The sequence below is a fragment of the Granulicella rosea genome (assembly GCF_900188085.1).
In the GTDB taxonomy this organism is placed as follows: Bacteria; Acidobacteriota; Terriglobia; order Terriglobales; family Acidobacteriaceae; genus Edaphobacter; species Edaphobacter rosea.
The window spans coordinates 511,592-568,972 of record NZ_FZOU01000003.1 but is presented as its reverse complement, the minus strand read 5'-3'; the positions used below and the strand labels follow the sequence as shown (position 1 = coordinate 568,972).

General features: G+C 61.6%; 55 protein-coding genes and 1 tRNA gene (2 of these 56 only partly in view). 15 read left to right on the top strand and 41 right to left on the bottom strand.

The genetic code is table 11. From position 1 onward, the window contains the following. From CHB87_RS11800 to CHB87_RS11750, 11 genes are all read right to left on the bottom strand, one after another. Positions 1–451 carry the 5' end (the start) of a TadA family conjugal transfer-associated ATPase gene (locus tag CHB87_RS11800; RefSeq protein ID WP_089408609.1) on the bottom strand. 581 nt of this gene lie to the left of the window's left edge, so only the first 451 of its 1,032 coding nucleotides appear in the window; its start codon is at positions 449–451; its stop codon lies off the left edge, out of view. An 8-nt stretch (positions 452–459) separates the two neighbouring features. Continuing rightward, entirely contained in the window at positions 460–1,143 is a 684-nt protein-coding gene (locus CHB87_RS11795; RefSeq protein WP_089408608.1) for a VirB8/TrbF family protein, read from the bottom strand. A gap of 14 nt (positions 1,144–1,157) precedes the next feature. After that, positions 1,158–2,018, bottom strand: a complete 861-nt coding sequence (locus CHB87_RS11790) for a type IV secretion system protein (RefSeq protein WP_089408607.1) — start codon at positions 2,016–2,018, stop codon at positions 1,158–1,160. A 15-nt stretch (positions 2,019–2,033) separates the two neighbouring features. Continuing rightward, positions 2,034–2,840, bottom strand: a complete 807-nt coding sequence (locus tag CHB87_RS11785) for a hypothetical protein (protein WP_089408606.1) — start codon at positions 2,838–2,840, stop codon at positions 2,034–2,036. 68 nt (positions 2,841–2,908) lie between these two features. Next, positions 2,909–3,166, bottom strand: a complete 258-nt coding sequence (locus CHB87_RS11780; RefSeq protein WP_089408605.1) for a hypothetical protein — start codon at positions 3,164–3,166, stop codon at positions 2,909–2,911. A 10-nt stretch (positions 3,167–3,176) separates the two neighbouring features. Then, the gene (locus CHB87_RS11775; protein ID WP_089408604.1) at positions 3,177–4,520 is read right to left on the bottom strand and encodes a TrbI/VirB10 family protein; all 1,344 of its coding nucleotides are present in this window, start codon (positions 4,518–4,520) and stop codon (positions 3,177–3,179) included. A 4-nt stretch (positions 4,521–4,524) separates the two neighbouring features. After that, entirely contained in the window at positions 4,525–5,286 is a 762-nt protein-coding gene (locus CHB87_RS11770; protein ID WP_089408603.1) for a TrbG/VirB9 family P-type conjugative transfer protein, read from the bottom strand. Between the two features lie 11 nt (positions 5,287–5,297). Continuing rightward, positions 5,298–7,760, bottom strand: a complete 2,463-nt coding sequence (locus CHB87_RS11765; RefSeq protein ID WP_089408602.1) for a VirB4 family type IV secretion system protein — start codon at positions 7,758–7,760, stop codon at positions 5,298–5,300. Then, positions 7,760–8,056 (bottom strand): VirB3 family type IV secretion system protein, encoded by a 297-nt coding sequence (locus CHB87_RS11760; RefSeq protein ID WP_089408601.1) that lies wholly within the window; start codon positions 8,054–8,056, stop codon positions 7,760–7,762. The genes CHB87_RS11765 and CHB87_RS11760 overlap by 1 nt, the downstream gene beginning before the upstream one ends. Before the next feature lie 69 nt (positions 8,057–8,125). After that, the gene (locus tag CHB87_RS11755) at positions 8,126–8,449 is read right to left on the bottom strand and encodes a TrbC/VirB2 family protein (protein ID WP_089408600.1); all 324 of its coding nucleotides are present in this window, start codon (positions 8,447–8,449) and stop codon (positions 8,126–8,128) included. Between the two features lie 137 nt (positions 8,450–8,586). Continuing rightward, entirely contained in the window at positions 8,587–9,558 is a 972-nt protein-coding gene (locus CHB87_RS11750; RefSeq protein WP_089408599.1) for a LysR family transcriptional regulator, read from the bottom strand. A gap of 269 nt (positions 9,559–9,827) precedes the next feature. Here CHB87_RS11750 and CHB87_RS22875 point away from each other — a divergent pair, with 269 nt between their 5' ends. Further along, a complete protein-coding gene (locus CHB87_RS22875; RefSeq protein WP_407641105.1) occupies positions 9,828–10,076 on the top strand; it encodes a helix-turn-helix transcriptional regulator in 249 nt (82 codons plus the stop codon). Between the two features lie 13 nt (positions 10,077–10,089). Continuing rightward, a complete protein-coding gene (locus tag CHB87_RS11745) occupies positions 10,090–11,208 on the top strand; it encodes a tyrosine-type recombinase/integrase (protein WP_089408598.1) in 1,119 nt (372 codons plus the stop codon). A 46-nt stretch (positions 11,209–11,254) separates the two neighbouring features. On the opposite strand, the gene CHB87_RS11740 is transcribed toward CHB87_RS11745, so the two are convergent. From CHB87_RS11740 to CHB87_RS11720, 5 genes are all read right to left on the bottom strand, one after another. Continuing rightward, positions 11,255–12,793: a hypothetical protein gene (locus tag CHB87_RS11740; RefSeq protein WP_142988313.1), complete on the bottom strand. Its 1,539-nt coding sequence runs from the start codon at positions 12,791–12,793 to the stop codon at positions 11,255–11,257. A gap of 405 nt (positions 12,794–13,198) precedes the next feature. Further along, positions 13,199–13,273 (bottom strand) — tRNA-Asn (locus CHB87_RS11735). A gap of 135 nt (positions 13,274–13,408) precedes the next feature. After that, on the bottom strand, positions 13,409–14,149 hold the full coding sequence (locus tag CHB87_RS11730; protein WP_176441708.1) for a CAP domain-containing protein: 741 nt from the start codon (positions 14,147–14,149) through the stop codon (positions 13,409–13,411). 96 nt (positions 14,150–14,245) lie between these two features. Continuing rightward, positions 14,246–14,473 (bottom strand): sulfur carrier protein ThiS, encoded by a 228-nt coding sequence (gene thiS, locus CHB87_RS11725; RefSeq protein ID WP_089408595.1) that lies wholly within the window; start codon positions 14,471–14,473, stop codon positions 14,246–14,248. 39 nt (positions 14,474–14,512) lie between these two features. Continuing rightward, positions 14,513–14,863 (bottom strand): hypothetical protein, encoded by a 351-nt coding sequence (locus CHB87_RS11720; RefSeq protein ID WP_089408594.1) that lies wholly within the window; start codon positions 14,861–14,863, stop codon positions 14,513–14,515. A gap of 141 nt (positions 14,864–15,004) precedes the next feature. Here CHB87_RS11720 and CHB87_RS11715 point away from each other — a divergent pair, with 141 nt between their 5' ends. Then, on the top strand, positions 15,005–17,098 hold the full coding sequence (locus CHB87_RS11715; protein WP_089408593.1) for a DUF1800 domain-containing protein: 2,094 nt from the start codon (positions 15,005–15,007) through the stop codon (positions 17,096–17,098). Between the two features lie 284 nt (positions 17,099–17,382). Here CHB87_RS11715 and thiD read toward each other — a convergent pair whose 3' ends face one another. Further along, positions 17,383–18,204: a bifunctional hydroxymethylpyrimidine kinase/phosphomethylpyrimidine kinase gene (thiD, locus tag CHB87_RS11710; RefSeq protein ID WP_089408592.1), complete on the bottom strand. Its 822-nt coding sequence runs from the start codon at positions 18,202–18,204 to the stop codon at positions 17,383–17,385. A gap of 149 nt (positions 18,205–18,353) precedes the next feature. Between thiD and pyrF the strand changes: the two genes are divergently transcribed. Further along, entirely contained in the window at positions 18,354–19,055 is a 702-nt protein-coding gene (pyrF, locus tag CHB87_RS11705) for an orotidine-5'-phosphate decarboxylase (RefSeq protein WP_089408591.1), read from the top strand. Between the two features lie 159 nt (positions 19,056–19,214). Here pyrF and CHB87_RS11700 read toward each other — a convergent pair whose 3' ends face one another. The 9 genes from CHB87_RS11700 to CHB87_RS11660 form a co-directional block, all read right to left on the bottom strand. After that, a complete protein-coding gene (locus tag CHB87_RS11700; RefSeq protein ID WP_089408678.1) occupies positions 19,215–20,117 on the bottom strand; it encodes a dimethylarginine dimethylaminohydrolase family protein in 903 nt (300 codons plus the stop codon). A 213-nt stretch (positions 20,118–20,330) separates the two neighbouring features. Beyond that, positions 20,331–20,510 (bottom strand): Rcat domain-containing protein, encoded by a 180-nt coding sequence (locus tag CHB87_RS11695; RefSeq protein WP_089408590.1) that lies wholly within the window; start codon positions 20,508–20,510, stop codon positions 20,331–20,333. A gap of 169 nt (positions 20,511–20,679) precedes the next feature. Further along, positions 20,680–21,783, bottom strand: a complete 1,104-nt coding sequence (locus CHB87_RS11690) for a hypothetical protein (protein WP_425432476.1) — start codon at positions 21,781–21,783, stop codon at positions 20,680–20,682. A 232-nt stretch (positions 21,784–22,015) separates the two neighbouring features. Further along, positions 22,016–23,080: a CPBP family intramembrane glutamic endopeptidase gene (locus CHB87_RS11685; protein ID WP_089408588.1), complete on the bottom strand. Its 1,065-nt coding sequence runs from the start codon at positions 23,078–23,080 to the stop codon at positions 22,016–22,018. Positions 23,081–23,149: 69 nt separating this feature from the next. Next, the gene (locus CHB87_RS11680) at positions 23,150–24,001 is read right to left on the bottom strand and encodes an acetyl-CoA carboxylase carboxyltransferase subunit alpha (protein WP_089408587.1); all 852 of its coding nucleotides are present in this window, start codon (positions 23,999–24,001) and stop codon (positions 23,150–23,152) included. Between the two features lie 39 nt (positions 24,002–24,040). Next, positions 24,041–24,466 carry a DoxX family protein gene (locus CHB87_RS11675; RefSeq protein ID WP_089408586.1) on the bottom strand — a complete coding sequence of 142 codons (426 nt, stop codon included), beginning with the start codon at positions 24,464–24,466 and terminating at the stop codon, positions 24,041–24,043. 34 nt (positions 24,467–24,500) lie between these two features. Further along, positions 24,501–28,031, bottom strand: a complete 3,531-nt coding sequence (gene dnaE, locus CHB87_RS11670; protein ID WP_089408585.1) for a DNA polymerase III subunit alpha — start codon at positions 28,029–28,031, stop codon at positions 24,501–24,503. Positions 28,032–28,114: 83 nt separating this feature from the next. Further along, on the bottom strand, positions 28,115–28,711 hold the full coding sequence (locus tag CHB87_RS11665) for a YdcF family protein (protein WP_176441706.1): 597 nt from the start codon (positions 28,709–28,711) through the stop codon (positions 28,115–28,117). Further along, on the bottom strand, positions 28,708–29,742 hold the full coding sequence (locus CHB87_RS11660) for a M20/M25/M40 family metallo-hydrolase (RefSeq protein ID WP_089408584.1): 1,035 nt from the start codon (positions 29,740–29,742) through the stop codon (positions 28,708–28,710). Before CHB87_RS11660 ends, CHB87_RS11665 begins: the two co-directional genes overlap by 4 nt. A gap of 96 nt (positions 29,743–29,838) precedes the next feature. Here CHB87_RS11660 and CHB87_RS11655 point away from each other — a divergent pair, with 96 nt between their 5' ends. Together CHB87_RS11655 and CHB87_RS11650 are read left to right on the top strand one after the other, a co-directional pair. Continuing rightward, positions 29,839–30,528 (top strand): alpha/beta hydrolase, encoded by a 690-nt coding sequence (locus tag CHB87_RS11655; protein ID WP_089408583.1) that lies wholly within the window; start codon positions 29,839–29,841, stop codon positions 30,526–30,528. A gap of 156 nt (positions 30,529–30,684) precedes the next feature. Further along, on the top strand, positions 30,685–31,083 hold the full coding sequence (locus tag CHB87_RS11650) for a hypothetical protein (RefSeq protein ID WP_089408582.1): 399 nt from the start codon (positions 30,685–30,687) through the stop codon (positions 31,081–31,083). Positions 31,084–31,096: 13 nt separating this feature from the next. Here the strand turns inward: CHB87_RS11650 and CHB87_RS11645 are convergent, their stop codons facing one another. Further along, on the bottom strand, positions 31,097–31,984 hold the full coding sequence (locus CHB87_RS11645; protein ID WP_245817950.1) for an alpha/beta fold hydrolase: 888 nt from the start codon (positions 31,982–31,984) through the stop codon (positions 31,097–31,099). A 144-nt stretch (positions 31,985–32,128) separates the two neighbouring features. Continuing rightward, positions 32,129–33,382, bottom strand: a complete 1,254-nt coding sequence (locus CHB87_RS11640; protein WP_245817949.1) for an aspartate aminotransferase family protein — start codon at positions 33,380–33,382, stop codon at positions 32,129–32,131. 230 nt (positions 33,383–33,612) lie between these two features. Here CHB87_RS11640 and CHB87_RS11635 point away from each other — a divergent pair, with 230 nt between their 5' ends. Then, positions 33,613–36,528 carry an ATP-binding protein gene (locus CHB87_RS11635; protein WP_089408581.1) on the top strand — a complete coding sequence of 972 codons (2,916 nt, stop codon included), beginning with the start codon at positions 33,613–33,615 and terminating at the stop codon, positions 36,526–36,528. 113 nt (positions 36,529–36,641) lie between these two features. Continuing rightward, entirely contained in the window at positions 36,642–38,072 is a 1,431-nt protein-coding gene (locus CHB87_RS11630) for a sigma-54-dependent transcriptional regulator (protein ID WP_089408580.1), read from the top strand. Between the two features lie 145 nt (positions 38,073–38,217). On the opposite strand, the gene CHB87_RS11625 is transcribed toward CHB87_RS11630, so the two are convergent. From CHB87_RS11625 to CHB87_RS11580, 11 genes are all read right to left on the bottom strand, one after another. Further along, entirely contained in the window at positions 38,218–39,297 is a 1,080-nt protein-coding gene (locus CHB87_RS11625) for an alcohol dehydrogenase catalytic domain-containing protein (RefSeq protein ID WP_089408579.1), read from the bottom strand. Positions 39,298–39,375: 78 nt separating this feature from the next. Continuing rightward, complete coding sequence (locus tag CHB87_RS11620; RefSeq protein WP_089408578.1) at positions 39,376–40,116, bottom strand: phosphorylase family protein; 741 nt, start codon at positions 40,114–40,116, stop codon at positions 39,376–39,378. After that, positions 40,113–41,111 (bottom strand): hopanoid-associated sugar epimerase, encoded by a 999-nt coding sequence (gene hpnA / locus CHB87_RS11615; RefSeq protein WP_089408577.1) that lies wholly within the window; start codon positions 41,109–41,111, stop codon positions 40,113–40,115. Before hpnA ends, CHB87_RS11620 begins: the two co-directional genes overlap by 4 nt. Positions 41,112–41,131: 20 nt before the next feature. Next, positions 41,132–41,578, bottom strand: coding sequence for a hypothetical protein (locus CHB87_RS11610; RefSeq protein ID WP_089408576.1), 447 nt, complete (start codon positions 41,576–41,578; stop codon positions 41,132–41,134). A gap of 2 nt (positions 41,579–41,580) precedes the next feature. Next, positions 41,581–42,717: an adenosyl-hopene transferase HpnH gene (gene hpnH / locus CHB87_RS11605; RefSeq protein ID WP_089408575.1), complete on the bottom strand. Its 1,137-nt coding sequence runs from the start codon at positions 42,715–42,717 to the stop codon at positions 41,581–41,583. A 58-nt stretch (positions 42,718–42,775) separates the two neighbouring features. After that, on the bottom strand, positions 42,776–44,794 hold the full coding sequence (gene shc / locus CHB87_RS11600; protein WP_089408574.1) for a squalene--hopene cyclase: 2,019 nt from the start codon (positions 44,792–44,794) through the stop codon (positions 42,776–42,778). Between the two features lie 49 nt (positions 44,795–44,843). Continuing rightward, positions 44,844–45,857, bottom strand: coding sequence for a 4-hydroxy-3-methylbut-2-enyl diphosphate reductase (locus CHB87_RS11595; protein WP_089408573.1), 1,014 nt, complete (start codon positions 45,855–45,857; stop codon positions 44,844–44,846). 164 nt (positions 45,858–46,021) lie between these two features. Next, a complete protein-coding gene (locus CHB87_RS22260) occupies positions 46,022–46,171 on the bottom strand; it encodes a hypothetical protein (RefSeq protein ID WP_176441704.1) in 150 nt (49 codons plus the stop codon). Between the two features lie 66 nt (positions 46,172–46,237). Then, a complete protein-coding gene (gene recN, locus CHB87_RS11590; protein WP_089408572.1) occupies positions 46,238–47,932 on the bottom strand; it encodes a DNA repair protein RecN in 1,695 nt (564 codons plus the stop codon). A 64-nt stretch (positions 47,933–47,996) separates the two neighbouring features. Continuing rightward, entirely contained in the window at positions 47,997–48,701 is a 705-nt protein-coding gene (locus CHB87_RS11585) for a hypothetical protein (protein WP_089408571.1), read from the bottom strand. Between the two features lie 65 nt (positions 48,702–48,766). Further along, complete coding sequence (locus tag CHB87_RS11580; protein WP_142988311.1) at positions 48,767–49,300, bottom strand: hypothetical protein; 534 nt, start codon at positions 49,298–49,300, stop codon at positions 48,767–48,769. Between the two features lie 206 nt (positions 49,301–49,506). On the opposite strand from CHB87_RS11580, the gene CHB87_RS11575 reads away from it, so the two are divergent. The 6 genes from CHB87_RS11575 (at position 49,507) to CHB87_RS11550 (ending at position 54,992) form a co-directional block, all read left to right on the top strand. Then, a complete protein-coding gene (locus CHB87_RS11575; protein WP_089408569.1) occupies positions 49,507–50,298 on the top strand; it encodes a MotA/TolQ/ExbB proton channel family protein in 792 nt (263 codons plus the stop codon). Between the two features lie 2 nt (positions 50,299–50,300). Next, the gene (locus tag CHB87_RS11570) at positions 50,301–50,726 is read left to right on the top strand and encodes an ExbD/TolR family protein (RefSeq protein ID WP_089408568.1); all 426 of its coding nucleotides are present in this window, start codon (positions 50,301–50,303) and stop codon (positions 50,724–50,726) included. 2 nt (positions 50,727–50,728) lie between these two features. Next, positions 50,729–51,532, top strand: coding sequence for an energy transducer TonB (locus CHB87_RS11565; RefSeq protein ID WP_089408567.1), 804 nt, complete (start codon positions 50,729–50,731; stop codon positions 51,530–51,532). A 164-nt stretch (positions 51,533–51,696) separates the two neighbouring features. Beyond that, the gene (locus CHB87_RS11560) at positions 51,697–53,043 is read left to right on the top strand and encodes a translocation protein TolB (RefSeq protein ID WP_245817948.1); all 1,347 of its coding nucleotides are present in this window, start codon (positions 51,697–51,699) and stop codon (positions 53,041–53,043) included. 72 nt (positions 53,044–53,115) lie between these two features. Further along, entirely contained in the window at positions 53,116–53,916 is an 801-nt protein-coding gene (locus CHB87_RS11555; protein WP_245817947.1) for an OmpA family protein, read from the top strand. Between the two features lie 113 nt (positions 53,917–54,029). Beyond that, positions 54,030–54,992 carry a tetratricopeptide repeat protein gene (locus CHB87_RS11550; RefSeq protein ID WP_089408565.1) on the top strand — a complete coding sequence of 321 codons (963 nt, stop codon included), beginning with the start codon at positions 54,030–54,032 and terminating at the stop codon, positions 54,990–54,992. Between the two features lie 129 nt (positions 54,993–55,121). Here the strand turns inward: CHB87_RS11550 and CHB87_RS11545 are convergent, their stop codons facing one another. Further along, positions 55,122–56,165: a dihydrodipicolinate synthase family protein gene (locus CHB87_RS11545; RefSeq protein WP_089408564.1), complete on the bottom strand. Its 1,044-nt coding sequence runs from the start codon at positions 56,163–56,165 to the stop codon at positions 55,122–55,124. Between the two features lie 153 nt (positions 56,166–56,318). Between CHB87_RS11545 and CHB87_RS11540 the strand changes: the two genes are divergently transcribed. Continuing rightward, positions 56,319–56,801, top strand: coding sequence for a hypothetical protein (locus CHB87_RS11540; protein WP_089408563.1), 483 nt, complete (start codon positions 56,319–56,321; stop codon positions 56,799–56,801). A 109-nt stretch (positions 56,802–56,910) separates the two neighbouring features. On the opposite strand, the gene carB is transcribed toward CHB87_RS11540, so the two are convergent. Further along, positions 56,911–57,381: the final stretch of a carbamoyl-phosphate synthase large subunit gene (carB, locus tag CHB87_RS11535; RefSeq protein WP_089408562.1), read on the bottom strand. The gene runs 2,817 nt beyond the window's last position; only the last 471 of its 3,288 coding nucleotides appear in the window; its start codon lies off the right edge, out of view; its stop codon occupies positions 56,911–56,913.

Genomic DNA, 57,381 nt, shown 5'->3' with positions numbered 1-57,381 from the left:
TCTTGCCCGCGCCCGTTCCGCCGCTAATCAGCATCGTCTTTCCGGCCTCGATATAACCGCTGAGAGTGGCACCTATCTCCGGCGCCATGGCACCGGTCTGGATGAGGTCGGCGATGGTGAAGCGGGTCTTGGAGAACTTCCGAATGGTGACGGCGGGGTTGGGCCGCACAACGGGCGGGAGGACCGCTGCGAGGCGGCTACCGTCAGGCAGTTGGGCATTCAAGAGAGGGTGCGCCTCATCCAACTTGCGGCTCAACTTGTTCGCAATCACCTCAAGGCCGGTACGGAGCGCCTTCGCATCGAAGATGATGTCCGCGTGTTCCAACTTGCCCCTGCGCTCAAACCACCATTGGCCGTTCGGATTGCCCATAATCTCGCTCACAGAGTCATCAAGCAGTAGCTCTTTGATGGGCTGCAGAAACGATATGAGTAGGTCCAAGTCGTGGTTCATATGGGCTCCTAGTCGAACGCCTGGTCGGCGCGGTAGCGAACGATAGTGAGTCCAAGCGGATTGAATGCGAGCGCATTGTTCTCGACATGATCGGCGAAGACATATGTCACGCTGGCTGTCCAACGCTCCGTCTTGATCTCCGAATGGTCATTGGCGTTCGTGTAGACCTTCTCGAACTCAATCCGAGCGGAATAGGGCGACTGCCGGAGATCGTCGAGGATGACGCTCTTGATGTTGATATCGACGTATGGGAGCGTACTGTCCTGCTGGAAGGTCGTAATGGTTTTGCTCAACTGCTCCTGCCGGATGACGGCCTGCTGGACATCCGAGTTGAGAAAGTAAAGCGCCTGGGTCTGGTCGCGCTCGATGGTGTAGCGGTTGCGCTGGAAGTACAGGTTGGCCCAGCGCGAGAGGTAATACTTGTTCTCCGCCTCCTGCGGCTTGTATTGGTAATTGCGGTAGTCGATGGCGTCGGCATGGCCTACGTCGTTGATGCGGATGACGAGAGGCTTCATGCCGGCAAGAGCCTTCTGGCTCTTGAAGGTGAGAGCACCCAGCATGAGGCAGACAGCACCCAGAACAAGGATCGTGATTTTCAAATAGGTGTTCATAACGAGCGGGTCGCCGTACTGCTCCAGATAGCGTTCCGCTGCGCGCGTGATCTCGGGGGATTTCGTCTCTTGAACTGGCATTTGCGTATCTCCCTTTAGCCCATCACTGCGGCGGTAATGGCACCCGTAACTGCGCCCATCCCTGCATCGTGGCCGCTGCTACTACCAGAGAAGATGGAGGCTGTGATAGCGGGGATCTTGAGAATGAGAAAGATGTTCACCACTACCAGTAAGATCAACAAAGGGAAATTCTTTATGAGCGTCATCGGGTTGGAGAAGTCCGTCCAGTTGGCGTAATAGGTAACGAACAGGTGACCCAGGACGCTCATCGTGGCTGCCGCAACGACCTTGTAGAACGAGAAGCTAAGGTACGCTTTAAACCATCCCCAGAACAGAAACTCAAGTTTCTCGATCACAAGAAACGGAATGAAGATCGGACCAAGCAAACCGATGATCGTTCCAGCAACTGCACCATATGCGAGGATGACCGCAGAAATAGCGGCGAGCACCGAAAGCATGATCTGGGTGCTGATATAGGCGACCAGCATATAGGGTGCAGTAAACATCGCCATGCCTGGGCCTGACTTCGCTAACGCACTGTCTATCGACTGGAACATGGACTGGATACCGTCCTGTCCAATCGTCTGTGCCAGATTGGTCGTGCCCTGGCTAATGAACCCTTTGAGCGAGTATCCGATGCCGGGAATGCTGCTGTCGTAATACTTCACGAACATATAGGCGAAGCTGAGCAGCATGAAGAAGTTTAGGAACTTCGCCATATCGAAGCCGGGACCGCCGCGTGAGGATGCAAGGGCTTCCTGCACACCGAACCAGACCATCATGATTGTCGCCAGCGAGAGCACCATGCGAAGCCCGATCGCATCGACGTTGGGCGACATTGTGGCCGTGAGCGCGTCGCACTGTTGCGTGATAAAGATGAGTATCTGGTTTCCCATAATCGCCCCGTCGGTTCAATAGCTGAGTGCTTTGGTGATGCCTGTTGTGTCATGCGAGACGTGGCTGTTGTAGTTCGTCTCGTACCCGTCGGCAGCCTGCAGGGACATCTTCAGAGCGTCCTGCTGCTGCTTCTGCTGTACCATCTGCTGCAAACTCTGGGTCTGCGTCATCTGGCTCGCTTCCTGCTGAGTGCGAAGCTGCAGAAGCATCGCCTGATTGATGCGTTGCAACGTAGCAAGCTCAGTCTGTTGGGTTGGGTCGGTGGAATGGCTGGCAGCTTCAAGCGTCTTGATATCCGCTTCACGCTGTGGTGCGTTTGCCCTTACCGTTCCAATCGTTTGTAAGCTGGTGGCATTGATGGCGTCAGCCAAATCGACAGTCGCGCCCTGCGCCGCAATAGCCTGTTGGCCTTGCGTGTTCAGGGAGCTGTAACCGGAGATCTGACCTTTTCGCTGGATGCTCGCGCCCTGGTTCGCCGCCGCTGCTCCGCTGCCATATGTTGCGGCATTGGTCCAAGGAAGCGAGTTGCCATAGGTGTTCGCCGGATGAGCAACTGGTGTCCACGTCTGCTGCACCATATTGCTGTATGCGGTGTAGTAACTCGACGGTGCCGTAGCCATGCCTTGTGCAAGATTGTACGTCTCCATCACGTTCTGCGTGGTCTTGATCGTTGTCGTATACAGTTGGCTGCCCTGAATGAGCTGCTGCGCTGCATGGGCTGACTGTGTTGGGTCTAGCACAATGCCGCCACCGAACTGCGCGTATGCAGGTTCGGCTAGGGTGGCAAGGGCCAGAATTAGAGACAAGAGGGTGCCTTTCATGGTGTTCTCCATGTTCGCGGTCCGGGTTGTAAGTGACTGTTAGGGTGTAAGACGACTACGGGAAATGGTCAGCGCTTAGAGGCGGCTACATCGGCCTGAAGGGCGGCGAACTTCTTGCTCGCGGGCTCCATCGCTTCACGCTCCGCTTTGCACTTTGCCTGACTGCGAGCAATGACATCGACCGGAGCGAGAATACAGTCCTTCTGATATTGGGTGTTCATAGTGTCGAGTTGTGCATACACCTCGGCGAGCTGATCTTGTTTGCTCTTGCAACCGATAGTCGAAACGGCAATGAACGCGAGGGCGGCGATAGCGACTGAACGCATGGGGAACTCCTTAGAATGACTGCGCGATGCGGTGATTCTCATAAGCCGGCAAGAGCATATCTTGCGTAAAGTAGACCTTCACGCGGTGCCCCTCCCGAATCGTGATCGTGGGTGGAATCTGGATGAACTTGTCGAGAATCGTCGTAGCCGATTGCGACACGCTCGAAGCTGCACCGTTGGTAAAGGACTGCGAGCCTGAGCTGTTTAGGTTTGATCCACCCTGGCTGATCTGAGAGGCACCGGAAATGACGCCGAGTGCAATCGACGTTCCGAAGATCTGGAGATAGTGATTGTTGACCTGGTCTTTTAGTCCCTCCTCCCCTATCTGGTCGAGGCCGTGGAATTGGTCTAGATCCACGCTGTATCCGTCCGGCATTAGCAGACGATGAAATGCAACGGAAATCCGACGCTGTTGTCCGAACCCGGCACTACCGATCTTGCGGGCCTCGCCCAGCACGATCGTTCCTTCTGGTATGAGTATGTGCTGATGGTCGTGGGAATACACGGGATTCGACACAAGAACCTTCACCGGCCCCACCGCGTCACCGTCCAGGCGGTTCATCAGAACGGTATCCAGCGTCAATCCTTCGTAGATGACATAGGGCTGGCCCACGGCATTGTCGATATTGACCTCAGACGGACGCTTATATTCAGTCGCCGGGATTTGATCGCCGGAAGTCCTTTGTTCTCCTGCTCCTCTCGCCGGAGTCAATGCAGTAGGCTGGCCCGCCTGCACTGCGGCAGCAAAGGGGTTCTGGGGCACGCCCGAAGGCTGTTGGGATAGGTTCGGCTGCGGGGAAGTAGCCTGCTCCAATGGTCGCGCGTAAGCGATGTTGGACGAGAACCGTGCTGTATCTGCGCGTTCTTTTTCGGTAGCCGCAAGCTGCTGTCCTGCTTGTTGTGAGGGAGTGAGTTGAGGCTGGCCGTTGGCTTGTGTCCCATTCTGCTGCCCATTGGCGACATAGGTTCCCGATGGGGTGAGTGGACGCCCATCTGGGCCGAAACCCGACGCTGCCGCCTGCTGTGCGCCTGTGCCGCCAGACAATGGGTTGCTGGTTGCTGCCGCTACCTGAGCGTCCTGCTGGGCTTTCAACTTGTCTGCTCCAAGCTGACGCTGCAGAGCGTCTACATTCGTCGCTGTGTTGTCCTGAACATAGGGCTGCGGCCCGTTGGCCTTGGCCTTCTCAGCATCCGTCGGAGCCTTCTTCCGGGAACTGATGACGGTAGCCAGGATGAGGAGCACGACCGCTCCTAGATAGAGAAACATCTTGAGGTTCTTCTGCAACACGCCTTTGGGCTGGGGCGTGTGATCGGTGAGCTTCGGGTCTGCTGCGGCGGTGACGGTATCGGCCATGACGTTAATCCTTTCTCGTGAAGTCCATCTTTTTCTTGCCTAGCTCGACATACCCGTTGTCCATGACCTTCGAGATGATGTAAGTCCCATCGCGCAGGTCGTAGTTGATGAGGTTCGGCTTGCCGTCCCGCATCTCATAAACGCTGAACTTCTCCGGCGCATTGGTCTTGATGTAGGTGAACTTGTCGTCGTGATAGATCGACTGGATATCGAAGGGAGCCTCGTTCGTCTTGAACGTATAGTCGAATTTCAATGCGAGTGGGTAGGCACTCTTGTACTCATCGACGGTTGCTCCGACGTGAGACTGAAGCGTCGATATCTGTTGATGGGCCTGTTCAAGCTGGGCGGCTGGAACGTATTGGGCTGGTCCATTCGCCGCAACGATATTGGAAGCGTCCGCTGGCTGAATGATGACCTTGAGATCGGGGTCGCCGCCTGATGCGGTGATGTCAGTCAAGGTGAAGCTGTAGATGTTGCCCTTGTCCGTAATGAGGTTGAGGTTGGAACTGATACCCGCCTTCGCCGGGTGAACGAAGCAGAAATTGCCAACCACATCCACAATCCAGAAGTCCTTGTCTCCGGTCGCGGCCTCCATGATTTTTTCGCTCGCCGGGACAACAATGAGCGTCGTGTACTTCACCTTTGCCCTGATCGGCACGATGTCCTGCGAGTGGTAAGAAACATTGCGGGAGGCAGTCTGGGCGTGAATCGCCAGACTTCCGAGCGTCGTGAGCATGATTGCGAGTACGGTTGTAAGTCTCTTCATGGCGGAACTCCTTAGCGACGGGGTTGGAATGGGTGAGTGGTAGCGAGTTGGCGAACGCCCTCGGCGATGCCGTACTGCGCGAAAGCCTCCCGCTTGAGTAGGTTGTCGCGGGCGTTGTTGGTCGCAATCCAGTACGAGACGGAATCGACGTTGAGCCGGACCTTCTTGCTGGATTGCGCTTTGCGAATCAGCATCTCGCCGGGTGGGATGAGGTCGGCAATGATGTCGATTTCGGTGTCGTTGAGATGGAAGGCTTCGCGGTAGACCTGGCGGTTCATCTCGGGATTTGCGAGGAAAATCTTCGTTGGGCAGCTCTCGGCGACAATCGCCAGCATTCCCGATTCCTCAAGCTCCTTGATGGACTGCGTCGCGAGGATCATCGCCGCGTTGTGCTTCCGCCACGTTTTTTGGGCCGCCACGATGTAGGTGCGGATGGTCTCGTTCTTGATGAAGAGCCAAGCCTCGTCCAACAGAAATGTCTTGAAGGTAGCCAGCTTTGCGGGGTTCGCAATCTCATTGCTGGCCCTGTGAAGCACATAGAAGAGCAGCGGCTCCAACACCTCCGGCGCATCACCCCAGCCGGCAAAGTTGAAGGTCTGAAACTTGGAGAAGCTGAGCGTGTCCTCCACGTTGTCGAAGAGAAAGCCGTACTGCCCCTCCTTGGTCCAACGGTGCAACCGCTCCTTCAACTCCCCGATGATCTGGCTAAAGGTGGAGAGCGTCCGCTGCTCCGGCGCGACGACGTACATCCGCTCTATTGCTTCCCACAGCTTGCGCTCTTCCTTGAAGTCGAGCCGGTAACGCTTGTCGTTACCCTCAATGAGGACACGGAAGAAGGAGAATAGAAATTGCAGGTTCTCCTTCGTCTCGGGGAGACTGAACGGGTTGATAGTGAAGTCCCGGCTCTCCTGGCCAACGTTCAAGTACGTCCCGCCGAAGATCTCCGTAAGCGACTGGAACGAGCCGCCGATGTCGAAAATGTACGTTTGCGGCCGATATTTCTGGGCGTTCGTGAGCAAGAAATTACATAGAAAACTTTTGCCTGAACCTGTCATTCCGAGGATGAGCGTGTGGGCTACCTCGCCGTTGTGCAGGTTGAGGTAGTAGGGCGTGGCGTTGTCCGTCTCGAGGACGGCCAGATACTCCGAACGAAGGTGCGGATTCGTCTTCTCGCCTGGGTGGATGGTGAACAAGAACGACAGGTCGGCGTAATTGGAGTTGAGCAGGTACATCTTGCGAAGGTTTTGGGCATAGTTGCCGGGAACGGTCGCAAACAAGGCATTGAGCTGGTTGTAGGTCTCGGTGAAGAGCGCACCATCGGCGTTTGTGAAGACGCCAGTAAACTCTCCCATCTCCTGATTGATCGTCTGAAGGTCGGTGCTGTACAGCACGACCGTAAGCGAGAAATCGCCCAATGTCTGACCGTCACCAAGCGCCCGCAGGCACTCGCCGAGATTCTCGATGTCAGCCTGTTTCGACTCATCAATAAGCACGTCGCGCTGGTTCGTCTTCGCCGGGTCGCTCCCGATCTGCGACACAAAACCGGACTTGCTCATATTGAAGTGGCGGCGGCGTTTGTCCACTTCCTTCCGGGCCTTGGCCATCGAAAGCGGAGTCCACTCGGTGACGACGTAGAAGTTGCCTTCGATCTTGAAGAGCCGGTCAAGTACGAGGGGCCGCGTCTCCGCAATGGCTTCCTTCATTGTGAGGATGCGGACGAAGTGATCGCCAACGCGGAGGTGGTCACGCTCCGCCTCAATATTGGAGTTCACCACTTGAAAGTCGAGGTACTGGGTCGATTGCGGCTTGCCCGCGATCCGCCAGTCATCGAAGTTGAGCAGCCTGCGAAAGAAGCTGAACTGCGTGGGCTGTCCCTGCACCTCGATGGGCATAAGGTCGGCGAGATGCCGAGTGAAGTTCTGAACGCACTGCTCAAGCCGCACCATGTCCGTGTCGATCTGCTTGCGAAGCAGGACTTTCATGTTGTCGTTGGTGAACTGCGCTTTGAGTTCGCGGATAGCGCCCTGGGGATCGCGCGGAATCCGTGCGAGAGCGGAGAGGATGCCGGTCTTCGACCGCGCACCCTCCAGCACGATCACATAGAAGAGTTCCACCTCGTACAACCGGTCGCGCTTTGACTCGAAGTATTGCCGCCGCTGGTCAATGGCGGCGTCGATCAGCTCATCATCGTAACGAGCGAACGGAATCTCGGGCCGGTTCGTCTTGAAGAGGTATTGGTAGACGTGGAAGCCTTCGCCGAAGGACTTGAGTGCGGACTCCAGCCGCTTCACCGCATACTGTTGTTCGTCGTTATCGAGGCTTTCGTAGTCCACCCCGGTAACGCTCAACACCATCCCAAGGTCGCCGCTCTTGGTGAGGAACGCCGTCTCTGTCCAGAACCCATACAGGTTGATGTGGGCGCTGAGGGCGTCGGCTTCCTTCCACGGCTTGATGATGCGAGAGAGATTGAGCATTACCGCACCTCCACATTCGGAACTGTCTGCTTGGCTGCGTCGTAGCGCAGCTTGAACTTCTCGGAGCGTCCGAGAATCTTGAGGAAGGCCGGGTCGGAGTTCGTCACCCAATGACCGAAGATGCAGCCGCCGATGAACACCAGGACGGCCCCGATGATTGAATTGAAGAGGTTGAACATCCCCACTGCGGACACGGCAATCATGAAGAAAAGGGTTCGTTCGATGCCCATGTAAGTGAGGGGCTTATGCAAACTCTTGAAGACTCGGTTGTGACGCTTCTGAGTTATTTCCGACATAAACCCCTCGCTGTGGAACGTCGTTGGAGGTGAAGTGGTGAGGATCGCAGGACAACAGCGAATTGGAAGCTAGGAGCCCCAAAGCCAAGTCAGGACGTTGGTCGCCATAATGGCGATTCCCGTTCCAGCAGCAACACCGGCGAGCGTCTTCTTTGCGCCCGGTTCTCCGTGAGCGAACGTGTATCCGCCGATCACAATTGCGATCAGACTGGCGGCCTTGGCAACGGTCCCGGTAAAGAGCGTTTGGATGGAGCTGATACCGCTGTCGAATGGCGACGCGTGAGCGGCGAGTGGGAAGATCAATACGCATAGGAGCAAGGCTGCTCCGCGTATCAGATAGAGCTTTGTCCGCTCAATCGTTGCTGCTTGGATGATGATTCGAATACGTGTCATTTGGCACCTCCAACGACCAATACGGTCGTGATATGCCCCTGACACTAGGCCGCGCGTGCGCGCGCGTCCAATACTTATTCCCTATGGCCGGATCGGCCAAAATGGGGTTTCCCATAGTCTGTGACTATGGCCGATCTTCACCCAAAAAGAGGAAGAATTCTGTCGCCGATTCTGGGACGAACCGAGCGAACGGGCTTCTTCGATTGCGGCAACGACGATTGCAGCCGCAACCTCTTTCGCATCTCACGGACCAAGTGAGGCATCGTTTTCTGCGAAGTGGATTTCGCGACAATCAATGCGCTATCGACAGTCCACGTCACACCGGCGACGGGCCGGGTTACGAGTCCTGGCTGCAACTCCGAACCCTCCCGGATGAGCGCATAACCAGTTCCCGATTCGACCATCCATTGAAGATCGTGCGGCGTCTTGTTCGTGCTTGCAACGTCGCCTGTAATGCCAACCACGTCCAGCATCTCGATCAAACGGTCGTGCGCTTCAGGATGCTGTCTGGGGTCGCGGAAGATCGTAAGTTTCGAGCCAAGGTCTGCCGGGGTTATCTCCTTTAGCTTTGCTAACGGATCGTTGGATTTCATGCACACTACGAGGCGACTCTGCGTAAAGGGATATGCCTTGAGTCCCGCGCCACTAGCGGGAAGCGTCACCAATGCAGCGTCAATCTCCCCTCTTTCAAGCATGAGCAAGAGGTCTACAGGATCGCCACTCTTCGGCTTGATCTCGCACGACGGAAAGAGCGATGTGTGGATGGAGCAAACCATCTCGTACAGCGCATGGTCTACGAAGGAAGAGAAGCCCAAGCGCATCGGCACAAACGTCACGCGATGTAACGCGCGAGCCGTGGCAATCAGCGCGTCGCGCATCCTCAGTAGTTCACGACCACCTGTAATCATTATCTCCGCGGCAGGAGTCGCGCGAACGCCCTTGTGATCGCGCACCAGGAGTGGAACCTGCAACACGTCTTCAAGGTCTTTGATCTGAATGCTGAGAGAGGGTTGCGATAGGTAGAGGCGCTTCGCGGCAACGCTGATGTTTCCTGCTTCTGCGACCGCAATGAGGTTCTTGAGTTTCTTGAACTCTACGAGGTCTGACATATACGGGGCCCGCTTTCCTGTGACCGTTCATGCTCTGTGTCGATCCACTCAGTGCGGCCACAAGTCAAGCCCAACGTTATGCAATTGTCGGCCTGGGTACCTGCAAAGTCAACACGCTGGAGGTAGAAGGCGATCCCAAAAGCTCAGAACTGAGGCCATAGTCAAAGACTATGACTGTCGAGAAACGGCCATAGTCAGAAAGTATTGGACGCGGAGCCGGATTACGGCCACGCTGTGGAAGGACGAAAATCCAACGCGGTGAACCATCAATGGACAACGACTTTCTGACAGAACAGGACATCTCGGAGCGGCTTCACATTAGCCTTGGAACACTGCGCCGCTGGAGGTTGGAGAGCCGGGGACCAAAGTTTCGCAAGCTAGGTACGTTGGTGCGTTATGGGGAGTACGATTTAAGTCAGTGGATGGAGTCACAACCTTCCGGCGGAACACGCGAGCTCGGAAGGATTCCGCCTTCCAAGGCGCAAAGTTCACACGGGGGCGTCCGCAAGACAGCATAAGAGGGCCCCGTCCATGGCACTGTTTCTTCGTGGTGATGTTTGGTGGTACGAGTTCTATTTCGCCGGGAGACGAATCCGGGAGTCAACGAAGAGCCATTCAAAGACTCTCGCCAAAACTGCGGAACAGAATCGTAAGCGCGAACTTGAACAGGGCTTCAACAATATCACTGACACGCGTCAGGAACGCATTCGCACGATCAGCGATTTGGCCGACGAATACCTTGTCGCCTACAAGCTGCGGCACCCTCAATCTGCAACCTTCGCCGCCTATGCAGTCGGACACATTCGCCGAGTCATCGGGAGCCGGATGTTTATCGACTGCAACGAAGCGGTCGTCACCTCGTATCAAAATGAGCGTCTGGCGGGTGGTGCGGCTCCAAAGACTGTCAACGATGAGGTCGGCTTCCTCTTGCGTCTTATGGGCGATCCTGGCGACTTGCTGCGAATTCGTCTTCGCAAGCGCAACCTGCTCAAGTTGAAGGTGGGCAAACCCATCGGTAAGGCATACAGCACGGACGAAAAAGATAGAATGCTGGTTGAAGCCAAGAAGTCCAAGTCGCCACATATCTACCCGGCGATCATGCTGGCTCTGAACGCGGGTATCCGCGATGCAGAGCTAAAGCAGCTTACATGGGCGCAGGTAGACCTTAAGAAGGGCTACCTTACGGTCGGGAAGAGCAAGACAGAGGCCGGCGAAGGGAGAACCATTCCGCTAAACTCGGCACTCTCCGAGACTTTGGCTGAATACGCTGAATGGTACGAGGCCGTGTTCTCAGAGATTCGACCCGAATGGTATCTCTTCCCTTTCGGCAAGCCCAGGCCGAGCGACCCAACGCGACCCGTGACGACGCTCAAGACAGCTTGGGATACGGTGCGACGGAACTCCAAAGTGACGGGGCGCTGGCACGATCACCGTCATACGCTCATCACCGATCTTGCAGAAAGCGGTGCTGGTGAGCAGACAATCATGGATATTGCGGGACACGTCTCACGCAACATGCTCAAGCACTACAGCCACATTCGGATGGAGGCGAAACGCGACGCTTTGGAGTCATTAGTGAAGAATCCTCCGGTTAAGAGACCTCCGTCAAAGTCCGCTGAATCATCCGCTCGAATTGTCGTTTCGGGTTGACATTAAAGTTCAGGCATAGAAATCTCGAAACAGCCACGGACGGAGCCTATTTGTCATGCTGGGAAATATAGGTGATCCAGCTTTGATACTTGGGTTCCTTCGTCTTGGCGTAGGCTCCTTGAGCATCCTGAAGAGCTTGAGTCAAATCTTCCGTGTGGTAACGAGATTTCGATCTTTCATATAGAGCCTGCGCTTGCCAAGCCAAACTCCGGTGTTGCGTTGCGCGAGTTAAGGCGTCGATACTTCTGTCAAAAAGCAATTTAGCTTCTTCGGGTTCTGAAAACCTAATCCTCATCGCGTGCTCACGTAGAGCATATCCAAGCCTTAGCCATGCGATATGATAGTCCGGCCTCTTTTCTACCAAGTCTTGGAAGAACTTTATGGCGGGTACATACTCTTCGTTCGCAATATCGCGAAGCGCTCGTTCGAAGTCTTGATCTCTATTAGAAGCCGGAGGAGATGGCACAGCATCGAGGGCACCTTGCTCAAGAGCCTGTTGAGCCTCATCCTCCTGCTCGTCCGGCGATGGAGGATAGTCGATAGATGAAGGAATCGGAAGCGATGCAAGATAGCTGTGCCTCTCCTGTCTGACAACAGAGTTACGCTCCGCTAAAAAGCGCGTGTACTCCCAGACCCCGTTCGCCTCGGAAATCAAGCGCGTTAGAACGCTAGGCCTGAACATGGAATCTACGAACAGAAACGGCCGACTCATCCACATCTCGGCTTCGTCTGGAGACTTCTTGTTCGTTGCTCCTGGGAAGAGGAAGTGGGGCTCTTCGAGCTCAATTGCCTGGTGTGTCGTCTCGGTTGGGGGCAGGCTACCTATCAGCTTTCGAGACCGATAGACGATCGCTCCGTGTAACGGACTATGAGGTCTACCATCCGAAAACACTTGCCAAGGGAAGGGTTCTACCGTGAATAGTTGCTCGGTCACGAGTGCAAGAGTCTCCGCGACTTTCGCAACCTCATCGTAAGGAAACGGAACATGGGCAAATCGGTTTCGGAAAGTGTTCACATGCTTGAACACGTCATAAACCCTAAGATTTTGGTTGCTAGCATCTGGCGGCACGTCGCAAATTTGCTGCCATGATGTGACAAGCGGCCTTAAGTCAACTCCTTCACTGTGCAGAAATTGCTTCACGGACTGAAGGAAGGCGCTGTCTACTTTGTCTAAGCTATCCACCGACAGCAGAAGCTCAAGTCTCCTGTTTGCACTTCCATCCAGAGCTCCCTGAGAGTTCTTAAAGGTCTTACTGAGCGGATCGAGTGTCCTACCATGTAGATGTTCCCGGCAAGTGAGGTAGGCCCCGCTGCCTTCGGTCCCAAGATCCCGAAGGCGCGTCGTCACCGCTCCCGAAAGAACAGCGGCAGTCGCTTCCCACACATGGATCAGCCGCCAAGTGAGCTCATACCCGTCTGCTCCCGCAGATCTGCGGCGGATATATGTACTGAGAGCATCCGCTATCGGAGGCCACAGAGTATTGAAGGCTGCACTTTTTTCGATGTTGATTAAATTGGTCATCGTTGGTGTGAAATTGAAGAATACATCTTGCGAGGCAACACTACCATTCTGATTCTTTCCCAATCCCGTCCATTGAATGTGCAAGCCGTCTGGTGTCTAAGCACGCCCTTACCCAATGAAGAGAACTTTCGGCAGGCCGGCTTGGTTACGAGGCACTCCTTCGAGCAGGGAGCGCTCGGTTGCGTTGTGGGTACCCACAATTGCGGACGGCAGGTCGATCTTTAACTTGGAATCACATTTCCCGTCAGCGCCGGCGGGGCGGCACGAGGGAGAGCAAAGGAGTGCGGACTGCTTACTGCCTGCTGTTGGCTGACCCAACCGGATAGCGATCATCAGCGAGCGCTAAATTGCTCGCTGATACCCACGTTTACCCACAGTATTCTTTTGGGGTACCCACAAAAGTCCCCACACCGAGGGAGATTTATAGGGTTTAGGGGAGAGATTATGCCTGTAAATTGTTGATTTGATTGGCTCCTGAGGTAGGACTCGAACCTACAACCCTTCGGTTAACAGCCGAATGCTCTGCCATTGAGCTACTCAGGAATACCTTGGCTTGGGTGCGCGGATGATGTCGCACTTCCCTGAAACAGTTATAGCAAATGTGGCCTCTCAGGTCAAAGCCTGTAACCGTCCGCACATCGTCGCGATGAGGAAAACTTACGTGCCAGCGCCGTCCAGCTAGGGGTACAGGAGCACCGCGATGTTGTACCCGGCGAAGGTTCCCGGTTTCTCCGCGCTGCACGCCCCTACCGCCGCCGCGTGGTACTTCCCGCTGCCGAGGCGGCTGGTCAACTCCGCCGGTAACTGCGTCAGATCGGCCGAGCTATACCGCATCACGAACCACGGCTTGCGCGCGCCGGCGAAGCCCGTTGGCAGCGCGCAGGTTCTGCGCGCATCCTCCGCCTCTTCGCTCACGGAGAGCCCGCTCTTCGCGACCAGCCTGCTCACGACCGCCTCTTGCGCCGCAAAGCTCATCTCCGACACCGAGCGCGCGAAGTCCTCCACCGCGTAGAGTTGGCCATCGCGCTGAATCACCGAGATTCCCACCGAATCCACCTTGGGGTCGAGCAGGTTCGCGCGGTGACCGGCGGAGTGCATCCACATGTCATGAATCTGCGCGGAGTTCGGCGCCTCAGCGACATTTTCCGTCACCAGCGAGAACCGCGCCCCGGCCGTCGATGCCCGGTCGGCCAGATCCGGCTCGCCCGAAAACTGGTGCGAGATGCCGCCGCGCCGCGCCATCTCCCGCGCGTGAACGACTGCCGCCTGCGTGAGCCTCGCGTCCCACCGCACCGGTCCGAGACCGTGCAGGGCGCGATCCTGGTTTGCCGCAGCAAGCAGATACTGTTCGGATACGGTCTGCGCGCCGGCGACCGCCGCGGCGGCGGCCAGCGTCGAAAGGCAAAGCAGGCGCGACAAGTAGCGTGGCCCCATCATCATGCGTGTATAGACCCGGATATCGAAAAAGGGATGCGCAGGTCGAGCGATAGCCAGAGGGCCTGGCCTTTTCAGCGGCTACACCCGCCCCGATCCGCCACCCACAAAGTGGACGATCTCGAGCTTGTCTCCATCCGCCACCGGGCTGGCGGACCAGGTGGAACGGGGCGTAATCTCGCCGTTCCGTTCCACCGCCACGCGGTCTGCCTTCAACCCCAGTACGCCGACCACCTGGTCCAGCGTTGTGGGGGTATCGAGTGTTTCGAAGCTGCGGCTCTGGCCGTTCAAAATTACCGTAAGCGACATCGTTCTTCCAGCCTATCAGCCTCGATGCCGATCCAGAAGTTAGTCGAGAAACCGCATCCACTCGGGCATCGCGGCCTGCAGCCGGCGAGCGATCCGGGTGTGCAGCGGCACGAACTCAGCGCACTCCTCGAAGACGGCCCGGCTGGCCCGCATCATGATCTGGACAGCCTCCGCCTCGGCGCGCGCGCGCTCGGCTGTGTCGCCGATCGAGAACATACGGGTGTCGGTCAGATACTCGATCGCATGCCCCAGCGTCTCGAGCGCGTGGCCCTGCTGCGGGTTGCCACGGCGGCGCACCGTAACCGGACGAAGCATGGGAAGGTCGCCGGGCGACGCGGTGTTGGAGCGCAGGGGCGAGACAAATGAGCCGGGAAAGGGTGCGGTCGACATGCTGGGAAATCCTCCGTCCCCTCCCTCATCGGCGACCAAATCCGCGGCGTGACGTATATTTTCAGATGCGGAAAACTTTGGTGTAGCTTCGGGTTTCACATCAATGTCGACGCAGCGGCAAAGCCCGCAGGCAGGTGTCCCATGTGGTCGAATCGAAGGTCGCAACGTCCGCTCTTCCGCCTCGGCGCCGCCGTCCTGCTGGCGCTGCAGACGATCGCACCCGCCGGCGTCGTCGCTCAGTCAACCGCCCAGTCCGCGCAGCAGCCGGAGACCCAGCAGCCCGCCATGCAGGACTCCGAGACGATGTCGCAGAGGCTGCCCGTCGTCACCGCCGCGTCTGCCGCCCATGAAAAGCCTCTCAACGACGAAGAGCGCGTCCTGCAGGTGCTCAACCGGCTCACCTACGGCCCGCGTCCGGGAGAGCTGGAGCGCGTTCGCGCCATGGGCCTCAACGCATGGCTCAGCCAGCAGCTCAATCCCTCCACCATCGACGATAGCGCGCTCGAGCGCCGTCTGAAGGACTACCCCGCGATGCAGCTTCCGCTTTTGAAGCTGATGGAGATGTACCCCAACAACAACACCATTCGCGCCACGATGGACGGCCGCGCCGGTCGCCCGGGCGGCGAGGCCGAAAAGGCCATCTACGCCTCGCAGATGGAGCGCTACAAGCAACGCAAGGACGCCAAGGACGGCAACCCGGCCATGTCGCCGGATCCCAAACCCGTCGACGCCCAGGCCATCCTCGCCCCGGACCCCGCCAAACGCTTCTCCGCCCTCTGCAAGCTCACCGTGCCGCAACTTCGGATGCTGCGCCGCAGCCTGCCCGAAGACCAGCGCGAACACCTCACCGACGGCTTCACCCCGCAGCAGATCGAGGCGCTCGCCGCCTTCAACGGTCCGCAGGGCGTGGTCGCCGCGGAGGCCGTCCAGACCAAGCTGCTGCGCGATCTCTACAGCGAGCGTCAGCTCAACGAGATGATGGTCGACTTCTGGCTCAACCACTTCAACGTCTACATGCGCAAATCGCAGCAGGCGCCCTACTACATCGCCGCGTATGAGCGCGACGCCATCCGCCCGAATGCGATGGGCCGCTTCGAGAACCTGCTCGCCGCCACCGCCATGAGCCCCGCGATGCTCAACTACCTCGACAACGCCGCGAGCATCGGCCCACACTCCCAGTACGCGCATCCACAGTTGAGCTACGATCGCCGCGGCTTCCCGAACCTTGAAAAGCCCCGCACCGGCGTCGGTCTGAACGAGAACTACGCCCGCGAACTCATGGAGCTGCACACCCTCGGCGTCAATGGCGGGTACACCCAGCACGACGTCACCGAGGTCGCCAAGGTCTTCACCGGCTGGACCGTCGGCAAGGGCCGGGGCGCGGACGAGGCCGCGCAGGCCCAGTTCGACCCCACCAAGCACGAGCCCGGCTCGAAGCACATCCTCGGCGAGACCATCAAGGACGACGGCGCCGGCGAAGGCATGAAGGTGCTCCACATCCTCGCCAACAGCCCCGCCACCGCCCGCTTCATCTCCACCAAGATCGCCGTGCGCTTCGTCTCGGACGACCCACCCAAGCCCATGGTCGACCGCATGACCTCGATCTTCCTCGAGACCCACGGCGACATCCGCCACGTGCTGCTCGCCATGCTGCAGTCGCCGGAGTTCTTCTCCCGCGCCAGCTACCGGGCCAAGGTCAAGACCCCGCAGGACTACGTGCTCTCGGCCGTGCGCGCATCCGGCGCGGAGGTCGCCAGCACCAGCGCGCTCGCCGGCGTTATCGCCGAGCTAGGCATGCCGCTCTACGGCATGCAGACGCCGAACGGCTACTCCATGCGCGCCGACGCCTGGAATAACACCGCCGCGCTCGTCTCCCGCATGAACTTCGCGCTCGCGCTCTCGACCAACCGCGTCGCCGGAGTCCACACCGACTGGCCGGTCGTGATGGGCCATCCGGAGGAATCGCTCACGCCGGAGCAGAAGGACTCCGTCCTCGAGGACAGAATCCTGCATATGCAGGTCTCGGACCGCACTCGCCAGACCATCCTCGCCCAGATCGACACCGACCCCGAACAACAGGCGCGCAACCTGCGCCAGATCTCCGCCAAGAAATCGAACGACCCACTGAGCAACGCGCGCGGTCGCAACGAAAAGCCGCCCATCGAGGAAGCCGACAACCAGGCCGCCCTTGCCGCCGGTCTTATCTTCGGCTCGCCGGAGTTTCAGCGCCGCTAGAGCGGATTACCGTTAGGTCTCAAGCAGCAGCCCGCAATGCTTGTCATCCTGAACGAAGTGAAGGACCTGCTTCAGGCTTTTGTCGTTGCCTGTGCATGCTCCAGTCAGAGGCGGAAACAAGCAACAGCAAAAACAAAAGCAGGTCCTTCGGCTACGCTCAGGATGACAGGCACTTGGGGCTGCTCGCCAGCAAAAGGTAATCAGCTCCAGCCGTCGCCCTGGCTGTTGTCTTTCTTGTCTGTCATCGTCGTAGAAGAGCCGCTGTTGCCTTGGCTTTCCAGCCATCATCCCCGAACAGGCTCCGCCATCTCCCGCACGGGCCAGAGCAGATTCAGCGGGCCCTTGCCTCGCCCGATCGCCTGCGCCCGCAGAATCCCTTCGGCGACATACCTCTTCGCCGCCCGAGCCGCATCAACGCCGCCGAGCCCCTGCACCAACCCGCACAGCAGCGCGCTCGAATATGCGCAGCCCGTCCCGTGCGTCGCACGGCTCTCGATCCGCGTGCCCGGCAGCCACGTTGTGTCATCGTTCAGCGACATCACCAAGTCGTCCGGCGGGTCTTGGTGACCACCCGTAACCACCAGATTCATCGTGGGATACATCCTGCGGAAGTACGTCGACGCGGCCAGCCGATGCTCCGGCATGTAGGTCATCCGCCCGGTCAGTTGCGCCAGCTCATCCAGATTCGGCGTGCACCAGTCCACCAGCGGCAGCAGCTCCTCGCGCATCAGGTCGACGCCCAGCGGCGTCAATAGCTCATGCCCCGAGCTCGACCGCAGCACCGGGTCCAGCACCACCACCAGACGCGCATTCGCCGCGCGCTGCGCATGCACGAATCGCACCACCGACGCGACCGCGCCCGCCGTCGCCAGCATGCCGATCTTGATCCCGTCCGGCCGCACATCCTCCGCCAGGCAGTTCAGCGTCTGCAGCACAACATCCGCGTCCACCGGGTACGACGCCCGCACACCCAGCGTCGATTGCACCGTCAGAGCCGTCACACACGAGGTTCCAAACAGACCATGAGCGGCAAACACGGCCAGATCCGCCGTGACGCCAGCCCCCGAAGACGGATCGAACCCTGCGATACTGAGAGCAGTCTTCACCTTCTCATCCTAACCGCCAAAACCCTGCGGATAGACCTCAGGTAACCTGAAAGTAACAAGCGCGGAAAGAAGTTGTAGACGCCTCAGCCGCTCCGGCACTGAGGTACACACTCTTCACCCGGCTCGAACCCGCACGGAGTTACATCGCCATGAACGACCCTGCAAGCAAGTTGATCGTCGCCCTCGACTACCCCTCTCCGGCCGAGGCGCTCGTCTTCGTCGACTCGCTCGAAGGCGCCTGCCGCTGGTTCAAGATCGGCCTTGAACTTTACTGCGCAGGCGGCTACGGCCTCATCGGAACGCTGCGCGAGCGTGGCTTCGAGGTCTTCCTCGACCTCAAGCTGCACGACATCCCCAACACCGTCGCCGGCGCGGTGCGGTCGCTGGCCACCAGCGGCGCATCGCTTCTGACCATTCACGCCGCCGGCGGCGAGGCCATGATGCGCGCCGCAGCCGAGGCAGCCACGCAGCCCGGCGCGCCCCGGCTGCTCGCCGTCACCGTGCTCACCAGCATGGACGCCGCCGCGCTTGAGGCCATCGGCGTCGCATCCTCGCCCGCCGAACAGGTCGCCCGCCTCGCACACCTTGCCGTAAACTCCGGCATCGACGGCCTGGTCTGCTCCTCGGCCGAGGTCGAAGCCCTGCGCGCAACGCTGCCGCCCGCAACACTTCTGGTCACCCCCGGCATCCGCCCGGCCGGCGCAGCCATCGGCGACCAGCGCCGCATCGCCACGCCGTCCAGCGCCATCGCCGCCGGGTCGTCGATGCTGGTCGTCGGCCGCCCGATCACGCAGGCCCTGGACCCGGCGGCGGCAGCGCGGTTGATCCTCGACGAGATCGCCTCCACATAACGGCATTGCCCCGCACCCTTCTACCTGCGTTTGTCATCCTGAACGAAGTGAAGGACCCCCGTATTGGCTTTTGTTCTTGTCCTGGCCACACCAGGAACAGGCAAAAACGAAATACGAGGGCCCTTCATCTTGCTCAGGATAACGTACGGTAATGGTTGTCTAAACCACTCCAACCCCATGCGTCACCGACACATCGCTCAGCCGCAGAGCCAGGCTCTTGGCCGAAGCCCCGCTCTTCAGGAACTCGCCCAGCGGCGTCTCGATCACCTCGAACCCATGCCCGGTCAGCAGGCAGCGCAGTGGCTCGCCAGCCGGATTCATCAGGATCTTCCTGCCGATGTTGATCACGTTGCAGGCGAACTGCGTCGCCTCCGCCTCGCTGACGGCAATGCGCGTCTCCGCCGGATAAGCCGACTCGATCAGCTCCAGCGAGGCCGCATCGAACGCCTCCGGGTAGTAGAGCAGATACCCGCCCGCCAGCGGCGCGAAGCAGGTGTCCAGATGGTAGAAGCGCGGATCGATCAGGTGCAGCGAGGTCACCCGGGTGTGCCATGCGTCGGCGACATGCTGGTGGCTATACCGGCAGGTGCGGACGCCGTGCGCGGCCCACAGGCGCTGTCCGTCGGCGTCGAAGAGCGCATCGCCCTCGCCTTCAAAGGCGGTCTCGCGCGGCGTCTCCCACAGCAGGAAGCCGTGCTCCTGCAGCCAGCGCCGCAGATGCATCTCCTCGGTCTGGCGCTGCGCATGGGCGAAGCTCGAGATCGCCGCCACGCCATGATTCACCAGCGCCGCGTGGCCAACGAAGACCATGTCCGGCGAGCCCTGGCGCGGATGCAGCAAACGCACATCGGCGATCGCCTGCAGGTGTTGATAGAGCGCCTTCCACTGATTGAAGGCCACGTCGCGCGAGGGACGGTGTACATTGCCCGCCATCCAGGGGTTGATGACGTAGTCCACGTCATACCACTGCGGCGAACACATCAGGTAGGTCGGGCGGCTGAACTGTGCGGAAGGGGTGAGGTCGGAGATTGGAGCGGCAACTGAGGCAGAGTTTGATCCCATGTAGTTCTTCAAAGCGGATTACCTACTTTCCGCTGTAGAGTCTGATCCTGCCGGACGACGTTCGTCAAGGCCCAAAGGTGTCAGCCGCGGTACATCTTTCCACCCTCAAGTCACTGTGTGCAGGAAGTTTAGCCGCCGCTCGCCCATGCGGAAAACAGCCAACGAAAAAAGAGCCCCGAAGGGCTCTTTTTCCATACCGGCGTAACCGAAAAACTAGAGCTTTTCGAAAAAGTCGCAGGCCGAGCACGAGATATACACTCCGCCCGGAATGCCGCGCTCGCGGTCCTTCACGCGCTTGACGATGCGAGTCACCTTGCCGCACTTCGGGCAATCGGTGCTCTTGTTGGTGTCCATTTCCTTCTTACGGTCGCCGGTCTTGGCAATCTTCGACATAACTTCCCCCAGGTACATCTTTCATCGGATTTTGATCCACGCGCCCGAACACGGCGCATATGCGCCGGTTCACCTGAGCTTCGTCGTGGTACATCCGGGATGGGACGCGGATTTTCCTGCGGGCGAACTCTGCACGTGCAACCATCGTCTATCTTACACGGCGCCGGCGTTACTGCGGCATCGGCGAGCACAACGTCGGTTTTGACGCCGCCATGCCGGGTTCAGAAGACGAAGGCGGCGCCGGAATCGGCTGAACCTTTTCCTTCTTCTCCGGCGGCATCTGCACCGCGCCGTTCTTCTCTCCGTCCACGTCCACCTTATCGCCCGGCTTCAGCAGCGTGGGAGGCGTCGGCCGATGCGCCGGATCGCCGACCGGCGCGTCGCCCATGGCAATCTCGCGCGTCGGCGCGGGCGGCAGATAACCATCCAGCTCGTCCTGCGTGCGAACCGCGATCTGCTGGCCGGGCGCCGCGACCTTCACCATACTCACCCGGTCGCCTTCGAAGCGGATAAACCTCACCGTCTGCGGCACATGCCCGTAGATCCACTCCTCGTACCGCGGACCGTCGGGGTCCTTTTCGTCGTGCTCGCGCACCTTGCTTTCGGGCTGGCCCAGCGCGGCGAGCACCATGCGATGGTTCATCCCCACCTTCACGTCGTGTTCGGAGATCGCCTCTTTCACCGGCGCGGGCTGCGCCTCGCCATAGGCCTGCTCCGTCGTCTTCACGCCGAAGTCGATCACCGGTTCGAGCAGCGCCTTCACCTCCGCCGCGGAGATATCCGGCACGCCGCCCTCGAAGGTCAACGTAATGCGAGCCCCAGTCGCCTGCGTCTTGCCGTCGTTGGCGACCTGCATCCCGTTCACTTCGAGATGCCGCAGAAAGCGATGTTTCAGATACGGCCCGCCGTTCAGATCGAGGATGATCCGGTCGCCCGCCACCTTCAGCGACGTAATCGCTACTCGGTCGCCCGCCGCCGCCGCCTGGCCCTTTTCATAGATCATCTTGCGGTAGCCGTCCGGTCCAGGCTTCAACTGGCCGTTGGCCTCAAGCGTCAGGCCCGCTCCCATCGGCAGCGCACGATGGGCAAATCCCTGCTCGCCATCGAGATTTCGTTCCAGCTCGCGCATCCCCCGCTCGGTCAGCCCAGCATCCGGAAGCGACATACGCGTGGGATGGAACTCGGTCGACAGGTCGGCCGTCGCGGTCTTCTCGCCCACGACAAAGACCTGGGCCCGCGCATAGACCGGCAGCAAAAGACACAACAGGGTCACAAAGACAGAAGAGCGATTCGGACAACAGTCGGAAACCATCGGGGGAGGCCCTCCCAACGTGCAAGCTCGGATGCTTGAAAGATTGCTCCCAATCCCCTGCATTTGCAACTGAATAATTGTCTAAATTTACAAAACACCCAAAATGGGCTCGCCCTTCCACCAGGCGCCCCTGTCTCGACTTCTAAGACTTGTGGTTTGTGCCGGTCCAAGACGACTGCACTCAGCCCAAACGCTATTCCGGCTTCGGCGGGGGAGGCGGCGAAAAAGGCATCGGCGGAGGCTCGACCGACCGCGTCTGCGGCGTCGTCGCCAGAATCTGCACCAGCGGCGGAGGCGCGGCGGCAGCCTGCCGTTCCATCGCGGTGTGCGCGGCGGGCGGCGCCACGGTGACCTCGTACCCACCCGCGACAATCACCGGCAGCGTGTACTTCCACGCATACTCTCGCGTCAGCCGGTACAGGACGATCAGCGCCACAAGCATGATCGGAATCGTCAGCAACGCGGCATCCGGGCCAAACTCGCCTCCGCTCACCCGCACTGAGCCGGTCGTGTCGGAGTCGATGATCGAAGAGAACTCCGCGCGCCCGGCGATCGGCAGGCCGAACAGGATCGCCACCACCGCGCGGTAGGCGAAGTTCAGGCCCCAGCCCAGCCAAAGCGCATGCGTACGCCGGTAAGCCATGAACAGCAGCACACCGAAGAGAATCGAGACGGCGAAGAGTGGAGTCGCGCTGCCGATCGCCGGAATCTGCATCAGGTAGAACCCGAAGACGATCGAAAGCAGTAGTGTCGCCCAGGCTGGCCCGATCGCACCGCTCAGCCTCAGAAACAGGTAGCCTCGGAAGACGATCTCCTGCGTCAGGGTCGCCACCGCAAGCGTCGCGATTCCTGTAAGAAGCGCGCCGAAGGTGCTGAGATTGAAGACGTAGTTCACCACCAGATGCCCGGTCAGCATCACAGGCAGCACCACCGCAATGGCCAGTCCCCAGCCGAACGCCGTGCCCAGGCCCCACTCCGTACCGTAACCCTCGCGGCGCGGAAGCGGCGCCACCGTCGCCAGACTGCCGTCGCGCGTGGCGATCCAATCCAGCAGCCGCAGGCCCACCACCAGCAGGAACAGCGTGAAGCACCCCGCCAGCAACCCTCGTAGACTGCCAAAGCCGAACCGCGAACTGATCCCCCGCGCCGCGCGCCCGGCGATCGTATCGGACGCCAGATACCATGCCCCGCCAACGCAGAAGAGCACGAACTGGTAGCTACGCGGTATCGGCTGTGCGGCGTCGGACGAAGGCAACATCACTCCTGTTAGCTTTTCTTTTTGTCGTTCCAGCAGGGAATCTGCTTCGGTCTTGTTCCAAACGCTCTACTACCCAGCCGTATAGAACTGCGCAATGTTCCGGAACTTCGCATACCGAGCCGCCAGCATCTCGTCCAGGCTCTGCCCCTTCAGCGCCGCCAGATGGAACTGCAGCTTCTCATCCACCATCTGCATCGCGCATGCCGGATCGGCCTGCGTGCCGCCCGCCGGCTCCGAGATCACGTCGTCCACACAGCCCAGCCGTTTCACGTCGACCGCCGTATACTTCAGCGCGGCCGCCGCCTGCTGCTTCTTCGCCGGATCCTTCCACATGATCGCCGCGCAGCCCTCGGGCGAGATCACCGAGTAGATCGCGTTCTCGAGCATCAGCACGCGGTCCGCGACCGCCAGCGCCAGCGCGCCGCCCGATCCACCCTCGCCCGTGATCGTTGCAATGGTCGGCACACGCAGCCGCGACATCTCGATCAGGTTGCGCGCAATCGCCTCGCCCTGCCCACGCTCCTCGGCCTCGATGCCCGGGTAAGCGCCCGCCAGATCGAGAAACGTGAACACCGGACGCCCGAACTTCTCCGCGATCTTCATGGCGCGCAAGGCCTTACGATAACCCTCCGGCTCCGGGCTGCCGAACTTGCGCGTGACCCGCTCCTTCAGCGTACGGCCCTTCAGGTTGCCGATCACCAGCACCGGCTCGCCATGGAAGAACGCCATCCCGCAGGTCATCGCAGGATCATCGCCAAAGGCCCGGTCGCCATGTATCTCGCTGAAGTCGGTGAAGAGTGCTTCGATGAAGTCCATGGGATAGGGACGCTGCGGGTGCCGTGCCAGCTCGGTGCGGACCCAGGCCTCGGGTACCGGCGTTGCTGGCGGATGCGTGACTTTACCTGTTTCGAGTTCTGCCATCTCAGCTATTGTATCGAACGAACAGGCTCAGCCCCAGATTCAGGCATCGGCTTTTCGCGTTGTGAAGAACAGAGCGTCCAGACTCCACTCATTCCACTCCACCAGCCAGAGCAGGACGAAGAACACTACGCTGTACAAAAGCTGCTGCCCCGCCACATCCCACTGCTGATTCGACGTCACCCCGACCGTCAGCGCCATCATGAACAGCGCGCCCAGCACCAGCGCCGCTCTGGTAAAGAGCCCAAGCATCAACCCCATCCCGAGCGCGGCCTCGATCCACGGAATGGAGTACCCAAACCCCACCACGAACCCATGCGGCAGAGGCGACTTCGCCAGATGCTCCGCCGTTGTCGCAGCAAAGGCGCCGACACCGTTATAGATTCGGACCAGCCCATGACCGGCGAAGTTGACGCCAAAGGCAAGACGCAGCAACGCGTAGGCGAGCGACTTATCGGAGGTCTTCATGCCCGGTTAGACGCACGCCGACGACGACAGGTTCCTACTGAATCACACGCACTCCGCCGCGCCCGACCAGCTCCTCCACCCGGTCGATGAACAACCGGTCGGCCGCCACCATCACCTTCGCCGGCTCCAGCACCGCGCGGAAGTCGCCAGGCTCTTCAAAGTCCAGCAGCACCTTGCCGCCGCCCGGCGAGTCCATAAACACCCTCAGCAGCTTTTCGAGCAGCTCCGCATCCGGATGATGCAGCGGCACCGCGATGCGCAGCGAGTCCGGCAGCTTGAGCTTGATGTCCTCCAGCGCCTGGATCGAAGACACCGCCAGCTTCGGCGCCGAGTCCTCTTCCCCGCGCAGCACGCCGCGCACCACCACCGGTACGTCGATCTTCAGCTTCTCGGCCAGCTTCTCATAGCTCTGCGGAAACGCGATCAACTCGATCTTGCCAACCGTATCCTCAAGCGTCGCCTGCGCATACAGCTCACCCGAACGCTTCGACTTCGCGACCTTCAACCCGGTGATGACGCCTGCGATCGAAAGCTCGTTCGTCGGCTCCTCGCTGCGGCCGCGGCGGAAGACCTGCGGCTCCGGCTTCATCTCGCACGCCGTCGCCGTGTCGACGACCTTCATATTGCGCAGCTTCTCGCGATACTTGTCCATCGGGTGGCCGGAGACGAAGAAGCCCAGCACATCCTTCTCGTTCTGCAGCCGCGTATGCTCGTCCCACTGCGGAACGTTAGGCAGCGAGTCGTCATCCTTCGGCGAGCTTGCGACCATGTCGTCGAAGATGCCGAAGAGCCCATGCTGGCCGGACTCGGCATCCTTCTGCGCCTTCTGCGCGCGCTCCATCGCCTTATCCAGCGAGGCCGAGATCTGCGCGCGGTGGCCGAAGCAGTCCATCGCGCCGGCCTTGATCAGCGACTCCAGCACGCGCTTGTTCAGCAGCCGCAGGTCCACCTTCTCGCAGAACTCCCACAGCGACGAGAAGCCAGCCTTGCCCTCGGCCTGCAACGCCGCGCGCGCCGCGATGATCGACTCGATCGCATTGTGGCCGACGTTCTTGATCGCCGCCAGGCCGAAGCGAATCGCCCCGTCCGACGGCGTAAAGTTGGCGCTCGATATCTGCACATCCGGCGGAATCACGGCGATGTTGATCTCGCGGCACTCGGAGATGTACTTGACCACATTCTCCGGCTTCGAGGTTTCGCTCGTCAGCAGCGCGGCCATGAACTCGACCGTGTAGTGAGTCTTCAGGTACGCCGTGTGATACGCCAGCAGCGCGTACGCAGCCGAGTGCGACTTGTTGAAGCCGTACTCCGCGAACTTGGCCATCAGGTCGAAGATGTTGCCGGCGACGTTCTTGGGGTGCTTGTTCTCAGCCGCGCCCTCCATGAACTTCACCTTCTGCCGCTCCATCTCCGGGCCGTCCTTCTTACCCATCGCGCGGCGCAGCATGTCGGCCTGGCTGAGCGAGAAGCCCGCCAGCTTGTTCGAGATCTGCATGACCTGCTCTTGATAGAGCATGACGCCAAGCGTCTCGCGCAGGATCGGCTCCAGCTCCGGCAGCTCGTATTCGACGGCGCGCCGGCCCCACTTGCGCTCGATGAACTCGTCGATCATGCCGCCCTGAATCGGCCCCGGCCGATAGAGCGCATTCAACGCCGTCAGGTCTTCGACCGTGTTCGGCTTGTACCTCCGCAACACATCGCGCATGCCGCCGGATTCAAACTGGAAGATGCCGCTGGTCAGCGCGCGATGAAAGACCTGCTCGTACGTCTTCACATCGTCGAGCGGCACGGTAGCCATGTCGATCTTCTCGCCGCGCGTCTGCTTGATCAGCTTCAGCGCGTCGTCGATGACAGTCAGCGTCGTCAGGCCGAGGAAGTCCATCTTCAACAGGCCCATCTTCTCGACCGCGCCCATGTCGTAGGAGGTCACAATCGCGTCGTCCTTCGTGCGCGTGACGGGAACGAGTTCGGTCAGCGGCTTCGGCGCAATCACCACACCGGCAGCATGCACGCCCGCGCCACGAACCAGACCTTCCAGACGCAGCGCCGTGTCGATCAACTCCTTGATGCGCGGCTCCGCATCGTAAGCCTGCGCCAGCGGACCGTTCTCCTTCAGCACCTCGCCGATCGTGATGCCGATCTTGCCCTGGATCATCTTCGCGATGCGGTCGACCTCGCCATACGGCATATCGAGCGCGCGTCCGACGTCCTTGATCGCAGCCTTCGCGGCCATCGTGTTGAAGGTGATGATCTGTGCAACCTGGTCGTTGCCGTACTTGCGCCGCACATACTCGATCACCTCACCCCGGCGATTCATGCAGAAGTCGATATCGATATCGGGCATGGAGATACGTTCGGGGTTCAGGAAGCGCTCGAAGAGTAGCTCGTTCTGCAGCGGATCGACGTCCGTGATCTCCATGCAGTAGGCCACCAGCGATCCCGCCGCCGAACCACGGCCCGGACCGACCGGGATATCCTGCTCGCGCGCATAGCGGATGAAGTCCCACACGATCATGAAGTAGCCGGGGAATTTCATCGCCTTGATGCAGTCGATCTCGCGGTTCAGCCGCGCCCAGTAATCGTCCTCGGTAAACCGCAGCAGACCGCGGCTGCGCAGGTGCGCGATGTTGGTCGCAAAGCGCTTCTTCAGCCCCTCGCGGCAGACCTGCTCGAAGTACGTCTCGAGCGTCTCGCCCTCGGGCACTGGGAAGTCCGGGAATGGATTGTCGACCTTGTTCAGCTTCAGGTTGCAGCGCTCGGGAAACTGCATCGTCCGCGACAGCACCTCGGGATGATCCGGGAACATCCGGGCCATCTCGTCGGCGGTCTTGATGTAGAACTCCTGCGTGTCGAACTTGAATCGCTTCGGATCGTTCATCGACCCAGCCGTCTGCACGCACAGCAGCACCTCGTGCGCGCGGCTGTCGGCGTCCTCGATGTAGTGCGAGTCGTTGGTCGCGATCAGCGGGATGTCCAGGTCTTTTTCGAGCTTGAACATGTAGTCGATGACGGCTTTATCCGGCGCCAGCTTGTGGTCCTGAACCTCCAGAAAGAAGTTTCCCCGGCCGAACATCTCCTCGTACATGCCGGCCGTCGCCCTGGCCTTGTCGTAGTCGTTCGCCATCAGATGCTGCGAGACCTCGCCCGCCAGACAGCCGGAAAACCCGATCAGCCCCGCCGTATGCTTGGCGAGGAAGTTCTTCGAAACACGCGGCTTGCGGTAGAAACCATGCAGCGCCGCCTCGCTCGTCAGGCGGACGAGGTTGCGATAGCCCTCCTCGTTCTCGGCCAGCACCAGCATGTGGTTGTACTTGTCGCCGTTGCCCTCGGCGCGGTGATCCTCGGCCTGACAGATATAGAGCTCACACCCCAGAATGGGCTTGATGCCGCCCTTCGCCGCCGAATTGAAGAAGTGAACCGCCCCGAAGATGTTGCCGTGGTCGGTCATCGCAACCGACTTCTGCCCAATCTTGCCGACATGCTTGATCAGCTTGTCGACATCGCAGGCCCCATCCAGAAGCGAATAATCCGTGTGCAAATGCAGGTGTGTGAACTCAGCAGCCATCTTTAGAGTTTAAGCCCGCAGCCTGTGCGGAAACATATGTTGAAAAGGAGTACGAAACTCGCAAAGCAGGTCCGCCGGGAGCTCTATCGAGACGGCAGATACGAGTTCGGCCGAAACCCGAACCAGCGAATCCCCGCCACGCGCAGCGCCTCATAGGTATACCAGCCTGCCCTGCCGAGGACCGACTTATTCGACGGCCAGCCGCACGGATGCGTCCGCCACTGGAAGCCATAGCGCTCCAGAATGAGCGCCGCGCGCGGCAGGTGGCTGGCCTCGCTGATGACCTCGGCAGAGGTCCAGCCGTGCTGCTGCATGATCTCGTGGCTGTAATACACATTCTGGACCGTGTTCATGCTGCGATCTTCGATCAGCACATCCTCGACCGGAACGCCGGCGGCAACCGCGGCCTTCGCCATCACCGGGCCCTCCGGCACAGGTGTCCACGCCGCGCCGCCGCTCAGGATGATGTGACCGGCGCGCCCTGCATGGAACTCACGCACCGCCTCGTCGACGCGCGCCATCTCTCCCGGCGAGGCCGATCCGTCCTTGTTCGCCGGCACACCCAGCACGATGATCGTGTCGAAGTGCGTCGCGTCCGTATTTCGCGTCGGTACGGTCGTGTAGCTGACATACGAAGCGCCGGCCAGCAACACGAATGCGAACAGCAGCAGGCGCTTCACTCGGCGACCAGCTCCGTCGCCAGATTCACGTACAGCTCCACGCACTCCAGTAGCTCCTTCTTCGAGATCTTCTCCGCCGGCGTGTGCGCCACGTGGATCGACCCCGGTCCCAACAGGAACGGCTCGCCCCACGCCGTGAGCTTCGGAATATCTGTCGTAAACTTGGCCACCATCGTCGGCAGATTGCCGACCTTGCGCATACGCACAAACGGCAGTTCCAGCGAGAAGTCCACGTCAGCCCGATCTCCGACCGCCGCAAGGATCGCCGCCTTCGTCTCCTCCGAAGGTCCCACCAGACGGATCAACAGATGCGCCTCCGCCGCGTCGGCGATCACGTTCGGCGCGCGTCCGCCACCAATCAGCCCGACGTTCAAGGTCGACTCGCCGATCTCCGGTTCCACCGGCAGCGGCAGAGCCATCACATCGTGCAACGCGCCGATCAGCTTGTCGATCGCGGACTCGCCGAGCTCCGGATACGCCGAGTGCGCCATCCGGCCCTTGGCGTACATCTCCACCCGCAGCGCGCCTTTGGAAGCCAGGGCCAGCCGGTTATCCGTCGGCTCGCCGTTGATCAGAAAGCGCGAGCCCTTCGGGTTCAGGTTCGCCACCGCCGCCCCGGCTGAATCCCGCTCTTCACCGACCACGAACAGCAGCGCTACCTTTACGCCCGCTTCGCGCAGCCGCTCGGCGGCGGCAATCTGCGCCGCGATGATGCCCTTCGCGTCGCACGTGCCGCGTCCGTAGAGATAGTCGTCGTCTTCCGTGCAGCCGAAGTAGGGCGGAACCGTATCCATGTGGGTCGAAAGCACCACATCCGGCGTCACGCCATGCGTGCAGGCATACACGTTGAAGCGTTCGCCGTCGCCCGCTCCAGGTGTCCCTTCACGCGGCTGCGGCACCGGCATGCGCTCCACCTCGTAGCCCTCGGCTTCGAGAAACTCGTGCAGAAAGACGCCCGCAGCGCCCTCGTGGTAGGTAGTCGATTGAATGTTCACCAGCCGCCGCGTCAACTCAATCGGGTCGATTGCCATCAAGTCCTCCGAGTCTCCAGCATACCCGTTGCTCCGTCAACATTTCGAGAACGTCCTTCTATTTAGACAGGAGCCCTCAGCCCTTAGACTAAGGGCATGAGTTTTCAATCGCACGTCAAGACCGTCGACAACCTCCACGGACCCGCCGGCCGGCTCGAAGCCGTGCTCAATACCGGCCTCGACGACGCGCCCTTCGCCGCTCTCGTCTGCCATCCGCATCCGCCCAGCGGCGGCACCATGCACAACAAGGTCGTCTACCACACGATGAAAGCCTTTTCGCACTTCGGCCTGCCCGTGCTCCGCTTCAACTTTCGCGGAACCGGCCTGAGCGAGGGCTCGCACGACGAGGGCCGCGGCGAGGTCGACGATACCCGCGCGGCGCTCGACTGGCTCGAAGACACGCTCGGCCTGCCAATCCTGTTTGCGGGATTCTCCTTCGGTTCGAACATCGGCATGCGCGCCTGCTGCGGCGACCACCGCGTGAAAGGCCTCGTAGGCCTGGGTCTGCCCGTGCAGGCGGCGGGACGCAGCTACACGTACGACTTCCTCCCCGGCTGCGCCCAGCCGAAGCTCTTCCTCAGCGGCGACCACGACCAGTTCTGCCCACGCGACGTGATGGAGCAGGTCTTCGCCTCCGCCACCGAACCGAAGAGACTCGTCTGGATCGCGGAGTCCGAGCACTTCTTCCAGGGAATTCCAGGCTCCCCCACACCCAAACTCGACCAGATGCAAACGGCCCTGCGCGGCTGGCTCCAGGAGACATACGGCCTCGTCGAGCCGAAGTAGTCGCGTGTTTTGCCGGTCACCTTCTTTTTGCTTGTCACTCCCGAAGGAAATCTACTTTTCGCTCTGAGGGACGGGGAGCGCGGAGGGTCAGCGCATGAAGTTCGATCCCCGCAGTACGGAAGCGAGGCTCTCGCTCAGGATGATCCCCCATGGGAGATGCCGCCCATCGCGTGGCAGGCACTCGAAGCAGATCTTGATGGCCCGACTATCCGGCGCATGGCTGCATTCGAGAACCCGACTGGATTCGAAACGGATGCCATCCTTCCGAAGTTCATGGAAGAGACCGGAATGCGCCTGCTCACCGCGGCCGAAGCCTCGTACCGTGTCGCATATGACAAGGCGCGAGAGATACTGGATTGCCGAAAAGATCCACTTCTGGAGCTTCCGTTTCTGGAAAAAATTTGGATTGAATCCGACTACCCTGTCGAACTCAGCGCGCTTGGCATGCTCAACGAGCAGGCTTATATCGAAGGTTTTTCAGACAACATACGGCGCGTTGCGCGAGATGAACTCATCCTGTTTGTCCGAGAGTTCGAGGCCAGCCACAATCTCTGAGTGAGAGTGACGCTTAGGCTCGAACCGCTTCCCGATCCCACGCGACAGATTCTGTCGACGTTGCACGCGCGGCCAAAATCTCGCCCGTCCTCAGCCACTCCCGCACCGCACGGTTCGACACCTCCGGCATCTCCTCAAACGGAAGATGCCCGACACCCGGCAGTACGAACAGGCTCGACTGCGGCAGAAACTCCCGCAGCTTCGCGCTCGACGCAAAGCTCACCGCGCGATCCGCGTCGCCCCACACCAGCAGCACCGGGACATCGATCTGGCGCGCAAGCGACTCGTGCAGAGCCTTCATGTCCACACCCCAGCGACGCACAATCTGCAGCACATGCTCGAGCGAGCCGCGATTCAGATTCCGCGTATAGGCCTCGAGCGCACCCGCACGCACGCGGCCCGGATCGCCGTACATCCGCCCCAGGGCCGTATGGTGAACGAAGCGAGGAAGATGCGGAATCATTCGCGCCAGGCGCGAACCCATCGCCGAGCGGTAAAACCGGATCAGATGCCGGCCCGAGTCGCAGAACGGATTCGCCGGGGCAAACAGCACCAAACGCCGCACCTTCTCCGGATGCCGCGACGCCAGCATCAGCGAAACCGCCCCGCCGTGCGAGTGCCCGCAGACATCGGCATCCGCCAGCCCGACCGCGTCCATCCACTTTGCCACGTAGTCCGCCGTCGCCGCCTGGCTGGCGTCCAGCCCCAGCACCCGCTCGGACTCACCCATATTCGGCAGGTCCAGCGCATAGACGGTCGCCTCGCGCGACAACGACTCGATATTCTGTTGCCAATTACGAGCCGAACCCACCAACCCATGCAGCAGAACCAGCGCCGGTCCAGAGCCGGAACGCAGGTAGTTCAACCGCACGCCGTCCACGACGACGCACAGCTCCTTCACTCTCCGCTCGATCCTGGCCCCCATCGACATACCTTAATGTTACAGGAATGTGAATGGATTTTGTGGCGCAATCTTCAAGCAAAAATCCCCTCATTCCGCACACGAACCGCGCGCCGAATGAAGGGATTTTTTCCACAGAAAAATTTAAACCGAAGCCGCCAGAAGCTGCGAAACAGGTTGTCTGCGCTCCGAGCGAGCCTCCAGCAGATCGTGCAGCACGTCCAGCGCCTTATCGATATGCTCCGGCTCCGTGATCAGCGGACACAGAAAACGCACGACATTGCCCTGCACGACGTTCAGCATCACACCCTGCTCGAGCGCCGCCTCGGCGATCGGGCGCGCCGGAATCGTCAGCTCCAACCCCTGCAGCAGACCGTCGCCGCGCGCCTCCACGCATACCTCGAACTCCTCCACCAGGTGCGCCAGCCGCGCTGACAGATGCGCGCCGGTTGCCTTCACCCGGTCGAGCAGCTTCTCTTTCTCCATGATCGCGAGGAATTCGAGCCCCAGCCGGCAGGCGAACGGGCTGCCACCCAGCGTGCTGCCATGCTTGGCAAGTCCAAAAGAATGAAAAAGTTCATCCGTCACCAGCAGCGCGCTCAACGGCAGGCCACCGCCCAGCGGCTTGCCCAGGATCAGCACATCCGGACGCACGCCGCTCGCCTGGAAGGCGAACCAGCGGCCCGTACGGCCCAGACCGCTCTGGATCTCGTCGAAGATCAGCAGCGCGCGATGCTGGTCGGCCAGACGCCGCGCCTCGGCCAGAAACGCCGGGCTGCACACGTGCACGCCGCCCTCGCCAAGCACCGGTTCCATCAGGATCGCGCAGGTCTTCGCATTCACGGCAGCGCGCAGTTGCTCGATATTGTCGCGCTCCACAAACTCGATGCCCGGGATGCCGGGACCAAAGTCCGCGCTGTACTTCTCCTGCCCGGTCACTGACATGGAGCCGAAGGTGCGGCCGTGATACGAGCCCTTGAGCGCGACGATGCCGTGCTTCTCCCGCCCGCCAATCTGGCGCCCGTGGGTACGCGCCAGCTTCAACGCACCCTCCACCGCCTCCGACCCACCCGTCGAGAAGAAGGCGCCCGCCATGCCCGACAGCTCGCAGAGCCGCTCCGCCAGCAGGCCGGGGTTCGAATTGTGATACTGCGGCGAAAGATGCACCATCTTCGAGGCCTGATCGACCATCGCGGCCACCATCCGGGGGTGCGCGTGACCCACCGCGTTCACCCCCAGGCCGGCCATCATATCCAGATAACGGTTGCCATCTATGTCAAAAAGAAAAACACCCTCGCCGCGCTCCATCACGACGGGGAACCGTGCATACACCGGAAGAAGGCGCTGCCTGTCGCGCTCCAGTACCTCGGACGCTGCCTGACTACCTTGAATCAACATACTTAATAGTTCACAACACAGAGGCCAAACGGTCAAGTTGTGCATGGCCCGCATGGAACCAAATCGGATAAGCCATTACATGCATGTTTCATGTTGGGAATGCACAAATCTCCTCCACAACAAAAGATTATGATGGTCAGTAGACGGAACATCAGGCCCCCGTACCTTTCACGATTCTCGGTGCAATATTTTTTGGACCCTTACGTGCTCTATGTAGTCAACGGCCCGCAATGAATAACGCTCCCCAAACGCGCATCCTCGCGATCGTCCTGGCAGCAGTGACGCTTGCGGCGTGCGTTCTCGCGGGTCTTAATTTCTCGCACGAGAGCGGCTACGAGGTTCCCACCGACGGCATCCGCTGGGTGGAGGGCCCTGGCGGTCTGAGCGCCGCGCAGGTCCCGCAGGATTCGCCCGGCCAGCGCGCCGGCATCCGCAAGGGCGACACCCTGCTCGCCATCAACGACCATGACACCCCCCGGCTCGCCTCGCTGACGCGCGAGATGTTCCGCTCCGGCTCCTGGTCGCACGCGACCTACAGCATCGCCCGGCTCTCTGTCCGGCTCGACATCCCGGTGATCCTCGAGCCGACCGACCGCAGCATCAACCAGGGTCTGCGGCTCATCGCAGCCGTCTACCTCTGCATCGGTCTCTATGTTCTCTTCCGACGCTGGACGGCGCCGAAGTCGACTCACTTCTACGTCTTCTGCCTGGCGTCGTTCGTACTCTACGCCTTCAAGTTCACGGGCGAGTTCGACACCTTCGACTGGATCATCTACTGGTCGAACATCGTCGCGTTCCTGCTGCAGCCGGCGCTCTTCCTGCACTTCGCGGTGGGCTTCACGGACTCGGGCGAACCTGTCCGCACACGCAACCGCGTCCTTGGCGTGCTGCTCTACCTTCCCGGGCTCTACCTCGTCGGCCTTCAGGTGATGGCGATCCTGCGCTGGTCGGCGACCGAGACGCTCAAGCACCGGCTGGACAAGATCGCCTACGGCTACATGGCCGCGTACTACATCTGCGCCGGCGCGCTCTTCTTCATCCGCGCCTCGCGGTCGGAGTTCCCGCTGCAGCGTCAGCAGTTGAAGTGGCTGAGCCGCGGCACGCTGGTCGCGATCGTGCCCTTCACCACGCTCTATGTCGTTCCGTTTCTCTTCGACTGGGCGATCCCGGCTACCTTCGCAAACCTCGCCCACCTCTCGCTGGTCTTTTTGCCTCTGACCTTCAGTTGGGCCATCGTGCGCTACCGCATGATGGACGTCGACCTGATCTTCAAGCGCGGCGTCACCTACACGCTGGCGACCGCGGCGCTGGTCGGCATCTACTTCTCGGTCGTCGCCGTGACCGCCGAGATGGTCCATACGCGCCTGCCCAACCTGCGCGTCTGGGGTCTGCTGGCGGCGATCATCGCCACTGGCCTCATCTTCGATCCGCTCAAGCGCATGATTCAGGCGCGCGTCGACCGCGTCTTCGACCAGAAGCGCTTCGACTACCGCGAGACCCTGATCGACTTCGGCCGTTCGCTGAACTCGCAGACCGACCTCGACGCCCTGCTGGACTCCATCGTCGAGCGCCTGCCTCAGACGCTGCTGGTCACGCGCGTCGCCGTCTTCCTCGCCTCGGAGCCCGACGAAGACAGCTACCGCCGCCGCCCGCACTTCGGCCTCGCCGCCTCGCACGGACTCACCAACCTCGAAGCGCCCGAGCTGAACACGCTCGACGTCAGCTTCCTCGCCTTCGACGAGCCCGGCGCGAACAATCACATCTTCCTCGAAAACCCGCAGCAGGTGCTGCGCCTGCCGGAGGCACAGCGCCAGAGCGCCGGACGTCTCGATCTGAACTACTATCTTCCCTGTCGGGTCGCCAACCGCGCCGGACGCGGCGCCCGCACGGTCGCGGTCATCGGTCTCGGTCGCACCGGCGACGGAGACTTCCTCTCGAGCGAGGACATGGAGCTGCTCGAATCGCTCGCCGGCTACATCGGCATCGCGATCCAGAACGCGCAGCTCTATCGTCGCCTGGAGCAGAAGATCACCGACTTCGAGAAGTTGAAGGACTTCCACGAGAACATCGTCGAGTCGATCAACATCGGCATCTTCGCCGTCGACCTCGACGACCGGGTCGAAAGCTGGAACGCGCAGATGGAGGTCATGTACGCGCGCTCGCGCGGCGAGGTGCTGCGCCGGCCGCTCTCCGAGATCTTCCCCGCCGACTTCGTCCAGCGCTTCGAGGCGGCCTGCGGGCGCGACTCCGACGGAGGCAACACCGGCACGCATAACCTCTATAAATTCCGCCTTGTCCTGCCTACCGGCGACACCCGCATCGCCAACATCGCCATCGCGCCGCTGCTCTCGAAGACCTTCGAGACCGTCGGACGCATCATTCTGGTCGACGACATCACAGACCGCATCGAACTCGAGACGCAGCTCACGCAATCGGAAAAGCTATCGTCCATCGGCCTGCTCGCCGCCGGCGTCGCGCACGAGGTCAACACCCCGCTGGCCGTGATCTCCAGCTACACCCAGATGCTGACCAAGCAGTTGCGCGACGACACCCGGCTGACACCGGTGCTCGAAAAGATCACCCAGCAGACCTTCCGCGCGTCCGAGATCGTCAACGGCCTGCTGAACTTCTCGCGGACCAGCGGCGCGGAGTTCACGTCGATCGATCTGAACCCGCTGCTGCACGACTCCGCCATCCTGCTCGACCACCAGCTCAAGACCGCGCAGATTCGCGTCGACATGCACCTCGAACCGAACCTTCCGCGCGTCCACGGCAACCAGGGCAAGCTGCAGCAGGTGCTGCTGAACCTGCTGCTGAACGCCAAGGACGCCATGCAGGGCGTGCAAAATGCAACCCTCACCATCCGCACCGAAAGCACGGACAAGCAGGTCGTCATCCTGATTCAGGACTCCGGATCCGGCATCGAGCGCGAGCACCTGCACCGCATCTACGACCCGTTCTTCACCACCAAAACCAACCCGCAGGCGGGCCAACACAAGGGCACCGGCCTCGGCCTCGCCGTCACCTATGGCATCCTGCAGGAACACGGCGGCAAGATCCAGGTCGACTCCGAGGTCGGCGTCGGCACGACCTTCCGGCTGGAGTTCCCCGCCGTGGCGGTCGCGACCCCGGTCGGCGCGCCATAGATTTCTCCGTGATAGAAACACTTTCCCGTTGTCGGCAGTCTTACACAGTGCCTTCCTTTAACCTCAGATTCACATGACGGAACCATCCGCTTAGAATCCACGTAGGAAACAATATGTCCGCCGCCGTCGCGCCCGCTCTCGTCTCGCCATCCACTGCAAACCCGGTTGCGCGCCTGCTCATCATCGACGACGAGGAGGCCATCCGCGAGTCGCTTGAAACCCTGCTGACCCTGGAGGGCTTCGAGGTCACGCTCGCGCCCGAAGGCCGGACCGGCCTCGAGCTGCTCTCGCGCAACATCTACGATCTGCTGCTGCTCGACCTCGCGCTGCCCGGCGAGAGCGGCATCGACCTGCTGCCGCGCATCGTCGCCATGCAGCCGCAGCTTCCGGTCATCATGATCACCGCCTTCGGCACGGTCGGCAACGTGGTCGATGCGATCCGCGCCGGCGCCGAAAACTTCGTCCAGAAGCCGTGGGACAACGAGAAGCTGCTCGCCGACATCCGCTCCGCCATCGCGCGGCACAAGGCGGAGTCCGAGGTCATCCACCTCAAGCGCGCGCTCAAGCAGCGCTACAACTTCGAAAACATCGTCGGCAAGTCCGAGCCCATGCTGCGGCTCTTCGACATCGTCGCGCAGGTCGCGCCCAGCCGTTCGACTGTGCTGATCCAGGGCGAGTCCGGAACCGGCAAGGAGCTGATTGCCAAGGCGATCCACCAGAACTCCCCGCGCCGCGACAAGCCCTTCGTCCCGGTCAACACCGGCGCCATCCCGTCCGACCTGCTCGAATCGACGCTCTTCGGCCATGTCAAAGGAGCCTTCACCTCCGCCGGCAGCGCGCGCAAAGGCCTCTTCGAGGCAGCCAACGGCGGCACGCTCTTCCTCGACGAGATCGGCACCATGGGCATGGACATGCAGGCAAAAATCCTGCGTGTTTTGCAGGATCGCCGCTTCATGAACGTCGGCGGCAATCAGGAGATTCAGGTGGACGTCCGCATCGTCGCCGCCACCAACGTCAACCTGCAGCAGGCCGTGCGCGATGGGCGCTTTCGCGAAGACCTCTTCTACCGGCTGAACGTCATCTGCCTCGAACTGCCCGCCCTGCGCTCCCGTCGCGAGGACATCCCCCTGCTCGCCCAGCACTTCCTCAAGGTCTACGCGGAAGAGAACGGCACGGAGCCGCCGACGCTCTCGCACGAGGCGCTGCGCATCCTGATGGATCACGAGTGGCCGGGCAACGTCCGCGAACTTGAAAACGCCATGGAGCGCGGCGTCGTGCTCGCCACCGGGCCGACCATTACGCCGGACCTGCTGCCCTCGCAGTTGAACGGCTCGAGCTACACCGCGGCCCTGCTCGACCACCGGCCCGACGCCTCGCTCTTCGACGTGATGGAAGAGATCGAGCGGCGCATCATCGCCGATCGCCTGGAGCGTTGTCACTGGAACCAGACCGAGGCGGCCGAGTACTTCAAGATCCCCCTCAGCACCCTGAACCAGAAGATCAAGCGCCTGAACGTCGAGATCCGCAAACGCCCGCGCGACTGATCTGAGCCGGCAACCTCAAATGAGCCGGCGCCTCAATGAGCATGTAACGCTCAAAAGCGTGTCATCCTGAGCGAAGCGAAGGATCTGCTTTAGCTTTGGCCTTTGCTTTTGCCTGTTCTTGCTGCGGGCGACCAAGCAATCCGCCCTACGGCTGAATCACGATCTTCATCGAATCCGCCACGGGATGCGACGCCAGGTCGATCCCGGCCACCGCATCCTCCAGCGTGAAGCGGTGCGAGATCAGCTTCGTCAGGTCGAGCGAGCCGTCGCGATACCCGGCAAACACCAGGTCGATCCCCTCCTGCTGGATCGCCACCGACGCCGAGTACGAACCCATCAGCGTCTTCTCGTCCATGCAGACCGCCGCCGGATCGAATGCCGCCGTGCCGTGCTGCGTGCTGGCGAAGAGCATCACGCGTCCGCCGGGACGAATCGCCTCCATCGCCGTCGCAATCAGGGCATCCGCGCCGACCGCAACCAGCGCCACATCCGCGCCGCGTCCCTCGGTCGCAGCCTTCGCCGCGCCGACGACATCGCCGCGAGCGTCGATCGGGTGATGCAGACCATACTGCGCCGCCACGGCATGCCGCTCAGGATACAGATCGCTCGTCAACACCGCCGCTCCGGTACGCCGGGCCAGCGCCGCCAGCAGAATACCGATGCTCCCCTGCCCGATCACCAGCACCGTGTCATCTGATGCGAGGTTCAGCATTTTGACGGCCTTGAAACACGTATTTACCGGTTCAATAAACGCCGCCTGCTCGAACGGAATATCCTCCGGCACCTTCACCAGACCGCCTGCTTCGACAATCCAGTCCATCACCCGGATGTACTCCGCAAAGCCGCCACCCGAGGCGGCAAATCCCGCCGTCGTCCCGACCTTCTTGTAGGTCTCGCACTGTGCAAAGGTCTGCTTGCGGCAGTAAAAGCACACACCGCATGGGATATGGTGGAAGGCCATCACTCGCTCGCCGGCGGCAAACCGCGTCACGCCCTCGCCCACGGCGACGATCGTTCCGGCCATCTCATGTCCGAAGACACGCGGCGCGGAGTGCGATCCGGTGTGAATCTTCTTCAGGTCCGTCCCGCAGATGCCACAGGTGTGGATCTTGACCAGCACCTCGCCCGGGCCGATCTCCGGCACCGGCACGGTCTCGACGACCACCTCATTCACAGCGCGGTACACAGCCGCACGCATCGTTGCCGGAATCTCCACCTCTGCCATCCTCGTCATCCTCGCCACAGAGCCGTCGCCCTTTGTTTGCCATTCCCGAACGGAGTCTGCTTTTGCTTTTCTTATTTGTCATCCTCGAAGAGGATCTGCTTCTGTCTTCCCGATGACGCCCGTCCGGTTCACCGCCGCAAAGTCCTTCTCCACCAGAAACGCCTCAATCGTCCGAGCCAGCTCCTTCGCCGCCTTCGGACCCCGGCTCCCCATCTCGATCAACGCACCCCAGAACTGAGGCCGCACCGCAACGTGCGCGAGGAACCGCGGCAGCATGAGCTGCCCATCCGCGCCGATAAATGGATTGATATCCGGCAGCTCCGCCCCCGCGCCATCCGAAACGGCCTTGAAGCAACACATGGGAATTCCACGCATCTGCGCCAGCCGGGCAATCGCCGCAGCCTCCATATCGACAAGAACGGCGCCGTAGCTCTCACGCAGACGCCGCTTCTCCGCCGCATCCGCCACCCGCGCCGCCGTGACGACCCGCAACCGGCGCTCACCCTCCGTCAGCAGAAAGCGCTCGCCCGTCTGCGCATCGACGATCTCCGACATCACATGCGAAAGATTCTCCTCGCCGGTCAGAGCACCCGCCCAGCCAACCGACAGCACCAGATCCAACGGCCCGTCTGCCTCCGCCGCAGCAAAGGCACGAAGCGCAGCAGCCGACCCCATCCCCCCGCAGACTGCCAGGATCTCGTCAGGCCCGCCCGGTCGCCGCCACATCGACACGCCCTTCGCCATTCCCTTCACCCGGCCCCAGCCACGCACCAGCGGCTTAAGTTCGTCGGGCAGCGCCGCGATAATCCCAATCTTCATGGCTTCGGCGCGTACCCATGCGCCACAAACCAGTCCACCGCCGCCCGCATCGCCGGATACACCGGCATCACTTTGAACCCGAGCTCGCGCTCCGCCTTCGCCGAGCTGGCGAACATCATCTTGCGCCCCATCCGCACCGCTTCCACCGTCGCGCGCGGCTCCTTGCCCCGCAGCTTGCCGGTAAAGTTTTCATCGAAGAACGCAAACGCCATCGCGACCGCGTGCGGCACCTTCATCGTCGGCGAAGGCAGCCCGGTCATCGCCGAAAGCCGGTCGAGAATCTGCTTCAGCGTCAGGTTTTCGCCGCCCAGAATATACCGCTCACCCGGCGTACCATGGTCGAGCGCCACCACATGCATCCGCGCCACCTCGGCCACATCGACCAGGTTCAGCCCGGTGTCCACATAGGCCGGAAAGTTCTTGTTCAGGAAATCAACGATGATCCGCCCCGTCGGCGTTGGCTTGGCGTCGTTCGCGCCGATCGGCGTCGTCGGGTTCAGGATCACGACGTGCTGCCCGGCCTTTGCCGCCGCGATCGCCTCCTGCTCCGCCAGATACTTCGAGCGCTTGTAGTGACCGATCATGTCCTTGATCGAGACAGGCGTCTGCTCGTCGACGATCGTCCCATCCATCTTGAATCCCATGGTCGCAACCGACGAGGTGTAGACCACCTTCGGCACACCAAGCTCCCGCGCCAGCCGCAGCAGCTCGCGCGTGCCGCCGACGTTCGAGGCCATCATCTCTTCCGGATCGCGCACCCACAGCCGGTAATCCGCCGCCACATGGACCAGCGCATCGCAGCCCACAAGCGCCGGCCGCAGCGCCTCCGCCTTGCGCAGATCGCCGACTACCGTCTCCGCGCCGCGAAGCCCTTCCAGTGAGGAAAGATTGCTGGTCGAACGCGTCAACAGACGCAAATCCGCGCCCTGAGCAGCATAGGCCCGAGCCACATGACTGCCGACAAATCCGGTTGCACCGGTAAGAAAAACACGCATGGGAAGCTATCTTATTCCAGTTAGTCCAGCTTCTCCGGCTCGATCTGAATATTCTTCTCGCCCGCAGCCTTCTTCTCCCAGTACTTCTTCACCCAGGCCTCGAAGGTCTTGCCCGCAGCCGTATCCCGGCCCGTAAAGGCAAGCGCGGCGATATCCGAATAGGCGATATTGAGCTTCGGCGACCCGTTCGAAGGCATCACGCGCACCAGCGAGTTCTCGAGCGTCGAACCGGTGCGCCGGTCGAAGAGATAACCCTCCACCTGCGACCCGTCCTTGCGAGTGATCGTGATGTCACCGCGATAGTCGAAGGCCTTTTCGAGAGCCTCGCGCACCTCGGCGTCGGTCGCCAGTGTCGGCACCCAGCCCTGCAGCGCCTCGCGCTCGCGCCCGGCCATTACTTCGATTTCGTCCGCGCTCTGGTGCGCCAACTGCTCGATCTTCGCGTGTTCCTGCTGTAACGTGGACATCTTTAGTCTCCCGAGACTTCCTGCAGCTCAGCCGCGGTCTTCACCGGCGATGCAATCTGCACCAGCGGCGCATGCGTTGCCTTCGGCCACTCGTTCAGCAGCTTCATCGCATGCGCATCCTCATACGTCGAGGGGAACATGTACTTCTTCGCCGTGACCAGGAAGCCCTTCAGCGAGCCGAAGTTGTAATCCACCGCCGAGGCCTCGTGACCCGAGTGAACCATGCAGTTCGCGCAGCGCGGATTGCCGCTCTTCGCGCCGTAATTCTCCCACTCCGTCGTGTCGAGCAGCTCCTGGAAGGTGTCGGCATAGCCGTCCTGCAGCAGGTAGCACGGCTTCTGCCAGCCGAAGATCGAAAACGTCGGCATGCCCCACGGCGTGCATTCGAAGTCCCGCTTGCCCATCAGGAACTCGCTGAACAGAGGATGCGTGTTGAACTCCCAGCTCTTCTTCCGGTTCGAAAGAATGGCCTGGAAGAGCCGGCGCGAGCGCGCCTTGCCCAGGAAGTGCGTCTGGTCGGGCGCCTTCTCGTACGTGTAGCCGGGCGAGACCATCATGCTCTCGACGCCCGCGGCCATCAACTCGTCGAAGTGCGCGCGAACCGAGTTCGGATCGGCGCCGTCGAAGAGCGTCGTGTTCGTCGTCACGCGAAAGCCCGCGGCAACAGCGGCGCGCACGCCTTCCATCGCGATATCGTGTCCGCCCTCGCGGCAGACCGCGAAATCGTGGTGTTCCTTCTGCCCGTCCAGATGCACCGAGAAAGAAAGATACTTGCTCGGCTTGAACAGGTGCAGCTTCTCCTTCAACAGCAGTGCGTTCGTGCACATGTAGACGTACTTCTTGCGCGCGACCAGGCCGGCGACGATCTCGGGCATCTGGGGGTGCAGCAGCGGTTCGCCGCCAGGAATCGACACCATCGGCGTACCGCACTCTTCGACCGCGCGGAAGCAGTCCTCGGGGCTCAGCTCCGCCTTCAGGATGTGCGCCGGATACTGGATCTTCCCGCAGCCCGCGCACGCCAGATTGCAGCGAAAGAGCGGCTCGAGCATCAACACCAGCGGATACCGCTTGCGCCCCGCCAGCTTCTGCTTCAACACGTACGTTGCAACCGTCCAGGCCTGCGAAATGGGAACCATAATCGAAATCCTCCGAAAGCGCTCAGCAGTTCAACTAACCACTCACCACTTAAAACTGTTCTTACTCGCTCTTGCCCATCGCCCGGCTGTAGGTTGTCAGAGCCAGCAAGGGAAAATACTGCTTATACAAGTGATATCCCAGGTAAAAGACGCGCGGGAAGCCCGTTCCGGTGTAGTAGCTCTCGCCGTTGCGTCCGGGGACAAGCTCATCCCAGCTTCCATCCTCGTGCTGCCGCTCGACCAGCCAACGGACACCCTTAGCGACTGAGTCCGACCGTGTATCACCCGCAGCCAGCAACCCCAGCAGCGCCCATGCGGTTTGCGAAGGCGTGCTAGGACCGACGCCGCGCTGGTTCGGATCGTCGTAGGTTCCGCACGTCTCGCCCCAGCCGCCGTCGGCGTTCTGCACCATGCGAATCCACTCGGCGGCATTCTGAATCGCAGGCTCGTGGTTCCAGAAGCCCATCGCCTCCAGGCCGCGCAGCACCAGGAACGTTCCGTAAAGATAGTTGACGCCCCAGCGGCCAAACCAGCTCCCATCCGGCTCCTGCTCTTTCAGGATGAACTGGATCGCCTTTTCGACTCGCGCGTCCTTGCGGGTGTAGCCGTACTGCGCCAGCATCTCCAGGATTCGGCCCGTGATGTCGACCGTCGGCGGATCGATCATCGCGTTATGGTCGGCGAACGGGATCGACTCGAAGATCTTCTTCGTGTTGTCCTTATCGAACGAGGCCCAGCCTCCGTTCCGGCACTGCATCGCGAAGACCCACTCGATCGCCCGCTGCGAAACCTCATGCTGATAACGCTCGCGCGGATTGTCGACCGCCTTCAGCGCCAGCAGCACCTCGCCCGTATCGTCCACGTCCGGCTGGTGATCGTTGTTGAAGAAGAAGCACCAGCAGCTCGCCTCGACGTTCTTGACGTTGTGCGACCAGTCGCCCTTGTAGCGAATCTCCTTCGACAGCAGCCAGTCGGCAGCCTTCACCAGACGCGGATCGGTGCGCGAAAGCCCAGCCTCGCCCAGCGTCGAAAGCACCTGCGCCGTATCCCACACCGGCGAAAAACATGGTTGCATACGGAAGGTTGGCGTCGGATAGTCGGGCGTGCCGTTCGGACAGTCGATGCCCAGCTTCTCGAACTCGTCCATCGCGCGGATGACCTGCGGATCGTCCTTGGAGTACCCAAGATAGACCAGCGCGACGATCGCGTTCAGCATCGCCGGATAGATGGCGCCAAGACCGTCCGAACGCTCGAAGTGGTCCAGCATCCACTGCTCGGCTTTCTTCAGCGCCTTCTTGCGCAGCGGACGAATATGGACCCGCTCCGCCCAGTGCGCGACGCGGTCCGTGAAAAGAAAGAAGTTACGCCACGAGATCGGGTGCTTTCGATCCCAGCGCAGATGCAGATCGGAGTTTTCCCGGCCACCGACGAAGAGTTCTTCGATCGACTGCTCGGGCAACAGCTTCCGGAACGGCTTCTTCGCGTAGATGATCGACAGCGGCACTAGAATGGCGCGCGACCATGCACTAATCTCATAGATATTGAAGTAGAACCAGTCCGGAAAGAGGATGATCTCCGGCGGAACCGCAGGCACGGCGTCGTAGTCGTACTGCCCCATCGCGCACAGATAAATCTTGGTGAAGGTGTTGCACTCCACCACGCCGCCATTCGCCAGCACCCACTGCCGCGCCTTCACCAACACCGGATGATTTGCCGACCAGCCCATCAACTTCAGCGCCAGATACGACTTCACACCGTAGTTGATATTCGACGGGCCGCCGGGATAGTGACCCCAGCCGCCATCCTCGTTCTGATGGCGCAGGATCTCGTTGATCGCCCGCTCCATCTTGCCCGGATCGCCCGTGCCCAGCAGCACATGCATGAAGATATAGTCGGCTTCGAGCATGACGTCGGCTTCCAGCTCGCCGCACCAGTATCCGTCGGCATGCTGCTGACCCATCAGCCAGTCGGTCGCGCGCTTTACGGCGCCGGCGACATGATCAAGCCCCAGGTCCATGCGGCCGAAGCGTGGCTGCGAAGACCCTGCTGCCTTATTCGAATTGATTGGAACTGCACTCATCGAAGGAGAACTCTCTGAAATCGGCCCAGCAATAGACGGAACTCCTAAACTAGAGCGACGCAGGCGGAGCGGGCTTGATGGCCTGCACAATCTCTGGAGGCAGACCGAAACGCACATTCTCCGGCATAACCTCGACCTCATCGACGTCGCCATACCCGCGCGACTGCAGATAGAGCACCACGTCCTTCACCAGAACCTCGGGCGCCGAAGCGCCTGCGGTCACAGCAACCGTATCGACGCCCTCCAGCCATTCGGGCTGGATCGCATCCGCCGAATCGATCAGGTAAGAATTCGTATCGAGATTCTTCGAAACCTCCACCAGACGGTTCGAGTTCGAGCTGTTCTTCGAGCCGACGACCAGCACCAGATCTGCGCCATGTGCCACATTCTTCACGGCTACCTGACGATTCTCGGTCGCATAGCAGATGTCCTGCGCATGCGGCCCAACGATGTTCGGGAACTTCGCCTTCAGCGCCTCGATCATGTAGCGCGCCTCGTCGAGCGAGAGCGTCGTCTGCGTCAGGTAGGCGACCTTGTCCGGATTCGGAACCACCAGCGCGTCGACCTCTTCCAACGTCGAGACCACCTGAGTGACATCCGGCGCCTCGCCCTGCGTGCCTTCGACCTCTTCGTGGTCGCGATGGCCCACCAGCACGAGCGAGTAGCCCTGCTTGGCGAACTTGATTGCCTCTACGTGAACCTTGGTCACCAGCGGACAGGTCGCGTCGACCACCTTCAGGCCGCGCTCCTTGGCTGCCTCGCGAACGGCCGGGGAGACGCCGTGCGCCGAGTAGATGACGCGCGCGCCCTCGGGCACCTCGTCCAACTCGTTGACGAAGATCGCGCCTTTTTTGGCCAGATCCGTCACCACGTAGCTGTTATGCACAATCTCCTTACGCACATAGATCGGCGCCCCAAATGCCTCCAGCGCGATCTGCACGATGTCGATCGCGCGTACGACGCCGGCGCAAAAGCCGCGGGGTTTCAGGAGAAGTACACGTTTGTGCGTCGGTGTGGCGACGCCCGTTTCACTGCCGATTTGGTCGAGGGTAGATGCGGTCACGTTCTCCAGTATACCGCTTCCCGCCCGTTGAGCACCATATTTGCCCCGATATCGGTGCAAAATGGAGGCTCGGAGACGGAAAAAGCGACCGATGGGAAAAGGATTCACCCTTCGGTCGCTTTTCTTTGGACTTCCGACGAACGCTACGGCCAGGTTAAATCGCGCTAGAGCTTGTCCGCGCATCCCTCGTGACCACAGTCGCAGGTCAGCGTCGTGGTGCCCGCCGAGTCTTCACAATAGGTCGAGCAATACTTCGAATCGGACTTCGCCGGACAGGTACAGCCAACATGGGCGCACTTCTTATCGGTCGACATCGGGAACTCCTGAAGGAATGAGTTGCTTTCACCAGCTATGATTCACCTCGAATAAAAAAGGTTGCATCACCGGCTCGACTCCATCAGATTTTGCGCATGGCGGATGCTGGTTTCGGTCAGCTTCGCGCCGCTCAGCATGCGGGCGATCTCCTGCACCCGCTCGGAATCGTCCATTCGACGGACATCGGTCTGGGTGCGCCCGTTGGCCTGCGTCTTCTCGATCAGGAAGTGCTGATCGCCAAAGGCTGCAATCTGCGGCAGATGCGTGATGCACAGCACCTGCTGAGTCTTCGAGAGCGTCTTCAGCTTCTGCCCCACCGCCTCCGCCGCCCGGCCGCCGATGCCGATGTCGATCTCGTCGAACACAAGAGTCCTGGGCAAAGCGGCCCGCTTCTTCCCTGCCCGCATCGCAACCTGCTCCTCCACCGTCACCTTCAGGGCCAGCATCACGCGCGACATCTCGCCGCCCGAGGCGATCTCGTCCAGCGGCTTCAACGGCTCGCCGGCGTTGGTCGCGATCAGGCAGCCGATCTCGTCCCAGCCATGCGCCGCCCAGTGCTCGGAGTCGCGGCGCGGCTTCACCTCGACCGTAAACTTCACCGACATCGCCAGATCGTTGATCTGCCTTTCGGCCAGCTTCGAGAGCCGCTTCGCCGCCTCCGCCCGCGCCTCGGTCAGCTCGCCGGCGACCTTGCAGTAGTCCGCCGCCTGTTCTTTTTCAAGCGCTCGAAGCTCCGCCAGCAGCGCGTCCCGATTCTCCACCTCGGCCAGCTTCCGCGTGGAGTCCGCGCCAAAGGCGATCACCTCCGCCAGCGTCTTGCCATACTTGCGCTTCAGCCGGTCGAGCTGCGCCAGCCGGTCCTCGATCTCTTCCAGCCGCTCCGGCCCAGCCTGCACATTTTCGGCGAAGTCGCGCACCGTGGCGCTCACGTCCTCGACCGTCGCCTTGGCCGCGGCCAGCGACTGCGCCGGCTCGACGAAGCGCGCATCGTACCGCGCCAGCTCCTCGACGAACTTCAACGCCGCGCCCAGAGTCGTCTCGGTCGCATGTTCGGACTCATACAGCAGATCGTGCGCGTTCATCGCCGCGGTATACAGCTTCTCGGCGTTCGCCAGCACGCGCTTTTCGGCCTCGAGCTGGGCGTCCTCGTCCTCGCCCACGATGGCTGCGTCATCGATCTCGCGGCTCTGGAAACGCCACAGGTCGGCCATGCGCAGACGGTCCTGCTCATCGGTCTGCATGGCTTCAAGGCGCTCCGTCGTCGCGGCCCACAAAGCGTACGCCGCCGCGACCGCATCGGTCGAGACGCCGCCGAAGCGGTCCAGCAGAATTCTCTGCTGCATGGCGTCGAAGGAGCCCAGCGTCTCGCCCTGCGCGTGGACCAGCGCCAGCTCCGGCGCCAGCAGCCGCAGCACGCCCACGGTCGCGGCCTGGTTGTTGATGAAGACGCGCCCCTTGCCGGTTGCCAGAATCTCGCGCCGCAGCAGAATCTGCTCCTCCGAATCCGAGTCGATGCCGTTCTCCTCCAGCACCGTCCGCGCACCGGGCGTCATCTCGAAGGCGCACGCGACCACCGCCTTCTCCGCGCCATGCCGCACAAAATCGGCCGACGCCTTGCCGCCCAGCAGCAACACCAGCGCGTCGATCAGGATGGATTTACCCGCGCCCGTCTCGCCCGTCAAAAGGTTCAAGCCGGTTCCGAACGCGGCCGAAGCCCGATCGATCACCGCATAGTTCTCCGCCCGCAACTCCAGCAGCATGTCCGCTTCGCCTCTCGTTCGCTTTCGCGAAGCATAGCACGAGCCGGTTACGAAGCTCGAATGTTCAATACTGCTCGGCTACCTGCCAGATCCGCAGATACCGCGTCCCATCGTACCGGTACAGGATTCGCGATCCTTCGCAGCATGAGCTTTTGTCCCGGACAAGTATGTCGTGAGCGCCATGATGTGCCGCCCGCAGGAACTGGAAGTCCCAGCCCGCCGTCGCTAACAGCTTCTTGCCCGAATCGACGTCGTAAATCAGCATCGAGCAAACACCAGTGGCGCCGCAGGCATCGCCACCGGCCCAGACCCGAATCAGATGTCTCTTTCGCCCAGGCTGTACAACGGCGAACGGCAGGACCATCGTATTCTCTTCGGCCGAAGCCGCATCATCCAATGCCCAGAGATCACGCAGGATGCGATCGGTCATTCTCTTTCCTAGCCGCGCGCGCTGGAGAGAACGTCCAGTCGTCCACCTTGGGTCCGATCGGTCGAGCAGGCGAGGAAGAGCCGGACTCTCAAGGGATTGCGTTGCCGGTTCAGCCAGGTGGTCCGGTGAAATGATAATGCCACCAGCCGAAGCGCTCTGTTCAGCTAACAGTAAGGTGATCAGGAGTATTCCGCGCACGATGCACCTTACACGCAACTGGCTCATACAGGTGGATTTGCCCGCGCCCATCTCGCCCGTCAAAAGGTTCAAGCCGGTTCCGAACGCGGCCGAGGCCCGATCCATCACCGCATAGTTCTCCGCTCGCAACTCCAGCAGCATGTCCGCTTCGCCTCTCGTTCGCTTTCGCGAAGCATAGCACGAGCCGGTTACGAAGCTCGAATCGGTCAGCGATGATCGGACGTCGTCCGACTCAGCCGGTAGCGGCTTCCGTCATAACGGTAGAACACGGTCGACCCATTGCAGCATCCGTCTTTGTGACGAACCATCACATCGCGCGCGCCCGCGTGCATCGTCGGCAAAAACTGAAAATCCCAGCCGTCTTCCTGCAACAGTTTCTGACCGGAAGCCGCATCGTAGATGAGCATGGGACAAACTCCACTCCCGCACAAACCGCCCCACACCCGGATGAGACGCCTCGGATGGCTCGCATCGCCCACCGTAAACGGCAGCACCGTCGTGTACTTTTCCGCGGCAAGCACCTCCCTTTCGAGGTCCGGGGTTGCTCCGACATCGCGCAGAATCTTTTCCTTCATGCGTTTGCCGAGACGCGCATCCTGGAGAGAACGTCCGGGCGGCATCCAACGCGTGTACGGCGCATTAGCCGATTGAGTGGCCGATGCAACCGAACTGCTCGGCGACTCGCTAAGCAGCCTGGCCGGTACGCCATGCACCGCACAAAGCAAGGCGATCAGGAGCAACCCGCGCTCAACCGAACTCGCATTCGACTGTCTCATACCGGAAATCTAGATCTGCACGGATGCGGGGTCAAGCGGTCTTTTCGAACGCTACAATCCGCAATCCGTCTCTTTCCTGAATCGCATCTATTGATACATCAGCTTCAATGGCTCACCGGTCGAAGTCTGAACCCTATAATTGTCTTGATTACCAGAGGTCCATCCGCCGAATGACACTTGCCACGCTTGCAACCATGCTCCTCCAGGTCGATCCCACGGCCGACCCCGCCGCAGCCGCTCCCGTAGCCGCGCACTCCTCCGCGCTCGGCGAGATGATCCACAACTCCGGCCCGGTCGCCTTCACCGTGCTCATTCTCCTTGCGGCCATGAGCGTCTTTTCGATCACCATCATCATCGCGAAGTGGCGCAGCTTCTCGGCCGCCAAGGCGCAGAGCGCCCGCTTCCTGCGCGCCTTCCGCAAGTCGGGCAGACTGTCGGAGATCGCGGCGGTTGCAGAACAGTTCAAGCCCAGCCCGCTGGTCGCCGTCTTCACCGAGATCAACGACGAGTACCACCGTCAGACCCAGGGACGCGGCCTTCCGCGCAATCCCGTAGGGCTCGAGCGCGCCGCGGCCACCGCATCCAGCGAAGCCCTGACCATCATGGAGCGCCGCATCACCTGGCTCGCCACCATCGCCAACATCGCGCCCTTCATCGGCCTCTTCGGCACGGTCATGGGCATCATCGACGCCTTCCACGGCCTCGGCACCGCAGGCGGCGCGACGCTGCGCGCGGTCGCACCGGGTATCTCGGAGGCGCTCATCACCACCGCCGCCGGCATCGTCGTGGCTATCCCGGCGGTCGTCGGCTACAACCAGCTCACCTCGCAGCTTCGCGACTTCGGCGCGCGCATCGACGACTTCGGCCGCGAACTTCTGAACGCCATCGAGAACGCCGCCGCCATCACCCCGGTCGCGCCCACTCCCGTTGCCCCCGAAGAGCCCCGCCGGAGGAGCTTCTAGCCATGGCCTTCTCCGCCCGCGGGTCGAACGGCTCGCGCCACACCCAGACCGCGATGTCCGACATCAACATTACGCCGCTGGTCGACGTGGTGCTGGTGCTGCTGCTCATCTTCATGATCTCGGCGCCGGTGCTGCAATCGGGCATCGAGGTGGCGATCCCGCACACGCGTTCGACCGAGACCCTGACCGAAGAGCGCATGGTCGTCACGATCGACAAGGACCAGAACGTATACCTGCAGGACAAGCCGGTGAACATCAACGACCTCACCGGACGTCTGACCAGCGCGAAGCTCGAACCCACCAAGCGCATCGTCTACGTACGCGCGGACGAGCGGGTCCAGTTCGGCGCCTTCGCCTCGGTCATGGAGGCGGTCAAGCGCGCCGGCATCACCAACATCAGCATCGTCACCCAGCCCTATAAACAGTAGCCATGCCGACCCTGACCCTCAAGACGCGCAGCCCCAAGGAAGAGGAGAGCCTCGGCTCGAGCTTTGCCGGCGCGCTTGTGCTGCATGCCGCGATTCTGGGTTCGATCCTCGGATGGTCGCTGCTGTCTCATCACGATCAGCACTGGGGCGACAACGCCTCGCAGGCCGGCGCCGTGCAGGCCCAGATGGTCGAGGCGCTGCCTCTGCCCCCGAAGGTCAAGCCGGTGCAGGATCAGGTGCTTGCCTCCGACACCCCAAGCGTCGCCCCGCCCAAGCCGGAGCCGAAGACCGAGCCGCCACCCAAGCCAAATGAAGTCCTGATCCCCGACAAGGTGAAGCCGCAGAAGCCCCTGCCCAAGGCCGAGAAGCCCCCCGCGCCCGAACCGCCCAAGCACGTTCAGCCGCCACCGCCGCCGACACCCAAGGCCACCAGCGGCGACAGCTCCGGCATGCGCATCGCACAGGTCACCCAGCAGACCAAGAGCGGCACATCCACCGTCAACGTGCAGGAACGCAGCTTCGGCGACCGCTTCCCCTATTACGTGCAGGCGGTCGGCGGCAAGATCAACCGGAACTGGATCCAGCAGGAGGCCGACTCCCGCGCCTCGCTGGGCAAGAAGGTCTCGATCAGCTTCATCATCAACGCGGACGGCTCCGTGCGCGACGTGGCCGTCGCCTCGCGCAGCGGTTCGCCCACGCTCGACCTCTCGGCCGTCCGTGCCCTGCAGCGCATCGACACCTTCGGCCCCCTGCCGCAGCCCGGCCTCGACCACGTCACGGTCGAGTACACCTTCATCCCGCAGTAGTCTTCGTTTTACTTGTTTGTCATTCCCGCAGGGAATCTGCTTTTGCCTTTCTCCTCTCCACCAGACACCCAAACAGGAGAATCACCCCAATTATCCTCAACCTCGAAACAAGCAAACACCCCCACTCGCCGTCTTTGCGTCTACCATAGAGAGGAATGGTAGACATGTCCCGAAAGACTGCTCTTCTCCGCGCGATGGTAACCGGTTTCGTCGCGCTGGCCGTCATCTGCCTTACGCCCGCTGCACGGGCTCAGGACTTCACCGGAACCATCGTCGGCAGCGGCAGCCAGATCCGGATCGCGGTCGCCGACTTCAAGCCCGGCTCCGGCGACGCCGGCAGTCTCAAGCGCGCCTTCGACACCACCCTCTACTCCGACCTTGGCAACGCCGGCATCTTCGACCTCGTCTCGAAGAGCCTCGCCCCAACCTCGACTCCCGGGGTACCGGCCGAGATCAGCCTCGGCCAGTGGTCGATCGCGCCGGTCAATGCGGCGATGGTAGCCTTCGGAAACCTCGGCGTCAGCGGTGGCAAGGTGCAGGTCAACGGCTTCCTCTTCGACGCGAAGAACACGCAGTATCCGCAGGTGCTCGCCAAGCAATATCAGGAGGAGGCCAGCGAGGACTCCGCCCGGCAGATCGCACATCGCTTCGCCGACGAGATCATCTTCCGGCTCGGCGGCGGCACCGCCGGCATCGCCGAGAGCAAGATCTACTTCGTCAAGCTCACCGGCGCCAACAAAGAGATCTGGGAGATGGACTACGACGGCGCGAACCAGCACCCGATCACCCACCTCGGCACCATCTCCATCTCGCCGCGCATCTCGCCCGACAGCTCGCGACTGGCCTTCGTCTCGCTTGGCAAGGAGGGCTTCCAGGTCAAGGTCTACTCCATGCTGCTGGGCCGTGTCGTGAACTTTCCGTCGACCGGCGGCTCGAACTCCCCCGCATGGGCGCCCGATGGCAAGTCCATCGCCTTCGCCTCCTCCCGCTCGGGCGATCCGGAGATCTGGGTCTCGGACGCGAACGGCAACCTCGCCCGCCGCATCACCAACTTCAAGGGTCCGGATAGCTCTCCCGTCTTCAACCCGCGCACCGGCTCGCAGATCGCCTGGATCAGTGGACGCACCGGCCTGCCGCAGCTCTACATCATGGACTCCGACGGCTCGACCGTGCAGCGTCTGACCGACGGCGGCTACGTCAGCTCGCCCTCCTGGTCGCCCAACGGCCAGTTCGTCGCCTTCGCCTGGGACCGCAAATACGGCCCTGGAGCGCCCGGCGGACGCGATATCTACGTCATGGAGATCTCCTCCAAAAAGTGGATTCAGCTCACCCACGACTCCGGCCTGTGCGACTTCCCCTCCTGGTCGCCCGACGGCCGCCACATCGTCTACACCAACGGGCCCAATGACCGCGCATCGAGCTCCCGCATCTTCACCATGCTCGCCGACGGAACCCAGAAGCACGCACTGACCGGTCCCGGCGCGGACATGCCGAACTGGAGCTGGAAGTAGCCCGGAAATCTTCAGCTTGCCTCGATCTTCGATTGAGAGAATGAACGAACGACCAGAATTTAGGAGCCAACTATGACTCAGGAACACATGACGACCTCGCGTATGCCGATCGCCCGCACGCTGCTCACCCTTGCCCTCGCTTTGACCCTGGCGACCGGTTGCGGAAAGAAGAAGAGCGGCGTCGATCCGAACAGCCTCGGTCCGGTTGAACCGCCGACGACCGCCTCGGTCCAGCCCACCGCGACCATCACGGCCGATCCCGTCCTGATCGATCTCGGTCAGTCGGTCGTGCTGAACTGGCGCACCACCAACGCCACGGTCGTCACCATCGACGGCATCGGCCAGGTGAACGTGAACGGCACCCAGACCGTCTCGCCCGCGAACTCCACCAACTTCCACCTCACCGCCAAGAGCGACAGCGGAGCACTGGTCGAGGCGAACGTACGCGTCACCGTCCGCGTCCCCGTTGCGCCTGTCGCTCCGTCCGATGCGACCAACGGCGGCGGTGGCGGCGACATGGGCACCGACGCGGCCTTCCACGCCGCCGTGCAGGACGTCTTCTACGACTACGACAGCTACGAGCTGCGCCCCGACGGCCAGACCTCGGTCGCGCAGGCCGCGGCATACATGGTTGCGCACCCCGGCGTTCGCGTCGTCATCGGCGGCTACTGCGATGAGCGCGGCTCGGCCGAGTACAACCTGGCCCTCGGCGAAAACCGCGCCAACTCCGCCCGCACCGCGCTGATCAACGCGGGCGTCGCTCCGGCCCGCGTCCGCGTCATCAGCTACGGCAAGGAGAAGCAGTTCTGCACCGAGGCCAACGAGGCCTGCTGGCAGGAGAACCGTCGCGCGCAGTTCTCGCTCGACCGCTAACCCTCACCGTAACCGTCTGTCATCCTGAGCGGAGCGCAGCGTAGTCGAAGGACCTGCGTTCCGCCAGCAGTATCCAGATCTGCCCGCATCACCGGCGAAAGCAAGGTCCAACCATGAACTCCAGCCGCCTGCGCAACACCCTCCTCTTTGCCGCCATCGCCTTCTCCCCGCTCGCAGCCACGCCGGCCTTCGCGGTCAGCAAGGACATGATCCAGCTCCAGACCCAGATCCAGCAACTGCAGGACGCCATCGCGCGCCTGCAGCAGACGCAGGACGAGAACATGGGCCTGATCAAGAATCTCGTCCAGCAGAACTCCGACTCCGTCAACCGCATGACCGCGACGGTCGACTCGGTGCAGAAGCAGCTCGCCGGCCAGCAGAACGCCGAGGGCACCAAGGTCGACCAGATCTCCGGCCAGGTGCAGTCGCTCAACGACACGCTCGACGAGATCAAGGCTCGCATGGCGCGCCTCGAAAAGCTGATGCAGGATATCCAGGGCCAGCAGCAGTCGTTGGCCGCCGCCGCCATGCAGAGCATGCCGCAATCGGGCGGCGCTCCCGCCGCGCAGTCCGCGCCAATTCCCGAGATCGCCCCACAGCCCACCGTCGACCAGCCCCGGAAGGGCAAGCCCGCGCCGATCGTCCAGCAGGCGCCGCCCCTGGCAGCCGCTGCCGCAGCTCCGGTAGAAGACCTCTACAAGGCCGCCCTCAGCGACTACATGGCCGCCAAGTACGCCCTCGCCTACTCCGAGTTCGGCGACGTCGCCAAGTCCTACCCCGACAATAATCTCGCTGGGAACGCCCACTACTACATGGGTGAGATCGACTATCGCGGGGCGAAGTACGCCGTCGCCGCCAAGGACTACGATCAGGTCATCGAACAGTTCCCCGACAACAACAAGGTGCCCGCCTCGCACCTGCACAAGGGCCAGGCGCTCATCGCACTGAAGCAGAACGAAGCCGGCATCCGCGAGCTACGGTCGCTCATCCAGCGCTTCCCCAACTCGCCCGAGGCGATGCAGGCTCGCAGCAAGCTCAGCGGCATGGGCGTGCCGGTCAAGCCCCGCGCGCAGTAGCTCTTCTCAAAGCTAGAGGCCGAAGCGGAACCATCCGCTTCGGCCTCTAGCTTTTATTTGTCTTTTTTGTTTGTCATTCCCGCAGGGAATCTGCTGTTCTTTTAAATCAACAACCATCCCAATCGGAGTCTAGTTCTTCAACCCGGCCATCTCCAGATCGATCGCTCCGCGCACATCGATCGTCGGCGCGAGCAGCGGAAGCCGCGGCCGGCCGCCGTAGTATCCATTCAGATCGCAGCCATATTTGATCGCCCCGACCGCTCCGGCGCCCTCCATCCGGGCTGCAGCCGCGAGAATCCTCGCCTGCTTCTCCGCTGCCAGCGGAGCATCGCCATCCTTCCACGCCTGGAAGACCTCATTGCAGGCCTGCGGAGCGGACGCGCCAAACCTCGGCACAGCCCCAACCGCGCCGCCAGCAAATGCATCCAGCATTGTCTCCGTCGTTCCACCCAGCACCTGGAAGCCGATGCGTTTGGTCCGGGTCTTCAACGCTGGAACCGGCGGTGCGACAGCCAGCGCGGCGCCGCCGCCACCAAGGCTCTCCGCCGAAACGAACGTTCCCGCACCCGAAGGCACGGTCACAGCGAGCATCCGCCCGGTCGCCGCGGCAAAGATCGTCGTCACCGTCACCTCGCGGCTGACATGATTCGTCGCCGCCAGAATCGCCGCCAGCCGCTCCCCCACGGCCTCCGAGTCGATCACGCCGAGGATCGACGGATGACCGGCCAGTTCCGCCAGCACATCGACCGAAAGCCGCGCCGAAGCCGTGCTCGACAACACCACCGGCAGCGGCGACCGGTCCGCCACGGCCTGAAAATAAGTCACCAGCTCCAGCCGCAGCTCCGGCCCGAACGACGGCGCGCCCACGACTACCGCGTCGAACTTCGCCGCGGCGGCTGCCTCCGCCAGTGCGAGCGTCGCAAAGACGCTGTCGCGTCCCACGCACGCGAGCAACACCTTCTCCTTCGCCGCCAGCTCGCTCGTGGTCTTCAGCACGTCCACCGTCTCGTCGTCGGTCAGCGCGGAACCCTCCCCGCTCGCCCCCAGCACCAGCAGACCGGCGACCGGCGTCCGCGAGTAGCGATCCACATTGTGCTCCAGCTTGCGCAGGTTCAGGCGTCCGTCCGGATAGAACGGTGTAGTCAACGGCAGATGAATTCCTTCAAGCAGCATCCCTCTATTTTAGAAGCCGTGCGCCCTGCGTGACAGCCGAAGCCCGCCAATCCGGCGCTTTTTCCTCACCTAACACCAAAGTGCAGTAACTTTGCTTGATACTCCCTCGTTTGAGGCCTTGAAAATCCCCGCCAATGCCGTATAAACGAAAGCATGACCGAAGAATTTGAAATCTCGCAGGGTAAGTCCGCCGGGGAGCTCGGGCGAGAGGCGCTATGGTTCTTCGCCCACACGCTTATCGCTATCGCCATTCTGGCCGTGATCGTCGTTGGCGGCCTCGTCATGCGCGTCGATCAGGACGCGATTCCGCCCAAGGCGATCGGAACGATCCTGGCTCTGATGGTTCCCATGCTCGGCGGCTTCGTCATCGCCAAGACCCAGCAGAACGTCATCGCGCGCTATGTCTGGATCTCCGGCCTGCTTATCTTCTCTGTCGTCTGCGTCTGGGTGCTGGACCTGCCCACCGGCAACGGCCTGTGCGAGCACTGCGGCGCACTCGAAAAGCTCTGGCGCACCTTCTTCGACGTCGAGAACGGCTCCGGCCTCATGGGCGGCGACGGCCTGCTCATCGGCACCTGGATCCCGCTGTCGGTCATCGGCTACTCCATTGGCGCGCGCCTCGGCCTCGACCAATAGTTCCCTCTTCGCTGCAAGCAGGACGGGCTGATCCGCATCGGATCAGCCCGTCTTTTTTTGTCATTCCCGAAGGGAATCTGCTGCTCTTTCGCCAGTAAACGACGGAGGCCTAAGCCCCCACCGTCTCCCGCTCCGCATGCAGCGTCTGCAGCGCCGTCACCGTCAACGTACCGTTCTGCAGGGCGGAGATTCCCTCCGCCGCCGCACGCGCCGCAGCCAGCGTCGTGATCGTCGGAATGCGCGCCAGCACCGCCGCCCGGCGGATCGCCTTCTCGTCGAAGACCGTATCCTGCCCGCGCGGCGTGTTGATGATCATCTGGATACGATCGCCCTTGATGAAGTCGACCACGTTCGGGCGGCCCTCCTTCACCTTGTAGACCCGCTCCGGCAGCATGCCCGCCGCCTCAAGGACCGCGGCCGTGCCATGCGTCGCCACCAGGTGGAAGCCCATGTCCTGGAACTGCTTCGCCAGCGCGACCGCGCCGTCCTTGTCGTGATCGTTGACGCTCATGAAGATGGTGCCCTTCACCGGCAGATGCTGGCCGGCGGCGATCTGCGCCTTGGCGAAGGCCTCGCCGAA

Bases quoted from the DNA above. Each gene is read 5' to 3' on its own strand.
- CHB87_RS11795 (WP_089408608.1), bottom strand. From the start codon at position 1,143: ATGCCAGTTCAAGAGACGAAATCCCCCGAGATCACGCGCGCAGCGGAA.
- CHB87_RS11790 (WP_089408607.1), bottom strand. From the start codon at position 2,018: ATGGGAAACCAGATACTCATCTTTATCACGCAACAGTGCGACGCGCTC.
- CHB87_RS11785 (WP_089408606.1), bottom strand. From the start codon at position 2,840: ATGAAAGGCACCCTCTTGTCTCTAATTCTGGCCCTTGCCACCCTAGCC.
- CHB87_RS11780 (WP_089408605.1), bottom strand. From the start codon at position 3,166: ATGCGTTCAGTCGCTATCGCCGCCCTCGCGTTCATTGCCGTTTCGACT.
- CHB87_RS11775 (WP_089408604.1), bottom strand. From the start codon at position 4,520: ATGGCCGATACCGTCACCGCCGCAGCAGACCCGAAGCTCACCGATCAC.
- CHB87_RS11770 (WP_089408603.1), bottom strand. From the start codon at position 5,286: ATGAAGAGACTTACAACCGTACTCGCAATCATGCTCACGACGCTCGGA.
- CHB87_RS11765 (WP_089408602.1), bottom strand. From the start codon at position 7,760: ATGCTCAATCTCTCTCGCATCATCAAGCCGTGGAAGGAAGCCGACGCC.
- CHB87_RS11760 (WP_089408601.1), bottom strand. From the start codon at position 8,056: ATGTCGGAAATAACTCAGAAGCGTCACAACCGAGTCTTCAAGAGTTTG.
- CHB87_RS11755 (WP_089408600.1), bottom strand. From the start codon at position 8,449: ATGACACGTATTCGAATCATCATCCAAGCAGCAACGATTGAGCGGACA.
- CHB87_RS11750 (WP_089408599.1), bottom strand. From the start codon at position 9,558: ATGTCAGACCTCGTAGAGTTCAAGAAACTCAAGAACCTCATTGCGGTC.
- CHB87_RS22875 (WP_407641105.1), top strand. From the start codon at position 9,828: ATGGACAACGACTTTCTGACAGAACAGGACATCTCGGAGCGGCTTCAC.
- CHB87_RS11745 (WP_089408598.1), top strand. From the start codon at position 10,090: ATGGCACTGTTTCTTCGTGGTGATGTTTGGTGGTACGAGTTCTATTTC.
- thiS (WP_089408595.1), bottom strand. From the start codon at position 14,473: ATGTCGCTTACGGTAATTTTGAACGGCCAGAGCCGCAGCTTCGAAACA.
- CHB87_RS11720 (WP_089408594.1), bottom strand. From the start codon at position 14,863: ATGTCGACCGCACCCTTTCCCGGCTCATTTGTCTCGCCCCTGCGCTCC.
- CHB87_RS11715 (WP_089408593.1), top strand. From the start codon at position 15,005: ATGTGGTCGAATCGAAGGTCGCAACGTCCGCTCTTCCGCCTCGGCGCC.
- pyrF (WP_089408591.1), top strand. From the start codon at position 18,354: ATGAACGACCCTGCAAGCAAGTTGATCGTCGCCCTCGACTACCCCTCT.
- CHB87_RS11700 (WP_089408678.1), bottom strand. From the start codon at position 20,117: ATGGGATCAAACTCTGCCTCAGTTGCCGCTCCAATCTCCGACCTCACC.
- CHB87_RS11695 (WP_089408590.1), bottom strand. From the start codon at position 20,510: ATGTCGAAGATTGCCAAGACCGGCGACCGTAAGAAGGAAATGGACACC.
- CHB87_RS11685 (WP_089408588.1), bottom strand. From the start codon at position 23,080: ATGTTGCCTTCGTCCGACGCCGCACAGCCGATACCGCGTAGCTACCAG.
- CHB87_RS11680 (WP_089408587.1), bottom strand. From the start codon at position 24,001: ATGGCAGAACTCGAAACAGGTAAAGTCACGCATCCGCCAGCAACGCCG.
- CHB87_RS11675 (WP_089408586.1), bottom strand. From the start codon at position 24,466: ATGAAGACCTCCGATAAGTCGCTCGCCTACGCGTTGCTGCGTCTTGCC.
- dnaE (WP_089408585.1), bottom strand. From the start codon at position 28,031: ATGGCTGCTGAGTTCACACACCTGCATTTGCACACGGATTATTCGCTT.
- CHB87_RS11660 (WP_089408584.1), bottom strand. From the start codon at position 29,742: ATGGCAATCGACCCGATTGAGTTGACGCGGCGGCTGGTGAACATTCAA.
- CHB87_RS11655 (WP_089408583.1), top strand. From the start codon at position 29,839: ATGAGTTTTCAATCGCACGTCAAGACCGTCGACAACCTCCACGGACCC.
- CHB87_RS11650 (WP_089408582.1), top strand. From the start codon at position 30,685: ATGCCGCCCATCGCGTGGCAGGCACTCGAAGCAGATCTTGATGGCCCG.
- CHB87_RS11640 (WP_245817949.1), bottom strand. From the start codon at position 33,382: ATGTTGATTCAAGGTAGTCAGGCAGCGTCCGAGGTACTGGAGCGCGAC.
- CHB87_RS11635 (WP_089408581.1), top strand. From the start codon at position 33,613: ATGAATAACGCTCCCCAAACGCGCATCCTCGCGATCGTCCTGGCAGCA.
- CHB87_RS11630 (WP_089408580.1), top strand. From the start codon at position 36,642: ATGTCCGCCGCCGTCGCGCCCGCTCTCGTCTCGCCATCCACTGCAAAC.
- CHB87_RS11625 (WP_089408579.1), bottom strand. From the start codon at position 39,297: ATGGCAGAGGTGGAGATTCCGGCAACGATGCGTGCGGCTGTGTACCGC.
- CHB87_RS11620 (WP_089408578.1), bottom strand. From the start codon at position 40,116: ATGAAGATTGGGATTATCGCGGCGCTGCCCGACGAACTTAAGCCGCTG.
- hpnA (WP_089408577.1), bottom strand. From the start codon at position 41,111: ATGCGTGTTTTTCTTACCGGTGCAACCGGATTTGTCGGCAGTCATGTG.
- CHB87_RS11610 (WP_089408576.1), bottom strand. From the start codon at position 41,578: ATGTCCACGTTACAGCAGGAACACGCGAAGATCGAGCAGTTGGCGCAC.
- shc (WP_089408574.1), bottom strand. From the start codon at position 44,794: ATGAGTGCAGTTCCAATCAATTCGAATAAGGCAGCAGGGTCTTCGCAG.
- CHB87_RS22260 (WP_176441704.1), bottom strand. From the start codon at position 46,171: ATGTCGACCGATAAGAAGTGCGCCCATGTTGGCTGTACCTGTCCGGCG.
- recN (WP_089408572.1), bottom strand. From the start codon at position 47,932: ATGCTGCTGGAGTTGCGGGCGGAGAACTATGCGGTGATCGATCGGGCT.
- CHB87_RS11585 (WP_089408571.1), bottom strand. From the start codon at position 48,701: ATGCTGCTGGAGTTGCGAGCGGAGAACTATGCGGTGATGGATCGGGCC.
- CHB87_RS11575 (WP_089408569.1), top strand. From the start codon at position 49,507: ATGACACTTGCCACGCTTGCAACCATGCTCCTCCAGGTCGATCCCACG.
- CHB87_RS11570 (WP_089408568.1), top strand. From the start codon at position 50,301: ATGGCCTTCTCCGCCCGCGGGTCGAACGGCTCGCGCCACACCCAGACC.
- CHB87_RS11565 (WP_089408567.1), top strand. From the start codon at position 50,729: ATGCCGACCCTGACCCTCAAGACGCGCAGCCCCAAGGAAGAGGAGAGC.
- CHB87_RS11560 (WP_245817948.1), top strand. From the start codon at position 51,697: ATGTCCCGAAAGACTGCTCTTCTCCGCGCGATGGTAACCGGTTTCGTC.
- CHB87_RS11555 (WP_245817947.1), top strand. From the start codon at position 53,116: ATGACTCAGGAACACATGACGACCTCGCGTATGCCGATCGCCCGCACG.
- CHB87_RS11550 (WP_089408565.1), top strand. From the start codon at position 54,030: ATGAACTCCAGCCGCCTGCGCAACACCCTCCTCTTTGCCGCCATCGCC.
- CHB87_RS11545 (WP_089408564.1), bottom strand. From the start codon at position 56,165: ATGCTGCTTGAAGGAATTCATCTGCCGTTGACTACACCGTTCTATCCG.
- CHB87_RS11540 (WP_089408563.1), top strand. From the start codon at position 56,319: ATGACCGAAGAATTTGAAATCTCGCAGGGTAAGTCCGCCGGGGAGCTC.